Source organism: Providencia sp. PROV223, from assembly GCF_028479245.1.
Lineage (GTDB): Bacteria > Pseudomonadota > Gammaproteobacteria > Enterobacterales > Enterobacteriaceae > Providencia > Providencia rettgeri.
In genome coordinates, this window is the sequence record NZ_JAMPNG010000009.1 from 1 (window position 1) to 57,671 (window position 57,671).

The following is a 57,671-nucleotide window of genomic DNA, read 5'->3' on the forward strand; positions in this document are numbered from 1 at the left end:
ACGTTTTTATTTTGTTCGTGTTTTTTTTAGCCAAAAAGGTATTTATAAGTTAAATTTGGTCTGTGCATTGACTATTTCAGCAGCAATTGTACATCTACTCACGTAATATATGTATCTAAGAATTATGCTTTGAGATGAATTATGGAATTAAATAAGCAACAAACAGCCTCACAAAAAAATCGCTCTTATATTATTGCAGAAAATCTTGGCCAGTTGATTTTAACCAGCACCTATTTACCGGATTCCATTTTACCTAGCGAATTAGAATTATCAGAACAATTCCAAGCAAGTCGAACAGCTATAAGAGAAGCTATAAAAATATTAGCAGCAAAAGGTATGGTATTAGCACGCCCCAAAATAGGCACCCGTGTTATGTCTCCTTCAAATTGGAATTTTTTAGACCAAGATCTCTTAACGTGGTGGTCTAATAGTGAAGAGCAATCTGTTGTAATGAAGCACTTTAAAATGGTTCGACTCGCAATAGAACCTCAGGCTTGTTATCTTGCAGCGATACATGCAACAAAAGAGCAAAAACAATCATTACAACTATTATCTAGTGAAATGCAGCTACTCGCCAAAGAATTTGACAGAGAGCATTGGGTAAAAGTTGATTATCATTTCCATTTAACTATTTACAAAGCTTGTGCCAATCCTTTTCTTATTTCTTTTGCTAATTTATTCCGTTCTATTTATCAGCGTTACTTTGATGTCATTACTAATAATGAGGTTATAGAGGTCGAAATTCATCAACAACTTGCCAATGCAATTATTCATGGTAAAAGTACAATAGCACTCGACCTTTGCTATAACTTACTAACAATTACCCAAAAGCAAGACTAACAACACAATATCCCATTGAAGCTTTCATTTATTTGTATAGGTAACTGATGTTCAAAACAGCGAAAAATATGTCTGGCCTTCCATGGATTGCGGCAATGGCCTTTTTCATGCAAGCGCTCGATGCCACCATTTTGAATACGGCTTTACCCGATATTGCAAGAAGCCTTGATCACTCGCCGCTTGCAATGCAATCAGCTGTAGTCAGCTATACGCTTACTGTTGCGCTATTAATTCCTGTAAGCGGCTGGTTTGCTGATAGATTTGGTACAAGGCGTATATTTATTTTAGCAGTTTCCTTATTTTCTCTTGGTTCATTACTTTGTGCCCTTTCGCCATCCTTAAATTTCTTAGTAACCTCTAGAGTTATTCAGGGTATTGGTGGGGCAATGATGATGCCAGTCGCCCGTTTAGCCTTAATAAGGGCTTACCCTAGAAGTGAGTTACTACCCATATTAAATTTTGTCACTATTCCAGGTTTAGTTGGCCCAATATTGGGGCCTCTGTTAGGTGGTATCTTAGTCACCTATGCAACTTGGCATTGGATATTTATTATTAATATTCCTATAGGTGTTTTAGGTATTTTTTATGCCTTGAAACATATGCCAGACTTTAAAATGCCAAAACGTAAATTTGATACGCTTGGGTTCTTATTGTTTGGCTTTGGCTTAGTCATGCTATCTGTCAGCTTAGACTTATTTGGTGATAAATCGCTTCCTACCTCTGTTCCTGCAATTATTGTCTTAGTGGGTTTTCTCTTCTTATTTATTTATGTTCTTCACGCAAGGCGAGTTAAGCATGCAATAATTCCACTAAATCTATTTAAAACGCGCACTTTTTCTATTGGGATCAGTGGTAATATCGCAACACGCTTGGGAACAGGCAGCATTCCTTTTTTAATGCCATTAATGTTGCAAGTGGGTTTTGGTTACGAAGCCGTTGTGGCAGGAATGATGATGGCGCCACTAGCAATAGGTTCAATCACTGCTAAATCTGGGGTTACTCGGATCCTGACTAAATACGGCTACCGTAATACATTATTTGTTATCACCATAATTATTGGATTAATGATCGCCCAGTTTTCCTTGCAATCACCAAGTATGTCGATTTACCTGTTAATTGCACCTTTATTCATTTTAGGAATGGTGATGTCAATACAGTTTACCGCAATGAATACTATTTGCTTGGCTGATTTAACAGACAATAATGCAAGTGCGGGAAATAGTATGTTAGCGGTGACTCAGCAACTCTCGATAAGCTTCGGTATTGCAGTCAGTGCTGCAATCTTAAATTTCTATGGTGGACAGCCTAATAGCAATACGGTCGATAATTTTCACTATACTTTTATTACCGTTGGTGTCATTACGCTTATCTCAGCTTTTGTCTTCTTATTATTAAGTAAGACAGACGGTGATAATTTAATAAAAAATAAAACCAAAAAAGCGAAGAATTAATATTTTTTAACCGATTGGCGCTCAATTAGCTCAGGGGTAAGAACCAAAATGCTCGCCTTTGCCTCTGGGTTATCCATACGATAAATAAGTTGGTCAACAGCCTGTTGGCCTAACTTATCTTTTGGCTGATGAATTGTTGTAAGTGGTGGGATCATATAAGGCGAGAGATCGATATCATCATAACCAATGATTGAAATATCATCAGGCACTTTCAAGCCCTTTTGGTATATCGCTTGATAAGCACCCACCGCCATCGCATCATTACCTGCAAAAATAGCCTCGGGAGGGGTAGGTAAACTGAGCAGTTTATTCATGGACTCAAACCCACCAGCAAATTCAAAATCACTGAAAATGATATAATCATCATAAATATTAATGCCGCCATCAGTCATGGCTTGAATAAAACCTTGATGACGTGCTCTTGCTGGTGATTTATCTTGTGGCCCTGCAATACATGCAATACGAGTGAAACCTGCTTTAATAAGGTAACGAGTGGCTATTTCCCCACCAAGAAAAGAGTTATCTTGAATAATGTCTCCATCTAACTCGAATGGAGACCAGTCCATCATAACCGTTGGCACAGCGGGGTAACGAGCCAAAACATGTTTTGATGGCCCCTGTACTTCTGTGCACATAATCAGTAACCCATCAACACGCTTTTGTAGCAATGTTTCTAAGCTATGATTCATTCGCTGAAGGTCGCCCTCAGTGTTGCACAAAATCAAACTATAACCGCGTTCGTAGCAACTACGTTCTACACCCCGCACTACCTCAGCGTAGAATGGGTTATTACTTGTTGTCAGTAACATCCCAATCGTATTCGTGCGATTCATTTTTAAACTACGTGCCAGCGCAGAGGGGGCATAGTTTAACTCTTCAATCGCATTTTTAACGCGTACAGTAATGCTCTCGCTGACATAGCGATTTTGATTAATAACGTGAGAGACGGTGGATGTCGACACCCCCGCAAGGCGTGCCACATCTTTCATTGTTGCCACAAGTTAATCCTGTTGAGTCAAAAACTGGTCAATTTCTTTACGCCATGGAACAGAGGGTTGAGCTCCAGGGCGAGTCACAGCTATCGCTGCTGCCGCATGGGCAAAAATAATCGCTTCTTCGTCAGCCTTACCTTCCAGCAGTGCAGTAACGTAAGCCCCATTGAATGTATCACCTGCGGCAATAGTATCCACTGCTTTTACGCGAAATGCAGAAATTATTTTACCTTCTGCACCTTTTTCACTATACCAAACGCCTCGAGAACCGAGTGTTATCATCACTTTACTGATACCTTTTTGATGTAAGACTTCAGCCGCATCCTGAGCACCTTGATTATCATTAACCGCAATGCCTGTTAAATGTTCAGCTTCTGTTTCATTTGGTGTGATAATATCCACTAATGATAATAATGAATCAGGTAAAGATTGAGCGGGTGCAGGGTTCAAAATGACTTTTGTATTGTTTTTCTTCGCTATTTCAGCAGCCATTTGTACTGTTTCAATGGGAGATTCCAGTTGCATCAATACCGCATCCGCTTCCACAATTTTTTGCTGATAATGTCCTAACCTTTCCTTGGTAAGTTGCGCATTTGCACCTGCATTGATACCAATCGTATTTTCCCCTTGTTGATTCACATAAATGAGGGCGACACCTGTCGTTTCACCTTCAATGGCATCAATACATTCGGTTTTAATGTTATCGAGAGATAACTGTTTTTTTATACTCGCCCCAATATCATCATCACCAACACAGGCAATAAATGTTATGTCAGCACCACTGCGACCAGCAGCAACAGCTTGGTTAGCGCCTTTTCCACCAAACGCAACTTGGTAATGATCACCTCTAACTGTTTCACCCGGTTGAGGGAAATGCTTAACATTTAATATATGATCAGCATTGATACTACCGAGAACCACCAGCTTTGCTGTACCCATAACGTTTATTTCCTTTTTTGATGACCCAATGAATTGCAAACTAAAATAAACCGCCGCAGTATGCCGCGGCGGTTTTTATCTTATTGTTTTACCACTAATTCTAATTCAACCGGAACCGTTGGAGCCACTTTTTCACCTTTTAAGACTTTATCTGCAATCTGAACACCAACAATCCCAATTTGGTCTGGGCGCTGTGCAATCGTTGCACCTAATTTTCCGCCTTCAACGGCTTTGATACCATCATTTGTTCCATCAAAACCGACAACCAGAACATCAGTACGGCCTGCAGTTTGCAGAGCTCTTAACGCCCCTAATGCCATTTCATCGTTTTGTGCAAATACAGCTTGAACAGCTGGATGTGCCGTTAACAAGTTTTGCATTACGTTCAAGCCTTTTGTTCTATCGAAATCAGCCGGTTGGCTCGCCAGTAAATTGAATTTGTGCTCTTTCGCACCGGTGTTAAAACCTTCACCGCGCTCACGTGCGGCTGATGTGCCTGAAATGCCTTCTAATTGAATAACTTTAGCCTCACTGCCTGTTTTTTGTGCAATGTAGTCAGCGGCCATCTTCCCGCCCATGCGGTTATCAGATGCTACATGGCTGACAACTTCACCTTTGTTAGCCGCTCTATCTAAAGTAATTACAGGTATATTCGCTTTATTCGCCATTAATATTGAGTTACCCACTGCATCTGAATCTGTTGGGTTAATTAACATTAATTTTGTACCGCGAACGGTTAAATCTTGTACGTTTGCTAACTCTTTGGCTGGGTTGTCTTGAGAATCTAAAACAATCAGCTCATAACCGAGTTTATCCGCTTCTTTTTGTGCGCTGTCTTTCATCGTCACAAAGAATGGGTTATTCAATGTAGAAATTACGAGTGCAATGCTATCTTTCGCCATCGCATTCACACTAACCGTTGCACTCAGTGCAACTGCAGATAATAACGTTGCTAGTTTGTTCAGTTTCATAATAATTTTCCTGTAGGGTTACTTTTTATTATCAACAAGTACAGCAAGTAAGATGACGACAGCTTTAACAATCATCTGGTAGTTTGACGAAATACCTAATAAGTTTAATCCATTGTTTAAGAAACCAAGGATAAGCGCACCAATCAATGTTCCGACGATACGCCCCTTACCACCAGCAAGGCTGGTACCACCAAGTACAACCGCAGCGATAGCATCAAGTTCATACCCATTACCTGCCATTGGCTGAGCTGATGATAAACGTGCAACTTCAATGACACTCGCCAATGCCGCTAGCAGTCCACATAAGGCATAAACCACTATTTTAATGCGATCGACATTAATACCAGAAAGACGGGTAGCCGCTTCATTCCCACCAAGTGCGTAGATGTAACGACCAAGGCGAGTATGGTGCAACATATACCATGCCGCAGCAAAAACGATGATCATTAACCAGACTGGGGTAGGAATACCAAATGGGCGGCCAATACCAAACCAACCAAATAAGTCTGCGTTATCACTAAATCCTGTATTGATAGGGCTGCCGTCTGTGTAAACTCGTGTCACACCGCGCAGCAGTAGCATCATGACTAAAGTCGCAATGAAAGCTTGGACTTTTCCTTTTGCAACAATCACTCCTGTACATGCACCGATAGCGGCACCGAGTGCTAGTGCTCCCGCAACAGCCACTAATGCGTTAACTTCAGCCCCGACCATTGAGGCTGCAACTGCTCCCGTTAAGGCTAATAAGGACCCAACAGAGAGGTCAATTCCAGACGTTAAGATAACTAATGTCATTCCAACGGCCATAATGGCATTAACGGAGGTTTGTTGTAGGATATTGAATAGGTTATTAACCGTAAAAAAAATCGGGCTTAATGTTGATACGATGGCAATCAAAACTAATAGTGCGATTAATGATTTTTGCTCCATCAGCCATGCTTTGCTGAACCAACGTTTTGATGATGCGGTAGTTGAACTCATACTGATAACTCCTGAACTGAGCCATAATTTTTACCCACGGCGGCTGCCATTAAGGCTTCCTGCGTCGCGTCTTTGGCTGAAAATTCACCACTGATATGACCTTCGTGCATCACCAAAATGCGGTCACTCATTCCTATTACTTCAGGCATTTCTGAAGAAACTAAAATGATACTCAGCCCTTCTTTTTTAAATTGGTTAATTAATTGATAGATTTCTTTTTTAGCACCAACGTCTACACCGCGAGTTGGTTCATCAAGGATCAGTACTTTTGGTCTTGTCATCAAGCCGCGCGCAATGGCCACTTTTTGCTGATTACCACCTGAAAGATTGCCAATTATTTGGTCCATTGACGGGGTTTTAATATTGAATAACCGAATGAAATCGCTAACGGTTTGCTGTTCTTCCCCATGCTTAAGGCTTCCTCCCGCACGACTGAAATAACGTAATGCTGTCAATGACATATTTTCTTTCACTGACATACCTAATACTAATCCATCACGTTTACGGTCTTCTGAAATATAAACAATGCCATTATTCAGCCCGTCTTGTGGTGTTTTCAGTGTTACGAGTTTGCCTTCCAGTTTTATCGTGCCCGATTTTTTTGTCGCCGCGCCGTAGATGATTTTCATCAACTCTGTACGCCCCGCGCCCATCAAACCCGATACACCTAAAATTTCCCCGCTCCTCAGGGTAAAGTTGGCATTTGTTACACCAGGCCCAGATACGCCTTCAAGTTGCAGCCTAATATTTCCGGTTTCTACCTCAACTCTTGGATACTGGTCTTCAAGTTTACGACCAACCATCATTTCAATGAGTTTTTCTTCTTCTAATTCACTCACGGGTTTCTCACCAATAAACTGGCCATCGCGAAACACCGTTACATCGTCGCAAATTTCAAAAATTTCTTTTAAACGATGGGAAATATAAACAATACCGCAGCCTTGAGCTTTTAAGTCTTCGATAACTCTAAATAAGGATTCTGTTTCTGTGTCGGTTAGCGCATCTGTGGGTTCATCCATAATAATGACTTGTGATTGAAAGCTCAGGACTTTAGCGATTTCCACCATTTGTTGTTCGCCGATAGAAAGCTCTGCAATAGTTTGATGGCTATCATAATCAAGGTTAAGCCGTTTAAGCAGTTTGTCAGACTCACTGAACATTTTTTTCCAGTCAATTTTGCCAAACGCATTAACATACTCTCGACCAAGAAAAATATTCTCTGCGATGGTTAATTCAGGTATTAAATTAAGTTCTTGGTGGATAATCCCTATTCCTGCTTCTTGGGAGCTTTTAGGGCCATTGAATGCGACTTCTTTACCTAAATAGCGGATTTGACCAGCATCTTTTTTATAAATACCCGTCAGCACTTTCATCATGGTTGATTTGCCAGCCCCATTTTCCCCCACCAGCGCCATGACTTTTCCTGGGTAGACATTTAATGTCGCACCACTGAGGGCCTTTACCCCTGGAAATGATTTATCGATCCCGATAAGTTCTAATAAAGGTTGCATAATCACCTCAGAAAGTCACACCAGAACAAAGAATAATGTTAGCGAACGGTGAACATTCTCCGGTACGGATCACCGCTTTACTGTCATGAGTCAGCTGTTTAAAACGTTCATGGCTGCAATAAATAATTTCAATCGTATTATTTTGGGTGACTTCTAACTGTTGTAAGTGAGCTAAAATAGCGTCTTCCATTTGTGGGTTAATGGTACTGATTTCCTCAGCTAGAATGGCTTTTTCGACTTGCATCTCTTGAGTAATGACACTTAAAACTGACATGAAATCGGGTAAGCCTTGAGTAATGGCTAAATCAATACGCTCCGTTCCTTGAGAAATAGGCAAACCTGCATCAGCAAGCGTTATTTGGTCCGTATGACCTAACTTGGCAATTACAGAGGTAACGTTGGCATTAAGTAAAACACCCTTTTTCATTTTTCACCGCCATTCTAGTAAGCGAAACGTTTCGCTCATGTAATCATAGTAAAGATAAATCACAACTCAATATTGATGGTTGATATTTGTGATCAATATCGAAACGTTTCGTTCGCATTAGAAATACTTAAAAACAATAACTTATTGAATCACTTGTAGCTGAATCGTTTTTTCTTATTTATTGGGGCATGTCAAAGAAAAATGGAAAAATAGGTCGCAGTATGTAATAAAAGAAATTGATAGTTTTGATATCAACACCTCTATTAATAAAAGGAATGAATAATGCAGCTTGCTGAACGAATTGCCCAACTAAGCAATTACCTTGAAAGCGGTTTATATGAACGCCAGCAGGCTATTCGTTTGTGCTTATTAGCCACATTAAGCGGCGAAAGCGTATTTCTATTAGGCCCTCCGGGTATTGCCAAAAGCTTAATTGCACGAAGAATGAAATATGCTTTTCGTCATGCGAATGCTTTTGAGTACTTAATGACACGATTTTCAACACCCGAAGAAATCTTTGGCCCTCTTTCAATACAAGCGTTAAAAGATGAAGGGCGATATGAACGTTTAACTAAAGGTTATTTACCTGACGCTGAAGTCGTATTCCTTGATGAGATATGGAAAGCAGGCCCTGCCATCTTAAATACTTTATTAACCGCGGTAAATGAGCGCAAGTTCCGTAATGGTGATGAAGAAAAATCTATCCCGATGCGGTTATTAGTAACGGCATCCAATGAATTGCCTGATGCAGATAATAGCCTTGAAGCGCTATTCGACAGAATGCTAGTACGTATTTGGCTGGATAAAGTGCAAGAAAAACAAAATTTTCGCGCACTATTAACAGGAAAATCATCACTGAATGAATCTCAAATGCCGGAACATTTAAAAATCAGCGATGAAGAATACCAACAGTGGCAACAAGAAATACCCAAAATTACGCTACCCGATCACTGTTTTGAATTAATTTACCAATTACGTCAGCAACTAGATGCAACAGACAAACGGGTTTATGTTTCAGATAGGCGCTGGAAGAAAGCGGTTTATTTATTACAAGCAAGTGCTTTCTTTAATGGTCGTAATAGTGTATCTCCTCTAGATCTTGTGTTATTAAAAGATTGCCTCTGGCATGACATGCAATCTATGAATGCGTTACCACAACTATTACAGTCATTATTACAAGAAGATGGCTGGCAGCAGCGAAAGTTGACTCGAGAAATAGAGCAGACTTATCAGCAATGGATGTCATCGACCCAAGACCAAAACAACCAAGATGCATTTAAAGTCAATAAAAACAATGCGATGTTTGCTCGTAAAGCGTCATATGTATTGCCCGAAAATATCAGTGATGGTCGAATTACCCTATTTTTACATCGTCCACTGCAACTACATAATATGAAAGTGACTTTTGTAACTACTGATAAAAAATCCCTGATAACGTTTTTAAATAAAGGAACGACACTATCCGCTCACCTAAATGGGATTGGTTTTGCACAAGACATTGCCGCTGAGGTGAATAATTTAAACCAGATACAGTTATTAGATATAAGTCATCAATCATCTACTTTATATATTCAAGATAAAGCCTCATCACTCACGCCAAATACAAATAATCAAGAATGGCTAGACAAGCTAGATAAAATTCAAGGAGAAATTCAAGCCGCACGCTATCAGTTTGAAAAACAACAGCCCAACTTATTTATTGAATCACACTGGCTTGCAGATATTGAACAAAGCTTCATGAAACTCACAGAGAAACTAAACCAATTACGTAACCAAATCACGGGTAAAGTGGCTGAATAACGATGATGAGTTTAGCCACACTAGAAATGCTGCTTTCGGTTAATGAAGGTCAATTAATCGAGGAGATAATTATCTCTTTGTTAGCAACCCCTCAATTGGCGGTCTTTTTTGAAAAACACCCTAGATTAAAAAAAGCGTTACTAAAAGATTTATCCGGTTGGAAAAAAGATCTCAAACAGCGTATGCAAGATGCGCTTGTTCCTGCTCAACTTTCAGAAGAGTTTGAACTTTATCGTCAATCTCTTGGCATATCGACAGATGCCTTTTTTATCCAATTACCAAGTGTCATAGCAAAACTTCACCAACTGGATTCTCCTTTTTACCGTGAAGCACATCAGTTACAGAGCGGGAAAATAGAAAATCGCAGTGCAAGGCAATCACTATTTGTACAAAAATGGCGAGTCAGTTTAATTTTACAAGTGACGACTCTACATAAAGAAATGTTAGAACAAGAAAAAGAACAATTGCTGGCGGAACTACAGCACCGATTAGCACTAAGTGGCAATTTAGAGGATATCTTAGGTGAAAATGAACGTGCTGCAGGCCGGTTGTGGGATTTAACCAAAGGTGTGAACATGACTTCCGCTTATAATGACCAATTATTAAGCCGATACAGTGAATTTTTACGTCAGCAGCCTGAATTAGAAAAAATAGCACAATTATTAGGCCGTAGCCAAACTGCACAAGCAATCCCTGATGATAGCGTGGTGCTAGAACCGATGACTATCATGGAAAAAGTGCCTGAAACTGTTCCTGAGCAAGTTAATGGCTTAAATCAAAGTGACGATATTTTACGGTTATTACCTGCAGAACTCGCTATGTTAGGTCTTGAAGATATTGAATTTGAGTTCTATCGAAAATTACTTGAAAAACAGCTTCTAACTTATCGATTACAAGGAGATAGCTGGCAAGAAAGGAAAGTTCTTCGCCCAATAACACATCACCATGATGAAGAACAACCGAGAGGTCCATTTGTTGTATGTATTGATACTTCCGGTTCGATGGGCGGTTTAAATGAACGCTGTGCAAAGGCTTTTTGCCTCGCATTAATGAAAATTGCGCTGGCGGATAACCGCTCATGTCATGTGATGTTATTTTCCACAGAAATTGTGCATTACGATTTAATTTCTATTGATGGTCTAGAGCAATGTATTCGATTTTTACATCAAACATTTAAAGGTGGGACTGATCTTGCGGCTTGTTTGCAAGAAACAGCAGTAAAATTGGAATCAAAGCAGTGGATAGATGCAGATGCCGTAGTGATTTCTGATTTTGTTGCTCAGCGTTTACCTGATGAGTTGATTCAAAAAATAAAAGCCATGCAGAAGAAAGGTAAATACCGCTTCCATGCGGTATCTGTATCAAATTATGGGAAACCCAGCATCATGAAAATCTTTGACCATATTTGGCGTTTTGATACTGGGTTAAAAAGCAGGTTGTTACGCCGCTTTAGTCGCTAATTACAGCATACCTTCAACGGATTCTTGCATTTCAGCACCCCATACACCACATTGCACTTGGCCAATGTGTTGGCGTTGGAGAAGTAGCATAACTAAGCGTGATTGGCCAATACCACCACCGATAGTTTGCGGCATTTCACCTTTCACTAATGCTTGGTGCCACTCTAATTCCATACGTTTTTCATCGTCAGTTAACTTTAATTGACGGGTCAAACACTCAGGACTTACGCGAATTCCCATTGAAGAAAGCTCAAATGCGTCCTGTAAAACAGGGTTCCACACAATGATGTCGCCGTTCAAACCACAAAAACCGTCTTCATTTTTTGTTGTCCAATCGTCGTAGTCTGGCGCACGAACATCATGTGATTCACCACTAGATAGCTTACCACCGATACCAATTAAGAATACTGCACCTAATTCTTTCGCGATTGCGCGTTCACGCCCTTTCGCATCTAAATCAGGATAGCGCTGTAACAATTCTTCACTGTGAATAAAGTGGATTTGGTCTGGCAGGAACGGTGCCAACCCAAACTCTTTACTTACGGCAGCTTCTGTTTCTTTTATTGCCTTATAGATTTTACCCACTGTCTGCTTCAGATAAGGAAGTGTACGTTCCTCATCTGCCATCACTTTTTCCCAATCCCACTGATCAACATAGACGGAGTGGATTGGGGTTAAGCGATCCTCGTCCGGACGCAACGCTTTCATATGCGTGTATAGACCTTGGCCTTTACTAAAACCGAAACGTCCTAATGTTTTACGTTTCCATTTAGCCAAAGAATGAACCACTTCAAAGGTTGCACCTGGAATTGATTTCACTTTTACTTGAACGGCTTTTTCACTGCCCGATAAGTTGTCTTGAGTACCATCCCCTAAACGGCTTAGGATTGGTCCTTGAACTTCAATTAACCCTAATTCTTTTTCAAGTAAACGTGAGAAATACGATTTCACAAAACTAATTTGTTGCTGATGTTCGATAAATGACTTGTCCATAATTTATTCCCATAATTTGTTAGCTGTGTTAGCTGATGTATAGATTAAGCAACAAAATGAGGTATAAATTCAATATCCATCATTAAAAAAAGCCTTTACTGTTTATTTTAAATAAAAAAACAGGTATAAAAATGAAGAATCGTTAAAATAGAGGTGAAATAATGCCGGAAAATTATCAAATCGATAATCTCGATCGTGACATACTTCACGAATTAATGGGAAATGCGCGCATACCGTATGCTGAATTAGCAAAAAAATTCGCAGTTAGCCCCGGAACAATTCATGTCCGAGTCGAAAAAATGAAGCAAGCAGGAATTATTAAAGGCACACGTATTGATATAAACCCAAAACAATTAGGGTTCGATGTTTGTTGCTTTATTGGCATTATTTTAAAAAGTGCAAAAGATTACCCAACCGCACTAAAAAAATTAGATGCCTTAGAAGAAGTTGTCGAGGTGTACTACACAACAGGGCAATACAGCATTTTTATTAAAGTCATGTGCCGTTCTATCGATTCTTTACAAGACGTACTTATCAACAAAATTCAGACCATTGATGAGATACAATCCACAGAAACACTGATCTCCTTACAAAACCCGATCTTACGAACAATCAACCCGTAGAAAAAAAATGATATAACCACATTATCCACAGGTAGATCCCAGCTCATTCACAGCGTACAATAGCGCCCTATTATTGTGAAAGAGAATCACCATGACAAAAGTAACCTTAATAAGTGGCAGTACAATGGGCAGTGCGGAGTATGTTGCCGAGCACATGGCTGAGATTTTAGAAGAACTCGGTCATGAAACTGAAATTCAACATGGCCCAGAGCTTGATGACTTAACACTTGAAGGCATATGGCTGGTGGTGAGCTCAACACATGGTGCAGGTGATCTGCCTGAAAATATTCAACCTCTTTTTGATTCAATAGAAGAAAGCGCTCCTGATCTAAGCGAAGTCCAATTTGGCTCTGTTGGGATCGGTAGCTCTGAATATGACACTTTCTGTGGTGCTATCCACAAAATAGATGCGTTATTAATCAAGCAAGGGGCTAAAAGGATCGGTGAATGTTTGGAAATTGATGTCCAACAACACGAAATACCGGAAGATCCCGCAGGAGAATGGGTTAAAATTTGGGCAAACGAACTCTAATCTGATTAAAAAACCAGCAATCAACTGTGGATAACTCAGGGAAGATCCCGGTATTAACCCGTAGTTATCCAGAGTATAAGTTTTTAGGCTCCCAAGGCCTGTGTATAAGTACCCATTTTGATCCCAGCTTATACGCAAATGGATCACGGATCATTCACAGTATATGATCCTTTACAGTTTTATGATCTTTAAAGTGAAAATCCACTTATCCACAGAAACCGGTGATCCTAATAAAAGATCTAATAAAGAGATCTTTAAATAAAAAGATCTTTATATTATATAAGGGGGAAACCTAAAGCTTGGTCTCTTCCTCAAACTTGAGTAGAATTCTCTCCTCAAATGCACAATCCGCATTTTCTAACGTTTAAGGTCCACACATGTTTTATCCAGAGCAATTTGACGTCATCGTAATTGGTGGTGGTCATGCCGGTACTGAAGCAGCAATGGCAGCTGCACGTATGGGGCGTCAAACCCTATTACTGACTCACAATATTGATACATTGGGCCAGATGTCTTGCAACCCAGCCATCGGTGGGATCGGTAAGGGACATCTGGTTAGAGAAATTGATGCCCTAGGTGGTCTAATGGCCATCGCTACAGACAAAGCGGGTATTCAATTTAGAACATTAAATGCCAGCAAAGGGCCAGCTGTTCGTGCAACCCGAGCGCAAGCTGACCGTGTTCTGTATCGCCAAGCTGTCAGAATGGCTTTAGAAAATCAGCCTAATTTAATGATTTTCCAACAACCCGTAGAAGACTTGCTTGTTGAAAACAATCGAGTTACAGGGGCAATTACCCGTATGGGCTTAAAATTTAAAGCCAAAGCCGTGGTATTAACCGTTGGTACTTTCCTTGATGGCAAAATTCATATTGGTTTAGAAAATTACAGTGGCGGTCGTGCAGGGGATCCCCCTTCAATTTCACTTTCTCAACGTTTGAGAGAATTGCCTTTACGTGTTAATCGTTTAAAAACAGGAACGCCACCACGTATTGATGCAAGAACTATTGATTTCAGTCAGTTAGCTCAACAGCTAGGTGATGACCCAATGCCCGTTTTTTCATTCTTAGGTTCACAAGATCAACATCCACAACAGATGCCTTGTCATATCACCTATACCAATGAAAAAACCCATGATGTGATCAGAAATAACCTAGATCGTAGCCCTATGTATGCAGGGGTTATTGAAGGGATCGGCCCACGTTATTGCCCTTCGATCGAAGATAAAGTCATGCGTTTTGCAGATAAAGACTCACATCAGATCTTTTTAGAGCCAGAAGGCTTAACGAGCAATGAAATTTATCCTAACGGGATATCCACCAGCTTACCATTTGATGTTCAAATGCAAATTGTTCATTCCATGAAAGGAATGGAAAATGCACGGATCATTCGTCCTGGTTATGCTATCGAGTATGATTTCTTTGACCCTAGAGATCTAAAACAAACGCTTGAGAGTAAATTTATTGAAGGTTTATTCTTTGCTGGCCAAATTAACGGCACAACAGGTTATGAAGAAGCCGGAGCTCAAGGGCTATTAGCGGGCCTTAATGCTGCACAACATGCCTTTGGTTTAGACGGTTGGTTCCCTCGTCGTGACCAAGCTTATATCGGTGTTCTCGTTGACGACCTTTGTACTTTAGGGACAAAAGAACCTTACCGTATGTTTACTTCACGTGCGGAATACCGTTTGATGCTTCGTGAAGACAATGCCGATTTGCGACTCACTGAAAAAGGCCGAGAGTTAGGCTTAGTTGATGACGTACGTTGGGCTCACTTTAATAAAAAAGTTGAACTGATTGAAAAAGAACGTCAACGCTTAAAAGATATTTGGGTTCATCCTAAATCAGATAACCATACTGAGATAGATGGAATTTTAACCGTTCCATTATCGAAAGAAGCAAATGGGGAAGATTTACTACGTCGTCCAGAAATGACGTATCAAATGCTAACCTCGCTTAACCTGTTTGCCCCAGGTATTGACGATCCTCAAGCTGCGGATCAAGTGGAAATCCAAGTTAAATACGAAGGTTATATCGCTCGCCAAAAAGAAGAAATCGAAAGACAACTACGTAATGAAAATACCTTGTTGCCTGTTGACCTCGATTACAAACAAGTAAAAGGGTTGTCGAACGAAGTGATGGCGAAACTGAACGACCATAAACCGACATCTATTGGTCAAGCATCACGAATTTCAGGGATTACGCCTGCAGCAATCTCTATCTTACTTGTTTGGCTGAAAAAACAAGGCATGCTACGCCGGAGTGCTTAACATGGATTTATTATCGAAACTTAATCAATTGTTAGCAAAAACCGATATTGACTTAACGGAAAAGCAAAAACAGCAGTTAGTTGACTATGTTGGGTTATTAGCTAAATGGAACAAAGCCTATAACCTGACTTCAGTACGTGACCCACAACAGATGTTGATCCGTCATATCATGGACAGCATAGTGGTGAACGGTCAACTCAACGGAACAAAATTTATTGATGTAGGAACGGGGCCAGGCTTACCTGGCGTTCCTTTAGCTATTGTTCGGCCTGATTCCCATTTTGTTTTATTGGACAGCTTAGGGAAGCGGATACGCTTTTTAAAACAGGTTCAACATGAACTAGGGCTAACGAATATCGAACCTGTTCAATCGCGTGTTGAAGAGTACCCAATTGAAAATGGTTTTGATGGGGTGATTAGCCGCGCATTTGCTTCACTGAACGATATGCTGAGTTGGTGCCATCATTTACCTTCATCTGGCGGTCGTTTTTATGCACTTAAAGGTGTCATTCGTGATGATGAAATGGCGCTACCAGAAGGTTTTGTGATTGAATCTATCACAGAGCTTGAAGTGCCTGAACTTGATGAACAGCGGCATTTGGTTAAAGTTTCTATAAAATAAAGTTGCTTTCTGTCAAAATATTTTGTCTTTTAGAGCGATAGTCGGTGTGTTACAAAGCACCGGCTATTCTTGTTTTTAGCTAGAGAGTAAATATTTATATTTCACGTGTTATTTACATAGAAATAACGAATAAGTTTCAAAAATAAGGTGTTGAAAGAAAAAATATAGGGAAATTGGCAATTTTGACTTAATCGATTTAGCTAGATAAATAGTTAATAGTGAAATATTTGATTTATCACTTTTAAATTTAACTTAAAAATCTACTTCTTTAATTGTTTGATTTACAGATTAAATCTATTTTTTGTTGTCAGTAAAGTTGAAAGAATAAATAAAGAGAATAAAGCTAAATGTGATATTTATCACATTAATGTGAATATATGCAGCAATTCATTAACTATTTATTAATTATTACAGCGACAATTCTGCGCCAACTCGAAAAAATTAAATATTTATTCACCTTTTCGCTACTTACTGATTGAATTCATTTCGCCTGCCCGTATAATTTGCACGTTTTTGTCTCTTGACACATTTACGCAAAGGCAGTTTTATACAACACTTAGCGTTTCTGAGGCTGAGAAGAGCTGGGAGTAAACAAAAAGTTATGTCTGTATCCCTTTATGACAACAAGCACGCTGCAAAGCAGTTGTCTGTTCAGTTTATAACTTTAGTGATCCTCAGTGGGGCTTTCTGTGCAAATAGTATAGAATGGGGGGCCTCTGCTCTTGCTGGTGGGTTAGCATGCTGGTTACCAAATATCGTATTTATGCTGCTAGCACAATTTCAGAAAGCAAAAGGAGAGGATGAACCTGTCCGCATTGCCTGGTTCTTAGCATTAGGAGCAGGGCTAAAGGTTGTTACAACTATCGCTGTCTTAGTTGTTGCTTTCGGTGTGTTCAAAGCGTCATTAACACCACTGGGTTTGACCTATTTAGCGGTGCTAATTGTTCAGATTGTTGCACCAGCCGTTTTTAAACGGTAAGTATTTTTAAACTACAAAAGGGTAAGAGGCATCATGTCTGCATCAGGAGAAGTGATGACTACAGAGGATTACATAGGCCACCATCTGAGAAACCTTCAGTTGGACCTGAGTACCTTTAAGTTGGTCGATCCCCACGCTAGTCCAACATTTTGGACGTTGAACATTGACTCGCTTTTTTTCTCGGTAGTTCTCGGGGCTCTGTTCCTGTGGCTATTTAGAAGAGTTGCAGTTAATGCGACTAGTGGCGTACCCGGTAAGTTACAGACTGCAATAGAACTGATCATTGGTTTCGTTGATAACTCAGTCCGTGATATGTATCACGGCAAGAGCAAAGTTATTGCTCCTTTAGCATTAACGGTGTTCGTCTGGGTATTCTTAATGAACCTAATGGATTTACTCCCAATTGATTTCCTTCCGTATATTGCTGAGCATTATCTCGGGTTACCTGCATTACGTGCAGTGCCAACCGCAGATGTTAGTGTCACATTATCGATGGCTATTGGTGTGTTTATCCTAATCCTCTTCTACAGCATCAAAATGAAAGGAATTGGCGGATTTACAAAAGAGCTCACAATACAGCCTTTTAACCATCCTGTCTTCATTCCAGTCAACTTGATTCTTGAAGGGGTAAGCCTGCTGTCAAAACCTGTATCACTCGGTCTGCGACTGTTTGGTAACATGTATGCAGGTGAATTGATCTTTATTCTTATCGCGGCTCTGCTACCGTGGTGGTCACAGTGGTTGTTAAGCCTACCTTGGGCTATCTTCCACATACTGATTATTACGCTACAAGCCTTTATTTTTATGGTTCTGACGGTTGTCTATCTGTCGATGGCATCTGAAGAACACTAATTTAATTTTATCAATAATTGTATTAACTGAAACAAACTGGAGACTGTCATGGAAAACCTGAGTATGGATCTGCTGTACATGGCTGCCGCTGTGATGATGGGCTTAGCGGCGATCGGTGCTGCGATCGGTATCGGCATCCTAGGTGGTAAATTTTTAGAAGGTGCTGCTCGTCAGCCAGATTTAATTCCTCTGCTGCGTACACAGTTCTTTATCGTAATGGGTCTGGTCGATGCTATTCCGATGATTGCTGTTGGTCTGGGCTTGTATGTAATGTTCGCTGTTGCCTAATTAACGTTACGGAACACTGTAAGAACATTAATTCACTAATGAATATGAGGTATTGTCTGTGAATCTAAATGCAACAATCCTCGGCCAGGCTATCGCGTTTGTCCTGTTTGTTTGGTTCTGTATGAAGTATGTATGGCCACCGATTATGGCGGCCATTGAAAAGCGTCAGAAAGAAATTGCTGACGGTTTATCTTCCGCAGAACGTGCTAAAAAGAACCTGGAACTGGCGCAAACCGACGCAACCGACCGACTGAAAAAAGCGAAAGCTGAAGCTCAAGTCATCATTGAACAAGCGAATAAACAACGCGTTCAAATGATTGATGAAGCAAAAGCAGAAGCGGAAGCAGAACGTGCAAAAATCGTCGCACAAGCGCAAGCTGAAATTGATGCTGAGCGTAAACGTGCACGTGAAGAGTTACGTAAACAGGTTGCGATGCTTGCTATCGCAGGTGCCGAGAAGATCATCGAACGTTCCGTGGATGAAGCTGCTAACAGCGACATCGTTGATAAACTAGTCGCTGAACTGTAAGGAGGGAGGGGCATGTCTGAAATTGCTACTGTAGCTCGCCCCTACGCCAAAGCAGCTTTTGACTTTGCTGTGGAAAACCAAGCTGTTGCTAAATGGCAGGAAATGCTAGCCTTCACCGCTGAGGTGACGCGCAATGAACAGGTTGGGGAGCTGCTTTCTGGTTCTATTGCACCAGAAACATTAGCTAAAACGTTTATCTCTGTTTGTGGAGATGAAATTGACGAGCATGTTCAGAATCTGATTCGTGTTATGGCAGATAACGGGCGTTTAACGACGCTGCCAGAAGTGTTGACGCAGTTTATCCAATTGCGCGATTCTCTGGAATCAACCATTGAAGTTGATGTGATTTCTGCTAACGAACTGAGTGAACAGCAGTCAGCTAAAATTTCTGCAGCGATGGAAAAACGTCTGTCACGCAAAGTTAAGCTGAATTGCAAAATTGATAAGTCTGTTATTGCTGGAGTGATCATTCGTGCTGGAGACCTCGTTATTGACGGGAGTATCCGCGGTCGCTTAGAGCGTTTAACTGACGTCTTGCAGTCTTAAGGGGACTGGAGCATATGCAACTGAATTCCACCGAAATCAGCGAACTGATCAAACAGCGTATTGCTCAGTTCGATGTTGTGAGTGAAGCTCACAATGAAGGTACGATTGTATCCGTTAATGACGGTATTATTCGTATTCACGGTTTAGCCGAAGTCATGCAGGGTGAAATGATCGCGCTGCCTGGCAACCGTTACGCTATCGCACTGAACTTAGAGCGTGACTCTGTTGGTGCGGTCGTTATGGGTCCTTATGCCGACTTGGCAGAAGGCATGAAAGTTAAATGTACTGGTCGTATTCTTGAAGTTCCAGTAGGCCGTGGCCTGCTAGGACGTGTTGTGAATACACTGGGTCAACCAATTGATGGTAAAGGTCCTGTTGATAACGATGGCTTCTCTCCTGTAGAAGTTATTGCGCCAGGTGTTATCGACCGTCAATCCGTTGATCAACCAGTTCAAACTGGTTATAAATCAGTCGATGCCATGATCCCAATCGGTCGTGGTCAGCGTGAGCTTGTTATCGGTGACCGTCAAACAGGTAAAACTGCTTTGGCTATCGATGCAATCATCAACCAACGCGACTCAGGCATCAAATGTGTGTACGTGGCTATCGGCCAGAAAGCGTCTACCGTTTCTAACGTAGTTCGTAAATTGGAAGAACACGGCGCACTGCAAAACACTATTGTTGTTGTTGCTACAGCATCTGAATCAGCTGCTCTGCAATACTTAGCGCCATATGCTGGTTGCGCGATGGGTGAATATTTCCGTGACCGCGGTGAAGATGCACTGATCGTATACGATGACCTGTCTAAACAGGCTGTTGCATACCGTCAAATCTCACTGTTGCTGCGTCGTCCACCAGGACGTGAAGCTTACCCAGGTGACGTTTTCTATCTGCACTCACGTTTACTTGAGCGTGCTGCTCGCGTTAACGCTGAATACGTAGAAAACTTTACTAAAGGCGAAGTTAAAGGCAAAACAGGTTCATTGACAGCTCTGCCTATCATTGAAACCCAAGCTGGTGACGTTTCTGCATTCGTACCAACAAACGTAATTTCGATTACAGATGGTCAGATCTTCCTGGAATCTAACCTGTTTAACTCTGGTATTCGTCCAGCGGTTAACCCAGGTATTTCAGTATCTCGTGTTGGTGGTGCTGCTCAGACTAAAATTATCAAGAAACTGTCTGGTGGTATCCGTACCGCACTTGCTCAGTATCGTGAACTGGCAGCGTTTGCTCAGTTTGCTTCCGACCTCGATGACGCGACTCGTAAACAGTTAAGTCATGGTCAGAAAGTAACTGAACTGCTGAAACAGAAACAGTATGCACCAATGTCAGTAGCAGAGCAGGCACTGTCTCTGTTCGCGGCAGAACGTGGGTTCTTGGATGATGTTGAGTTAGCGAAAATTGGTGCGTTTGAAGCTGCTTTAGTTTCTTTTGCACAGCGCGAGCATGCTGACCTTATGAACGAAATTGGCCCGGCTGGTAGCTATAACGATGATATCGAAGGCAAGTTGAAAAAACTGCTCGAATCATTTAAAGCAACTCAGTCCTGGTAATACTATTCGGCCCAGTTCCTAGGGCCGTCTGGTTAATAAGGAGAAGCAGAAATGGCCGGCGCAAAAGAGATACGTTCCAAGATCGGAAGTGTACAAAATACACAAAAGATCACTAAAGCGATGGAAATGGTCGCTGCGTCCAAAATGCGTAAAACGCAGGAACGCATGGCGGCCAGCCGTCCTTATGCAGAAACCATGCGCAGTGTGATTGGTCACCTAGCGTTAGGTAATCTGGAATATAAACATCCATATCTCGAAGAGCGTGAAGTTAAGCGTGTCGGGTATCTGGTTGTTTCAACAGACCGCGGTCTGTGTGGTGGCTTGAACATTAACCTGTTCAAAAAACTATTAGCAGATATGAAGTCATGGTCTGAGAAAAACGTTCAGGTTGATTTGGCTTTAATCGGTTCTAAAGCGGTATCATTCTTCGGTTCTGTGGGCGGCAATGTCGTGACTCAAGTTACCGGAATGGGGGATAACCCAACGCTTTCGGACTTGATTGGTCCAGTTAACACAATGCTACAAGCCTATGATGAAGGGCGTTTGGATAAACTGTATGTGGTGACGAATAAGTTCATCAATACAATGTCTCAGGAGCCAACTATTCTTCAATTGTTACCATTGCCTGCAAGCGATGATGAAACACTGAAGAAGAAGTCTTGGGATTACATTTACGAACCCGATCCTAAGGCGTTGCTGGATACCCTGCTACGTCGTTATATCGAGTCGCAGGTTTATCAGGGCGTCGTTGAAAACCTGGCTAGTGAGCAGGCCGCACGAATGGTAGCGATGAAAGCCGCTACTGATAATGGTGGAAACCTGATCAAAGAGTTGCAGTTGGTTTACAACAAAGCTCGTCAGGCCAGCATTACTCAGGAGCTTACCGAAATTGTTTCGGGTGCTTCCGCGGTTTAACAGCTAGGTTTACGAATTACGTAGAGGATTCAAGATGGCTACTGGAAAGATTATCCAGGTAATCGGCGCCGTTGTGGACGTCGAGTTCCCTCAAGATGACGTACCAAAAGTGTACGACGCTCTTGAGGTTGTTAACGGTAAAGAAAAACTGGTGCTGGAAGTTCAGCAACAGTTAGGCGGTGGTGTTGTCCGTTGTATCGCAATGGGTACATCAGATGGCCTGAGCCGTGGTTTAGAAGTTGTAAACTTAGAGCACCCAATTGAAGTACCAGTAGGTAAAGCAACTTTAGGACGTATCATGAACGTTCTGGGTCAACCTATTGATATGAAAGGTGATATCGGCGAAGAAGAGCGCTGGTCAATTCACCGTGCTGCACCTAGCTACGAAGAATTAGCTAACTCAACAGAACTGCTGGAAACCGGTATCAAAGTAATGGACTTAATCTGTCCATTCGCTAAAGGTGGTAAAGTTGGTCTGTTCGGTGGTGCGGGTGTTGGTAAAACAGTAAACATGATGGAACTGATCCGTAACATCGCGATTGAGCACTCAGGTTACTCAGTATTCGCAGGTGTTGGTGAGCGTACTCGTGAAGGGAACGACTTCTATCATGAAATGACCGACTCAAACGTTCTGGATAAAGTATCACTGGTTTATGGTCAGATGAATGAGCCACCAGGAAACCGTCTACGCGTTGCGTTGACTGGTCTGACTATGGCTGAAAAATTCCGTGACGAAGGTCGTGACGTACTGCTGTTCGTTGACAACATCTATCGTTATACACTGGCAGGTACTGAAGTATCAGCACTGTTAGGTCGTATGCCTTCAGCGGTAGGTTATCAGCCAACGCTGGCGGAAGAGATGGGTGTTCTGCAAGAACGTATTACCTCAACTCAAACGGGTTCTATCACTTCCGTTCAAGCGGTTTACGTTCCTGCGGATGACTTAACTGACCCATCACCAGCAACTACCTTTGCTCACTTAGACGCAACAGTTGTTCTGAGCCGTCAAATCGCATCACTGGGTATTTACCCTGCGGTTGACCCTCTGGATTCTACTAGCCGTCAGCTTGACCCACTGGTTGTTGGTCAAGAGCACTATGATGTTGCTCGTGGCGTTCAGTCTATTCTGCAACGTTACCAAGAACTGAAAGATATCATTGCAATTCTGGGTATGGATGAACTGTCTGAAGAAGACAAACTGGTTGTTGCTCGTGCTCGTAAGATCCAGCGCTTCCTGTCTCAACCATTCTTCGTTGCTGAAGTATTTACCGGTTCACCAGGTAAGTTCGTTTCTCTGAAAGACACTATCCGTGGCTTCAGTGGGATCCTGAACGGTGATTACGACCACCTGCCAGAACAAGCGTTCTATATGGTTGGTACCATTGAAGAAGCTGTGGAAAAAGCGAAAAAGCTTTAATCCAGCTGACAGGAGGTTGATATGGTAGCTGCAATGACATACCACCTGACTGTAGTGAGTGCTGAAAAACAAATGTTTGAAGGCATGGTACAGAAAATTCAGGTGACAGGTAGTGAAGGTGAGCTGGGGATTTACCCGCAGCATACCCCGCTGCTGACTGCCATAAAACCGGGCATGGTACGTATTACCAAACAGTTTGGTGAAGAAGAGCTAATTTACCTCTCCGGCGGTATTTTAGAAGTACAACCAAATGGTGTTATCGTACTCGCTGATACAGCGATCCGTGGTAAAGATTTAGACGAAGCTCGTGCAGTGGAGTCTAAACGCAAAGCGGAAGAACACGTCCGTAAAGCTCACGGCGATGTTGATTATGCTCAGGCATCAGCAGAACTTGCAAAAGCAATAGCGAAACTTCGAGTCATCGAGTTAACTAAAAAGCTAATGTAATGATAGCGGTATAGTAAAAAAAGCCAGTTGGTTAAGTCTAACTGGCTTTTTTATTTGAGCGAAATATGTAGTAATTTATAAAGGAAATAGGTTTACTTTCATCCCTAAGTTGGAGTTTCAGGAAAAATGACTGTGCAAAGAAAAAGTGTCGTGATTTTAGCTGCCGGTAAAGGCACACGGATGTATTCAGAGCTACCTAAAGTTTTGCATTTGCTTGCAGGCAAACCAATGGTTCAGCATGTTATAGATACAGCAAAATCCATTGGTGCATCAGATATTCATCTGGTATACGGACATGGCGGTGATTTACTGAAAGAAAAACTAGGTGAGCAAAACCTCAATTGGGTATTGCAGGCCGAACAGCTCGGCACTGGCCATGCGATGCAACAAGCCGCGCCAAGCTTTCAAGACGATGAAAATATTGTCATGTTATATGGCGATGTACCATTAATTGCTAAAGATACCTTAGATCGCTTAATTGAAGTGAAGCCAGAAGGTGGTATTGGCTTGCTGACGGTTATTTTAGATAACCCAACAGGGTATGGCCGTATCATTCGTGAAAATAATGAAGTTGTCGGTATTATTGAGCAAAAAGATGCGACTGAAGAGCAACGTAAAATCCAAGAGATTAACACTGGGATCATGGTTGCCAGTGGTAAAGATTTCAAACGTTGGTTGGCACAGCTGAATAACGATAACGCACAAGGCGAATACTATATTACTGATATTATTGCATTAGCACATAAAGAAGGTAATAAAATTGCAACCGTTCATCCTAAACATTTAAGTGAGATGGAAGGGGTGAATAACCGCCTACAGCTGGCTGCATTAGAAAGAGTTTATCAGAAAGAACAAGCGGAAAAACTGTTATTAGCCGGTGTTATGTTGATTGACCCTGCACGTTTTGACCTGCGCGGAAATCTAACTCATGGTCGCGATATTATTATTGATACTAACGTGATTATCGAAGGTAACGTTACATTAGGGAATAACGTACATATTCAATCTGGCTGTATTTTGAAAGATTGTGTAATCGGTGATAACTCAGTGATTAGCCCGTATTCAGTCATAGAAAACTCTGAATTATCAGCTGAATGTACGGTTGGTCCTTTTGCGCGTTTACGTCCAGGTGCTAAATTAGCAGCCAAAGCACACGTCGGTAATTTCGTCGAAATGAAAAATGCCTCTTTAGGTTTAGGTTCTAAAGCGGGTCATTTAAGTTACCTAGGCGATGCTCAAATCGGTGATAACGTTAATATTGGCGCAGGTACCATAACTTGTAATTATGATGGCGCCAATAAACATAAAACTGTTATTGGTGATGATGTATTTGTAGGTTCAGACACTCAATTAGTCGCTCCAGTTTCTGTAGCAAAAGGTGCAACAATTGGCGCGGGTACGACGGTAACTCGTGACGTGAATGAAGACGAACTCGTTGTCAGCCGTGTAAAGCAAATGCATATTAAAAACTGGCAACGTCCAGTTAAGAAAAAATAAGTAAATATTGAGGAGAGGTAGCGTTATCTCTCCTATGATAAAAAAGCTATTTAAATAGCAAAAATTAAAATAGCTACCCAAGGTAGCAATATAAAAATAATATCCCCATTTTCTACAAGGCTGGGGAGCAGTGAAAACTGTACAACAATTAGGTTGCGACAAATAAAGGTTTCTCAAGAAAGAAACCTTTTGTCTAGGAATCAAAAAAATATGTGTGGAATTGTAGGTGCTGTTGCACAACGTGATATTGCAGAAATTCTGTTAGAAGGTCTTCGTCGTCTTGAATATCGTGGTTATGACTCAGCGGGTATGGCTGTAGTTGATCACGAAGGTCATTTGCAACGCTTACGTGAAGTCGGCAAAGTGCAAATGTTAGCGGAAGAAGCGGAGAAAAACCCAGTATCGGGTGGAACGGGAATTGCACATACCCGTTGGGCGACTCATGGTATTCCAAGTGAACGTAATGCTCACCCACATACCTCTGGTTATATTGCCGTTGTTCATAACGGCATTATTGAAAACTATTTAGAACTGAAAGATGAACTGAAAAAACTCGGTTATGTCTTTAGTTCAGAAACAGACACTGAAGTGATTGCCCATCTTGTTCACCATGAACAACAAAAAGGTGGCTCGCTGGTGGAAGTGGTTCAACGTGTTATCCCACAATTACGCGGTGCTTACGGTACGGTAATTATGGATAGCCGTATTCCTGAATTATTAGTCGCTGCACGTTCTGGTAGCCCATTGGTTATTGGTTTAGGTGTCGGTGAAAACTTCTTAGCATCAGACCAATTAGCATTGTTGCCTGTGACTCGCCGCTTTATCTACCTTGAAGAAGGGGATGTTGCTGAAGTTACTCGTCGTACTGTTCGTATTTTTGATAAAAATGGTGAAGCTGTTGACCGTGAGCAAATTGAATCAAACGTTCAATATGATGCGGGCGATAAAGGCGTTTACCGTCATTACATGCAAAAAGAGATTTATGAACAGCCGATGGCGATTAAAAACACCCTTGAAGGGCGTTTTAGCAAAGACAATGGTATCGATTTAAGCGAATTAGGCCCTCGTGCGAGTGAAATTTTATCTCAAGTTGAACATATCCAAATCGTAGCTTGCGGAACATCTTACAATGCTGGCATGGTGGCGCGTTATTGGTTTGAGTCTTTGGCCGGTATTCCCTGTGATGTGGAAATTGCTTCTGAGTATCGTTATCGCAACCCTGCACACCGTAAAAACAGTTTAATGATAACACTGTCTCAATCAGGTGAAACCGCAGATACACTCGCAGCCCTGCGTTTATCTAAAGAATTAGGCTATTTGACCTCTTTAGCAGTGTGTAACGTTGCGGGCTCTTCACTGGTACGTGAATCTGAATTTGCCCTGATGACCAAAGCAGGGGCTGAAATTGGTGTGGCATCCACTAAAGCGTTTACTACTCAGCTAACTGTCTTACTGATGCTAGTGGCGTATATGGGTCGCTTGAAAGGCGCCAACCCTGAGCTCGAAGAAAACATTTCTCACGCTCTACATGCATTGCCTGCGCGTATTGAAAGCATGTTATCGCAAGATAAAGTTATCGAAGCATTGGCAGAAGATTTCTCAGATAAACACCATGCGTTGTTCTTAGGCCGCGGTGATCAGTTCCCTATTGCCGTTGAAGGAGCACTGAAATTAAAAGAGATTTCTTACATTCACGCAGAAGCGTATGCTGCTGGTGAGTTAAAGCATGGCCCATTAGCGTTAATTGATGCCGACATGCCTGTTATCATCGTTGCACCTAACAATGAACTGTTAGAAAAACTGAAATCAAACATCGAGGAAGTTCGTGCGCGTGGTGGTTTGCTGTATGTATTTGCTGACCAAGATGCGGGCTTTGAAGCCAGTGAAAATATGAAAATTGTTTCTCTGCCTCATGTTGAAGAGCTCATCGCACCTATTTTCTACACCGTTCCTCTGCAACTGTTGTCTTATCACGTTGCATTGATTAAAGGTACAGACGTAGACCAACCCCGTAACTTGGCGAAGTCGGTGACAGTTGAGTAATCAATAAATTGATTAATAAAGGGCTCATTATTTAACCGTAATGAGCCTTTTTGTTTTTTTGTCATAATATAATTTCTATTTTTTGTTTTTTTTAATATAACATAATAAAAAACAAGGAAATAAACATATGGAAATTATATTTATTGATATTATTGATAAGGAATATGAATTTGTATGCCAACTATATTGGCAGCTTGAAGAAAATGGCCGATTTTCATATTCAATGATTAAGATAGAAGAAAAAACACAATTAAAATATAAAGAAATAAAAGCTATTGTGGCTAGAAGCTGCAAAGCTTATTGTTTAAAACTAAAATGTGTAGCATGTGGTGAAATGGAATTTTTACGAGATAGGAGCCATTTTTCACATTTAATTAATTTTGAACATATTTGTGTTGATTGTATTCGTATAGAGAATGAAAAAGAAAGGCAAGAAAAAATTGAATATATTGATAATCTATTATTTTTAAAAAAAGAAAATGCTTTAAGTATCAATGATCTTTCTTTTAAAAATAGTGTTTTTTTACTTGCACTTATACGGTGTTGTGCTGATGAAAATCTAATGTATTTAGATAGCTTGGATAATCAAAGGTATAAAAAATTAACACCGAATTATAAGTTTGACCTGTTAATCATAGAACAGCTTTATACTGCAGGTGTGATTGCAGTAAGTTCAGTTACTAATTTAAAGTATATAAGTGTTAGTGAAGATTATATTTATTTTAATAATATATTTATGTGCTGGGAAGTTATTTTTAAAGAAACTAATAGTTTATCTACGATTATTGACCTACTAGAGCTAAAGTTAGCCAATATTTATTACTTACAAGAAAATAAAAAATCACTGATTGAGTTATGTAAGAAAAATAATCTATTTGAGTGTTTTTTTTATTTGAATTATGAAATGGATGAATATAATTTTACATCTTTTCAGATTGGTGAAAAAACAACAAAAAACATCACCTATTTATTAGAAAAATTATCTGTTGGGCAAGTTTTCTATATTATATCTAAAACGGTTACTGATGCTTTTTTATATCACCAAAAAAAATCGACTAAAATCAACAAAGGGCAAGCTGCGAACTCTGTTGTTGATGCAATGAAGCGAATGCATGAAAGGTATCTAGCTAATGGATGGTCTCCCTATACAAAATATCGGCCTCGTCATTGCCCTCAATCGGTACTTTGTCAGGTTTTATTTGTATTTATCTTGCAAACAGATGATGGCGGTATTCATAAATCGTTAAAACAAATTATAACTGACGATGATAAGGGGATTTTCTTGAATCATTAAAACTGATTTTATGTCTTTCCATAATGGTTTAGTCATTCATTTTCCTGCATTAGGGGCATTTTTCGTGCAAAAAATGACCCTATGTCGTGGAATAATATTGTTTGTAAGGATGTTATTTCACTTTTGGTAAAAGACCTTCTATTTCAGAGTAATAGAGAGGTTTTATTTCAGTAGCTCTAAGAGGTTTTCTGATAAATTTATTTTTATAAAGTTTACGTATTTCCAGTGTTTCTAATGAGGGATATCTTTTTAATTCTGTTGGTTGCGCTACGAGGTCAGCATCAATAACATATTTTTTTCCATTATTATCCATTTTAACATTACCATTAGAACTATAATCAAACATGATGCGTCCTCTTTGTTTAACAAAATCATAGGCACTATTACCTTTAATATCTTTTCCAGAAATATATTTCGTAATTAAAACATCTTTTCCCTCATTCAGAGTTATTGCTCTTGAAAAATTAGTATTTTTGTTTAATGCATTGAGTATAGAGGAGCAGCGATTTACATTACTGTGAGGATTGATTTCATAGGTATCATAAAAAGGAACTTTAATAACAAAATTTCCAACGCGGTAGGCTGTTCCATAAACCCCGTGGCCTAATGAATTGGTTACGTTGAGATATAAATCTGTAGGTTTTCTTTTTCCTATCGTATTTAATGGACCTTGATAAATATAACTTTTTTTATCTATTGCTATAAAATAGATATTTTCCTCTTTTATTCTTCTAACGAAAGAATCGATCGATTTGATATCTTCTAGTTTGGTTCTATTTACAGGCGTTATCGGTTCTTGTTTTTTATTTAAATGAGAGGTTTTTTTTTCTTTTGATGCAAGATAGGGAATGTTAACATTAAATTTATATTCTTTTTTATAACTAGGCTGATTAAAATTTAAATCGCCATCATTTTTTGATTTTACACTTTTTATATTATCTATAATGAAATTTTTATTCGTTTTTTGAGGTTGATAATAATAGTTATGACTTGGAATTGTAGTAGTAATTATTTTTCTCATGATAATCTCCATTTGGATATTTTATCCAATAATATTGGATTAGGAGATTATTTATTTAAAAAAATGATGCTATGAATGACTTTTTAATAAATTTTCCAAATCACTAAATATAGATTGCCATTCATTATCATCAATTTCCATGAATCCCATATAGCGCAGCATAAAAGCGCCTTCAGTGGCTAGAAAAACAATTCTGGCCTGTTTACCTTTTTCTGTTGAGGTGTCTAACTTAGCAAGCCGTTCACGATACCAAGTACGCGTACTTTCCAGGTATTCAGGGGTTTGTAATAAGGATGCCATTAAGGAAGCGCCTTTTGCCATTGCAACTTTATCGTGCTGGTGGGTAGCTTGCATATGAGCAAAAATTTGCCCTTCAGGAGAGTTATCTTGCAGCGTCACTTGATTAAAAATTTCATCGTAAGACTGGCCCCAACGCTCAAACATTGCATCAACTAAGGCATCTTTATTGCCAAAACAGTACTGAACACCGCCTTTGGAGATCCCCATCGCTTTGGCAACTGCATCGATAGTGAGAGCGGTAGCACCTTGTTGTAGAACAATATCTTCAGCGGCATCAAGTAATTTTTCTCTATCGATTGTTCGTTGACGTCCCATTTAGAAAAACCTCTTTTCAATACGTACGTATGGATTTATATTGTAGCACGATCAGCACAAAAATCATGATCAAATAAACTCATTGAGAGAATTTTATGTTAACCGATTATAAGCGCTGGATAGTGCTTCTATTAGTTTCAAGTGTACTGTTTCTTATCGTTATTGATGTCACTGTACTGTATACCGCGTTACCTAAATTAACCCATGATTTAGGCGCTACGTCATCTGAAAAACTGTGGATAATGAATGCTTACCCACTGGTGGTCGCTGGGTTATTACCTGCTGCAGGGATGCTAAGTGATAAAGTTGGTCACAAGCAAATGTTTTTATTGGGGCTACCGTTATTTAGTTTAGCCTCGTTGTGTGCTGCTTTTTCACCAACAGCAACAAGTTTGATTTTGTCTCGAGGTTTTTTAGCTGTTGGCGCAGCGTTAAGTATGCCTGCCACCCTTGCTATTGTCAGGCATGTTTTTTTAGATCCGAAAGAAAGGGCGTTAGCAATTGGAATATGGTCGGCAGTTGCTTCAGGTGGAGCGGCAATAGGCCCTTTGATCGGCGGTATCTTACTTAACCACTTTTGGTGGGGCTCTGTTTTTTTAATTAATGTCCCAGTGGTCTTATTGGTTATTCCGTTTGCGTGTTACTTGATCCCTAAGTGTGGTGGTAACAGCGACAAAAAAATCGACATTTTCGGTTCCATTTTAGTGTTAATTGGTTTAATTGGCGTTATTTATGCGTTGAAGGAGCTCGGAAAACCTTATACAGACTGGCCTGCTGTATGGGCTTCAGGCGTTATTGGTGTTTTCTTTTTGGTGGTATTTAGAAATCGACAAGTTAAATCAATATCCCCAATGATTGATTTTACGCTATTAAAGCATCCTAAATTCAATGCAGGGCTGATGATGGCTGTGTTATCTATCGTGGTTATCGTTGGTGTTGAATTATTGCTCAGCCAACGGCTGCAACTGGTTTTAGGTTATACTCCGTTTGAAGCGGCTTTATATATCATTCCAATTCCATTGGCTTCAGTGATAGCTGCACCATTGGCAGGTATGTACCTTCATAAATTTGGTGAGATAAAACTCACTGTTTTCGGGTTTACTTGTACGTTAATTGGTGTCGTTGGTTTAACGATGGTGTACCAAACTTCGACAGGTATTTTGTTACTTTCATTCCTCTTTCTTATTGGGTTTGGCCTGGGTGCGATATTCACGACGGCGTCAACGACAGTGATGTTAAATGCCCCTGATGAAAAAGCAGGAATGGCAGCATCAATTGAAGAAATTGCTTATGAAATTGGCAGTGTCTTAGGTGTAACCTTTATGGGGGGACTAATGAGTGCAATTTATACTTTGAAACTCTCATTACCTGAAGGCTTAACAGTCAGTGATAAAGTTTATGATAGTATTGATGAGGCCTTATTAGTTTCTGAGTCACTACCAGCAAATAATGCATCTGCGTTGATAAATCAGGCCAATATTGCCTTTGATCATGCTTTCTTAGGGGTGATGGTGGCAACTATTTTTGTCTTGCTGATCAGTATTATTGTTCTGCCCTATTTTTTACGCTCTAAAAAGGCATTAACGAACTAAACTAGGTGATTTGACCTCAAAAAGGGAGCTTTTGCTCCCTTGAGGTTGTTGACAAAGCGGGATAAAAGCGTGGTTTTTCCCGCTTTGTGTTATCAGCCGAAAATCAATAAATTGATTTTCCTAGTTTATTTTCAAAACCGATTAGACTTGCTGCTAAACATAATATGTTTGTCAGCAGTCTGAAGGGAGCTTTTGCTCCCTTATACTTTTTTATCTTATTTTGCGGATTAATACGGTTGCGAGTAATGGACTAATTGCAAATAGAGCAAATAACCAGATTGAAGCTTGCTGTGCTCCCGCGATCCCTCCGGGGCTAATTAACCCGCTATTATTGACGACGACTCCCACTAAGGCGGCAGATAGCGCGGTTGCATACAATTGAATGGTAATAATTGAAGATGATGCGAGATTTTCCTCACCCTCTGGCGCATTCTTAAAAACTCGTAGTACGAGATGAGGCCAACACACGCCAATTCCTAGACCAACCCCAGCCATGGCGATGAGATAAATAACGAACAATGGCCATGATTCGATAAGCTGTTGATTATGCGTTAGAACAGCAAGTACAATTAAAGAAATAAATATGATGAACGGGCCTGTTCGAATAATTCGGATAACAATAGCCCCCGTTTTATTGGCACTAAAGAGTGCCCCAATGGTCCAACCCGCTGCCATTATTGCAGTTAAATAACCGGCTGTGAGCGGAGAAAACAGATGGATGGTTTGTAAGAAATAAGGGACATAAATTTCGGTTGTCATGCCACCAACTAACAAACACATGGTTAAAAATATGACGCCAAGGGGATTCTTGAGTGAATAGGCTCCTGTTGGTAATAAACGTTTGTCATTTTTACCATCGAGTAAAGCAATAGTCAGCAGTATGGCTAGGCCAATTAACAAGCCAATTAGGTTCATGAATAAACTATCAGACAAACTTCCAATTGAGATAGCAAGAACGGATATCACTAACAGAGAAATCGCTAAGAATGGAATTTTACTGGTTTTTGGTGCTTGAGTTTGTTTTTTAGGGAGTTGATTGATGACAATGAGCGCTAGAAAAACCGCGACAGGAAGTAAAGCCCAAAACGCCCAACGCCAGTGGCCACTTTCAGCAAAAATACCACCAATTGCAGGGCCACAGAGTGTTGCTATTCCCCACATACCTGAAACAACACCCATGGCTCGAGACCATAAGTTTTCAGTAAAAACAATGCGAATTAATGCATAGCTAAGAGCAAATAAAATACCGCCACCAAGTCCTTGTAATGCCCTCCCGCCTAGTAATACCAACATTGATGGGGAAGCTGCGCACCAAATAGACCCTAAAGAAAATAGAATGAGCGCGAATAAATAAGAAAATTTAGGCCCAAAACTGTCTAATACTTTACTAGAAAGGGCTGAGCCGACAATAGATGTTGCCACAAATAAAGTGGTATTCCATGCGTAATATTCAAGGCCGCCAATATCGTTAACGACACTGGGCAATATGGTTGTTACGATATAAATATTGATAGCATGTAGTGCAACACCGCCAGTTAAGGCAATAGTGAGTAATGCGTTGGCGCCACTGAGTAAATCAGCCCACTTGGCTTGAGGTACGGTTGAAGTTTCATTGCTCATAGAGAGACCCGCTAGACGGAATGGTGGAAAAAGAGGTATTATCCAAGTAATAGCTTGGATAATAGAGTCGCATAATGATTAATGCAAGTAATTACTTTGATAATCTAAATTTAACACAGGCTGTGGATAAGGTTCTTTTTTGTATCAAAACTAAAGGGCCTATTTCTACCGCAGTGATCGCAAATGATTTAAATATGACAGGGGAAGCAGCAAGGCAACACATTCAAAAACTGACTTCGTTGGGGTTAGTTGAGGGGGCGCAGTGCTTATCGCAAACAGGGGCTGGGCGCCCTCGGCAAAATTGGGTGTTAACAGAACTGGGGCATCAACGTTTTCCGGATACTCATGCGCAACTTGCTCTTCAATTGATTGATTCTGTTCGTACTATTTTTGGTGATGAAGGACTAGAGAAGCTGATTATCCAAAGGGAAGCGGAAAGCCGAGAAAAATATTTTGCGCGTTGTAAAAATTTACCGTTAGCTGAGCGGCTTGAGGCGTTGGCTGAAGTGCGTAGCGAAGAAGGGTATATGGCGAAGGTTGAACAAGATGATGACAGTTGGTTGTTTATCGAAAACCATTGTCCAATTTGTGCCGCAGCCACTGCTTGCCAAAATTTTTGTCGTTCGGAATTGGCGTTGTTCAGTGATATTGTGGGTGATGACGCTAGCATTGAGCGTGAACAGTACTTATTAAATGGCGCAGGGCGTTGTGTCTATCGTGTAAAGGTTAATAACTAAATACCAAGACAGCTTGGTATTTAGTTTAGTAATAGTATTATCTCTCAATCATCAATGTTTCAGTTGACTCTATATGTGGTGCTAGCTCTTCGTTATCAAGCCATAACGGTTTCTTACCAAACTGCTGGTATAACGAGAGTTGGTCTTGGTAGTGAGGTGAAGGTTTTCCTTGCGGGGAAATAAAGCCACTTTGCCCTGGAGCAACAATGTCCCATGCACTCACCCCTTTTTCGGTAAACACAATTAGGTCGTTTTCAGTTCCCCGATTATGGTATTCATTTTGATGGAAATTTTCTTGAGGTAAGGCTTGTGGCACACCAAAGAAATTATTTTCACGGAAGGTTAATGCTGTGGCGGGTGTTTGCCAATTAGCTGGGTTATCACCGTATTTTACTCTCATTTTTTGGTAGGTCGCATTCAGTGCTTTTCTGATTACATCATTCCGCGATTGTCCTGAAAATAGATCGATAGGCTGGGGTATTGGCGATTTATCTTCTAAGAGAGACTCATACAGTAATTTTGCGCCTGTACTGATATTTAAAGACCCTGTAGGGCCTTCTTGTGTCGTTTCATAACCACTTGCTAGATACCATTTATCAAATGGTGCGGGGATCGTTTGGCCTAGAGTGGCTTTAAGCATTTCTTTTAACCAAATATCGAGGATTGCAGACCCTGGATGAACATAGTGTTTTCCATCACCTGATAACTGGTTTATACCATCCCACTGTTGGAGCAAGGAGACTAATTTGACGGTATTGTCATTTGACGGCAAACCTTGTGTCGCTTGAGCTAAAAATGGGGTAAATAAGCGATGATTGAGGTCGACACGGCTAGTTTGCTGTAAAATCGTCCACATATCATCAGCTGTTAACTTATCATAGGCCTCAATGCGGTTATCGATTTCTGTTACTCTATCTGCACTTCCCCATAAGAAGGCAAATAAGTCGCTAGCAGGATAATTTTTAGCTGGGGAGTTATTCCAGTTAGCGATGTAACCGGATTTGGGATTATAGACTTTAGGATTATTTGCAAAGGGCTGCATCCCTTTCCAGTCCCATTCTCCCGTGCCTGATACGGGTAAACGGGGGTCATGGTTAGTTTGGCGTTTAGGGTAGTGCCCGGTATGTACATAACCAATATTTCCGTCTTTATCCGCATAATACCAATTAATCGTCAGTGCTTGGTTTTGTGCTTGGTCTAGCCATTGCTGCCAGTTTTGCGCCTGCCCTTGTTTTACCCAAGCCATTAAGGATGTAAGCTCTTTGCCATCCCATGCGCGAGCTTTGCTGTATGCGGTGTGAGTGGTATTATCACGCTTGACTACATTACCATGCACAGTGCGGTATACTTCAAAAGTAATGGGTTTTTCACCTTTTACATTTAATGTCTCTTGGCGCGATAGCATTTGTTTCCACTGCCCTTGGTGGAAGTAGCTATTTGGATCTTCAGGTGAAATTTGTTCTGCAAAAATATCAACGCCGTCACCAAAACCCGCTGTAGAGCCCCAAGAAATTTGCCCATTATGACCGAATAAAATAGCGGGATAAGCAAACGGTGTATTTCCAACAATATTAAACCCGGCTCCATGTAACCCTATACCGTATGTATAGGCAGGGTTAAACCAACCAAACTGTGGGCCATTAAGTAAAATGGCTTTTGCGCCAGACGCTTTTGTTTTTCCAACAAGCCAAACATTACTGGTGGTTGGATACCCTGCTAGGCCATTAGCACCGCTTTGTTCATATTGTTTAGCGATTAACGCATTATTTTCCTGGGAAGAAAGCGCTATTAATTTTCCTGTTGCATCTTTTGCCGTGCGTTCAAACATGGGAGCAGTAAGTCGGTAATCACTAATTTGATTCAATTGCGCTATATTTTTTGTTTTTTGTGAATTTGAATAGGTGAATTCTTCTGATGAGATTGTTGTTGGTGCGTTGGGGTTATTAAGCCAATTAATTTGGTTAAAAAACGCCACTCCCATTTGTTCACCATACTTATCTTTAAGCGCAGTGAGTAATGCTAGGTTATCAATTTCACTATTCATATCGGAAAAGCGGTTTGCCATTGTACCGACCATTATCATCGCAACATCAAAACTCGTCCATTGGGATGGTAAAAAATCATAATCAATGAACTGTTTAGGCATTAAGTCATCCGGTTTAGCATTGATTTGTTTAATCCATGCATTCATGCCATCCGCATAACCCTGCAAAATATCTTGTTCTTTAGGGGATAATTGCGTGATTTGCTGGTGGATAGAATCAGGCCAATAGTTGTTTCTGATTTCTTTATCAAAAGAAATGTAATCTTTACCTAACACTTCGGAAACTGTTCCTTGGGTACTGCGTTTAGCCATTTCCATTTGGAATAATCGGTCTTGTGCCACAGCATAGCCATATCCATAGAAAAGGCTATAAGTATCATTCGCATAGATGTGAGGAACACCATAGTTATCTCGTTCAATTTTAATTTGAATTGACTGAGAAAATGATGAGAGTGGTAGTGAACTTAAACTTAAAACAATAGCGGTAGAGATGAGGTGTTTTTTCATTTATTGAGTCTCATGTTGTTATTATTTTTTTGAGACTAGCACTATTGTGTTGTTAACAAATGGTTAATTTATGGTTAATTGTTAATATGTGAATCACGATCACAGAAAAGGATACATAAATTTAAATAAATTACAAAAAATGTGTCATAACTGTATTGGATACTATTTTAAGGTGAGTGATTGCTGTTTTTTTTATGGTAATGATGACTTAGCCATGCATAGATAACTCCAGCAATAGCCCCAGCTATATGTGACTCTGTTGAGATGTATAAGTGAGTAGGTAACAAGCCGCTGGCCATTGTGCCAAAATAGAATAGCACTAATAACGCGATAGCTATATCAACCCAGTTTCGACGGAAAAAACCTTGGGCGATGAGTAAGCCCCATAACCCAAAAACCCAGCCACTGGCACCAATATGAACTGCATTTCGGCCAAATAACCAAACAGCTAAACCCCCAGCAACGATGATAAACAGTGATGCCAATACGTAAGCTTTTATGGTGCGATGCAGTAATAGCGTACTTAAGATGATAAATGGGGGTAAGTTACTGATTAAATGCTGCCAACTGCCATGGATAAATGGGGCAAAGAAGATACCTAATAACCCCCATTCAGTGCGAGGAATGAGACCAAATTGAATGAGTCCCCCCGCGGTTAAACTGTTAATTAGTTGAGCAATAATAAAAATTGCAACAATACAGACTAATAGCTTAATGCGAGGATGCCCTTGTAAATAGTTCATTAGGGGTTACCAAGCGCTTGAACACTTTCGACTAATGAGGCCAATTGCCCCACAACGCGATCACCAATATCTGCATTATCACCGCCAAGAGCCTTATTACGCATAAAGTCTTTCTTAATTTGTTGCCAACGTGCTGCGTCTTTTTCTGTTAACGTGCCACGTAACTCTGCAAGTTTTAATAAGTTTTCTTCTGCGCCAGTCGTTAAAAGTTGTGCTTCTCCAAGGTAATGGTCATCCAGTACCCTTTCCAGTTCATCATCATTCATAACAGAAGAGACTTTTTCGCTGAGTTTATTCATATTACGGTAGCTACCTTGCAAGCGAAATGCAGGTTCTGTTCGGTATTTATCGGATTGCGCAGCACTGGCGATATAGTGTTGATTTACTTTCAATACAACATTCCGTAGTTTGATTAATTTACTGATTACTGAAGTAATTTCATTAATTTCCGCATCCGAATATGGGTAACTTAAGGTGTTGGTAGAGACAGATTTCCCCATTGATTTATCGACAAATAAGTACAGGTCGTTCAGGTCTCGTAATGCAAGAGGGGCTAATACTGGGTTTGATGTCAGGCTGTTTTCGATATAGCTCAGAGCAAATGCTTCATCCATACCCCCTAATACTTCACCAAGGTTATAAATATCGGCACGGTTTGCAAGCATGTCAGGAATTCGGAAAACTTCCCCTGACTCGGTATAGGGATTACCCGCCATCACGACACAGAATTTTTTACCCCGCATGTCATACGTTTTGGTTTTGCCTTTCCAAACGCCTTCAATGCGCCTTGTTCCATCACATAAGGATATAAATTTTTGCAAAAACTCAGGGTGGGTGTGCTGAATATCATCGATGTATAACATGACATTATTACCCATTTCTAAGGCTAGATTGAGTTTTTCTAACTCTTGTCTTGCTGTTGCATTAGGTGCTTGTTCAGGGTCAAGAGAGAGTACGTCATGGCCAAGTGCAGGGCCATTGACCTTCATAAAAATGAGCCCTAAACGATCAGCGGCATATTCCATTAAGGTGGTTTTACCGTAGCCGGGCGGTGAAATCATTAATAGTAGCCCCATGAGATCTGTGCGTTTACCTTCCCCTAAAGCGCCAATTTGTTTTGCCATATTATCGCCAATGATAGGTAAATAGACATCGTTTATCAGCTTGTTACGCACAAAAGAACTTAATGGTTTTGCTTTATATTCATGCAGTTTTAAACGGCTACGCTCTTCAGTAACAATCTGTTGGCGCAGGGATTGATATTGACGAAATTCAGGAATAAAACGTTTCCGTTGTCCGCGCATCCGACTGAAGTAGTTATCTAAGCTCAATGATAGAGTTTGGTTTTCAATAGTCGGGTGTTCACCAAGTAACCCGTTAACTTTAAAGTAAAGATCAACTTCACTAAAGCGTGCTGAAGCTACTTTATCTAAGATAATAATGGCAATAGCACCCGGTATGTATGGAACAAGATGAGCAAATTCAGGGGTCGAGCACAGCCCTTGTAACCAGTTTTGAACTAATGACCAGCGCTGGGCATAACGAGTCCCTAAGTTCTGTTGTGAGCGATTAAAATCAACCCACATATGAGCCTCTTCTAAGCGGCTTTGGAGTGCTAAAACTAACTCCCTCGCGTATTTGCTATAGACGAGTTCTATCGGGGTTCTTGCTAGTGCAAAGCTAAGGTATTCAGCAGCTTGAGTTTGCTCATAGGTTTGACATTGAATGGGGTTATCTTGCAAAAACAAGCTAACTCCAGCTTCAATTTCGGCTTGTAGGTCAAGTAATGCATTGTCATTATGGAATAACTGGTGAATATTCATGGCTGTTCTTGCTCGTTCAGGCCATAGTGCAGGAAAATCATCGTTTTGAACTTGCTGCCAATAAATCGCTGCGATAGCACGAGCTGTTGGGCTATACCGTAATAAATCTGCACTTTCACCGATTGGAATTAGTTTTTTCAGTAAAGCAACGGCATCGTGGTCATGAATACCTTTTTCATAACCTTCTTTATAGCGTGGATTTGCAAAATCACGGACAATCTTTTCAAGTTTTTCCGTTGATGCTAACGCGTTTTTTAGTATGTCAAAATCTAGCCCTTCTTGGCGTTTTGTTGCAGCATAGATAATTGAATAAGCAAGGTATTCAGCGCGGTAAACCGTATCAGATTCAGATTCTAATGAGGCGCTCCAATAGGGTTTGAGCTGTGATAGTCGTTCATTTTCTATTGGTTCTTGGAAATCTGTCCCTGTGAGATAAACCCATAGTTGTTCATTTTTCGGTAAAATGGTGAGGTCTAGCTCTTGGGTATTGACACTGAATCGGTGGCGCCCGAGTTTAATGACATTCCCACCATCTTCAAAAATATCTGTTTTATCGCGTAAAACTCGAATGGCTTGGTCCCGAGAGGATTTGAGTCGTGCATCAATATCATCAGCTTTAACGTTATCGTTAATTTCCCTTAATTTTTCAATGATTTCACGCGTTTTAATTGCGAGAGGGTCGGAAGCAAAGAAGGCATTGAGTTCATCTTGAGACTGTAAACGAGTTGTTCGTCGTTGCAGGCTGTCTAGTAGACGATCGGCTGCTGTGGCTAAATTTTGTGCACGTCGTTGGCGGTCATCAATAAGAACTTGTTTATGAGATTCAAAGGTTTCGAGTAATTCTTCCCGTTTAGATAAGATATCATCAAGAAATTCATCATGACTACTAAATTGGCTTTCGAGCTCTTCTAACTGAACGAGTAATCTTGATAGCTGATCATCACAACGTTCAGGGTCAGTGGCAAGAGACAGTGCATTGGTAATGCCTTGGCTAAACAGCCGGAATTGAGCACCAAATTGTGCGACAGTTTCCACACTGCTTTGTGATTTTCGTTTTTGTTGTAAGCGGGCTCGGGATTGGTTTAGTTGAGCATAGATTTGCGAAATAGCATCAATAATGTGAGTTTGTTGTGTGACATCATTGAAACTCAGTGAAGCCATTAGGTTTGAAAGCATATCTAAGTCAGCAGACATTTTTTCCATATCTTTCATGGGAATGTCTAACTGGGCACTGTTTTGGGCTTTTTCTATTTGTTCTTCGAAAACAGTTAACTGTGTTTTAAAGGGGTGTAAAGCTTTATCACTCGCAAGGAAAACAGCGGTTTCTTGTGAGACATATTGTTGATTTTTTTCTATTTCAGCTTCCATTTCGCTAAGCTTTTTTAAATCCATATAGCGAAATTCACGTAGTGAAATCAAGTGCCCGCGTTGAGCACTTAGGGCATTTAAGCCATCAACAAATTGTTGAATATCGGCCCAGCTTTCAGGCAACGTAAGTGAAATCAGTGATTTTTGGCGGTTAATGGCCTCATTCATTGATTTGGCAGATTGCTGCCGTATGCTTTCGACCTTTTCATATTCATCAAGAACCAGTTCACTGGTTTGGGTGATTTCTTTGAGTAATTTGCCAATACCAAGGCATTGCTCATCACCAAACCAGTAATAAATATCCAGTAAATTTTTTGCTTGTTGGCTGAGTTGTTCGTAGCGAGCGATAGAAATTTGGCTGCCTTCTATTTCTTTGGAAACATGTAATATTTCAGAAATACCACGAACTAAGTCTGCATTGCCTATACGTCCTAAAAAACCGCTACGAGTCGGCTGTTGATCGGCAAATTCTTCTGAGTAAAACGGGGTTTGCCAAACTTGCATAGGGTGAACGCGAGTCGCTTCTTCCCCTTCACCTTCAAATAGTACCATTTTTCCATCTTCAAGCATGGCGTAACCATGGCCAATGAGTGGAATTGAAAGTGTTCGTTCAATTAAATTATAATTGAATAGAGCTATGCGCCCTTGATTTGGTGAATAAAAAACATATAGAACATCTTCCCCATTCGGAGAGCGGCGCAAACGGCGAAAACGCATTCCATCCATAGGTTGTTCAAACGTTTTATAGTCACCATTTTGTAAGTAATAGCCGCCAGGAAAAATAATGCCGTGGTCTTCTGGTAACTGGACACAAGCTTGCCCGATGGCATCAATGCGTTGTACTGATTGAGATAGCGTGTTGTAAACTAAGTAACGCCAAGTTTCTTCCCGATAAGGTAATACTTTTAGGATAATTAAACTGCCGGTTTGTGCATATTCAATTTGCGCGTCGTCTAGTGATTGGTTTTTATCAAGAACCGCCTCTCGGTAAATCCCTAAACCGTCTTCAGTATTATTTTCACACTTTATGGTTAGATCACCGCCGATAGTTTCAATGAATACAGTGTCAAGAATATTGATGTGAGGGTATCGACCGTTAACAGTGTCTTCTCGTGTGGTTTTTTGCCATTCAAAGTCATAGGCTGGAGGGAGGGCAATATCGCGTTCACCCCGGTTATCAATATACTCAATTTTGCGCTTGTCGCTGGAGATTGACCAGCGAAAAACTCGCACGTCCGTGATGCGATCGCCAATTTGAAAACTAGCAAGAAGTTTGCCGTCCCGTTCAACAAGTTGCAGTAACTGTGTGTTCTTATAGTAGGTATAGAGTTCAGTGAAATCTTGAACAAAGCGATTATTGCTTAAGAAGGTATCTTCATAAGGGACAGCTTCAACATCAAATTCATCGTCGTTTTCAATTAACCGATATAGTGAAAACACATCTTCGAGGTGTGTCTCTTTTTTCAGGCCGAGGAAGACATTATAGCCAAATAAAAGCCATTTACCTACGCGGACAATATCCCTTGCTTGGCAATTATTTTCAGTACGAATGCGAATGCGACCAATAATATCCATTTGGCTTTGGCCGAATTCATCTAACCGCATTTCATTGAGTTGTGCAGCTTTTTGATGAAGTTGTTGCCCTTGGTCGGTCAGGCGTTTGCGTAATATTTCATAAGCACCACCTTCTGCAACGGCACTATCGAGTATTTCTTGTTCGCGATCCGTATCCTGAATATCTGACATTGCGCAGCGAATTCCCTTAACTAAGACAATAAAAATGGAAAACAATGAGGGGTAGGTTCACTACCCCAATGTACCAAAGGTTTACAGTTGGTCATCCGTTGGTGGAATCGGTTTTGATATGACATTTTTTGCTGGCTGATTAGCCCCTTTAGCTGCCATAAAACCGTTTATAAGATCTTGAACTTCAGGATTTTTCAATAATGTGGCAATATCAACTTTTTTGTCTTCTTTGCTACGATTAATGAGTTTTTCTACATTTTCTTTTGCAAAGCTGCTTTTATCCATAAAACCATCAACGGCTTTGCCGAGGCTTAGTGCCTTAGAGAAAGTATTGAAGAAGCTGCCATCGCCACCCACAATTTCAATATTAGTTTTGCTAAGTGCTGCAGCCAATACATCAGCTTGCTCTCGGGCAATTTCTTTATTAGCGTCGATAGAGGCCATGGCTTGTTCGAACTCTTTCTCAAGGCGCATGCGGAACTCTTCGTGAGAACGAGCGGTATCACTGAGGTGATCCATTGATTTAAATTTGTCAGTTAAACCATCGGCTTCAGCTTTCAGGCGTTGGCGGATAACCTCTGCTTGTGCCGAACCTAATTGGCCTTCCCCTCGAGCTTGTGCTGCCAGTTTTTCTTCCAGTACTTTCGCATCAGCCAAGCCTAGTTTTTCTTTGGCATTTGCTTGTTGTTCTTCACCACGAGCTTGGGCGGCTAATTTCTCCTCAAGGATTTTTGCCTCAGCAAACCCTTGTTGTTGTTCTGCTTTGGCTTTGGCTTCCATTACTTGAGCTTCCGTTAAGCCTTTTTCTTTCAGCCCACGAGCTTCTGCTAACAGTTTCTCAGCCGTAATATTGGCAAGAACAAGCCCTTCTTTTTCTTCTGCCTCTGCGGTTGCTTGGCGAACTCGAGCTTCTGCTAAACCTAATGCCGCGTGTTCGGCTTCTACTCCTTCAGCTAAGCGTTTTTTGGCTTCAGCTTGTTTTGCCGATGCTTCTAACTCTGCTTGTGCCATGGTGCTTATTTCTTCTGCACGGTGCTTAGCACTGGCCTCATCCGCTTCGGCTTTTTTCACTTGGCGAACTAATGATTCTTCGGCTTCTGCTTGTGCGTTAATCACGGTGACTTGGCGCATGCGTTCAGCTTCAGATATTTCACGAACTTCTTTGATTCGTTCTTCTTCTTGTGCCACGGTTTTTTCAACGGCTACACGTTCACGTATAACGTTGGAGATATTTTTACGTTCTTCTTCGAGAGCTTTTTCTTTTTCTATACGCTGTAATTCAACTTCTCTTTCACGGGCAACAATTTCGAGCTCACGTGCGCGGCTCACTCGTTCTTCTTCGATGGCGACTGCACGAGTACGATTTTGTTGGGCGACTTCAACTTCGCGCATGCGGTTTTCTTCACGAATTTCAATCTCTTGCTGAGTTTGGATACGAGCTTGTTCTGATTTTAGACGTTCTTCTTCTTGAACACGTAAAGTTTCAGCTTGTTCACGCGCACGAATATTATCAATTTCACGTTTTTGACGCGCTTCGGCATCGGCTTGTTGGCGCTCTAGGGCCAAACTTGCTTCGCGAGTTTCAACATTTTTCTTTTGAATAGCCAGCTCTTGGTCACGTTCTTTTTGGTTGGTTTCAATATTGTGAATCGCAGTGATTTCAGTAATTTTACGAATACCTTCGGAGTCAAAGATATTGTTTGGGTCTAACGCTGATTTTGGTGTTTGTTCTAGGTAATCAATCGCCACATCTTCAAGAGCATAGCCGTTAAGATCTTTTCCTATCACATCAACAATGCGATCACGGAAATCTTGTCGGTTTTCAAATAAGGTCGCTAAATCCAGTTGCTTACCTACTGTTTTTAAGGCTTCAGAGAATTTTGCGCTGAATAAAGCACTGACTGCTTGATGGTCTGATGCACGGTCAACACCGATAGCTTTCGCAACTTTTAGGACATCTTCCGTCGTTTCGTTTACACGCAAATAGAAAGCAACTGTGATATCAGCACGTAAGTTATCGTGGCAAATCAATCCATCTTTACCTCGACGGTCAACTTCAAGTGTTAACAATGAAATGCGCATGAATTCTTTTTTGTAGATGACAGGGTAAACTAATGCCCCTGTAAAATGCACTTTAGGTTGTGATGACATGTCATTGACAATCAAAGCAGTACCTTGTGGAACTTTGATATAGAAGGCTTTGAATAACCCAAAGAACCCTAAAATAACTAGGATGATCCCCCCGATAATTGTTAAAAAGGGCATTAGTGCAGCCAAGTCCATATTGATTCTCCATTGGTTCTGACGATGACGTCATTTCGATTATGCAAGCAAGATATTTATTTTTAAAAAGAGAAGTTATCCGTGGCGAAATTCATTTTCACTGACAACTTGATAACTGTGCGATGCTGCGTCATAGCTAATGATGACAACATGATCACCGCGTTTTAACTGTTCGGAAGATGGCGCTCGTATTTGTAAAATTAACCCAGCTCCACCATCTTCTAATAGCGCCTCACCATTTTGTTCACTTACTGTTCCCGAACGTACAGTGGCGTATTTACCAATAAGCTGTTGTACTGTTTTGGGTTTATTGAGACTCACCAATTTTTTGCGCACAGGTTTTAAACACAAAGCGGTTAAATGAAGAGAGATAAATAGGGTGATCGCAAAAACGGCGAAGCTGACGAGATAGCGTAATAAATCAGTATCAATGAAGCGAATGAAGACATGTACGCTGAAATAACTGATTATCCAACCAAAAAGAGTAAATAGTGTGACAATAATGGTGACAGGGATTCCGGCTAAGCCAAGCTTGGTTAACCAGCCAGCAAAACCAGTTGCATCAATACCAGCATTAAATTCAGTATCAAGATTAAATACGTCGATATCCAATAAGCCAAAAGCGGCACATAACCAATAAAATAAAACAATGATTAGTAAACCACTAAAGATAATTGTTGGGAACATCAAACTGTTATGGAAAAACAAACTCATAGGGTTTTCTCTTTATTATTAATGCATTATTGAGCTTATGCGAAAAGGAATGTTTGTTTAATTTATCACCATAAAATAATTTAGCTTAATAATATATTTTTTAATTAATAGCAGTATCAGACTAGTCTATAAGCACTTTTAATTTATTGAAGTCTCTTATAGCACTGGTTGTTTATCCAGTTTTATTTGATGAAGTTATTCCTAAAGTGTTATCAATAATAGTAAGCCATTAATGAGATAGGATTTTACCATTAATAACTAAGTTGATGATAATCATTCTCAACTATAATAAGCGTGTTTAAAGTACAAAATGGGGAAAATAAATAAGATTAAAGTGATAAATTCGCGCTTCATGGATGAAAAACGTTATGAAGCGCAAAAAAGTAAGATTAGTCTATCAAGTTGAGGAATGCAGCACCTCTTGCGCCTCCAGAGTCACCATAACGTGCTTTTTCGATTGCTGGTAATGTCGCTATGCCATAGAGGTATTGTGGAAGCACTTCTGGTAGTTGTTTATAGATCTCTTCAAACTGCGATAATCCTCCGCCAATCACCACTAAATCGGGGTCAAAAACAGTGACAATTTGCCCCATAAACATCGCAAGTAATGACATATAGCGGTTAACATGTTCTTTTGCTTGAATATCGCCTTGTTTATATTGCTCGATAATTTCGATAGCTGAACGTTTTTCATTGGTGAATGAGGAGTAAATGCGCTCAAAACCTGGGCCTGATAGGTAGGTTTCAAAGCAAGCAGTTTGGCCACAGCCGCAAGTTATTTCAGGAACTTTTTCCCCTAACAATTTTGCTCCACGAACACTGAGGTTCATGTGGCCTATTTCCCCTGCAATTCCATTTTTACCGGATAAAACTTTACCATTGATAATGAACCCACCGCCTACACCGGTACCTAAAATTAAGCCAAGTACAGTTGGATAGCGTTTGAAATCAGGATCCCAAGCTTCTGATAATGCAAAGCAATTGGCATCATTTTCCACTTTTACTGGGCGCTGTAATATATTAGCAAGATCATGAATTAAAGGCTTATATTGAGCGGTAGGGACATTGGTTGTAAAAACGGTTCCTTCAGCGTGGTTTACGATACCAGGAACACCAACACCCACTTTTCCTTGGCAGTTAAATTTTTCATCTGCTTCCAGTGTGAGTTCGAGAAACGTATTTAAGAGCGTTTGGTAATCATCTTTAGGTGTGGGGACACGTTTTTGCCAGACCTGATTTAGTTCGTTGTCAAAGACGGCAAGTTCAATTTTTGTCCCGCCCATGTCAAAGCCGTAATACATTTTCATCTTCCCCTAATGGTTTATTTATTAAAAAGATAATGTATCTATTTGATAAATAATAAATGATGGAATCTACTAATCTAATTATACAAAAGTTCATTGGAGGATAAATTACTGTTTTGGTATTTATTTTTTATGTGAAATTTTTTCATCGTTTTTCGTCTTAAATATTTTTGAATAAAAAATAATTGCACCACTATTTTAAATGAGTTATTGTTATATTATAACATTACATTTAGGTGGTTATTATGAAACAGGGGATCCATCCACAATACCGTACCGTGGTTTTTCATGACACAAGTGCTGATGCCTATTTCAAAGTAGGATCAACAATAAAGACTGAAAAAACAATTGAATATGAAGGTGAAATATTTCCATATGTCACGCTTGATGTTTCTTCTCAGTCACATCCGTTTTATACCGGTAAACAGAAAATGATTTCTCAGGAAGGTAAAACGGCACAGTTCCAGAAGCGTTTTGGTCGTTTTTTACAGTCAGAGGGTAAATAAAGATGAAAGTACTGAGTTCATTAAAAACGGCAAAAACCCGTCATCCAGATTGCCAAGTTGTTCGCCGCCGTGGTCGAGTGTATGTGATATGCAAGACAAACCCGCGCTTTAAAGCGGTGCAAGGTTGTAAGAAAAAACGCTAGCTATTTGATTCACACATAATTATAAAATTTTTCCTGTATCGCTTTATATTTTATTTGCTTAGCCATTGCAGATTATTGCTCTCTGCCGTGGCTTTTTTTTATTTGTTTTTTATCCACTGATTTCTTCGATTATTAGCATGATTACTAATCTTCTTATTATTAGTGATGAAATTCACTTGCGCACTGGTGCATATTTTGTCAAGTTTATACTTATCATCCTTCAAGTTGCATGGGTGTTGACTGCGCTCAGACTGACGAATCACATACATATGTATGCTCATCGGACTCTCTTCACTTGTCGCTTACCTGCAACTCGAATGATATAACGCAAGATACATCCGAAAAATTTCTAGTTTCAATTTGGGTGAATGACAAAAATGACAGTATCCATGTTGTAAAGTCGGAACTGGAAATTTTTTGGTGAAAATTTAAACGAACAGGGTGAGTAAAAATGAAAAATGTCGGGTTTGTTGGCTGGCGAGGAATGGTCGGCTCAGTATTGATGCAGAGAATGGTAGAAGAACGTGATTTTGATGCGATTCATCCTGTTTTCTTTACCACATCACAACAGGGTGAAGAAGCCCCTGTCTACGGTGGTCATCGTGGTGTTTTACAGGATGCTTTTGATATTGATGCGCTAAAGGCATTGGATATCATTATTAGCTGCCAAGGTGGCGATTACACCAACGAAGTTTATCCTAAACTTCGTGAATCAGGTTGGAATGGCTATTGGATTGATGCTGCGTCTTCATTACGTATGAAAGATGATGCGATTATTATTCTTGATCCTGTGAACAACCAACATATCCAAGACGGCTTAAATAAAGGCATTAAGACCTTTGTCGGTGGGAATTGTACGGTAAGTTTGATGTTGATGTCTTTAGGTGGGCTGTTCACTAATAATTTAGTGGAATGGGCATCTGTGGCAACGTATCAAGCGGCATCAGGGGCTGGGGCACGTAATATGCGTGAGCTTCTGGCTCAAATGGGGTCTTTGCACACACAAGTTGCTAAAGAACTCCAAGACCCGGCCTCAGCTATTTTAGATATCGAGAAAAAAGTCACAGACTTCACTCGTAGTGGCACAATGCCAACGGATGCATTCGGCGTACCATTAGCAGGTAGCCTGATCCCATGGATTGATAAAGCATTAGAAAACGGCCAAAGCCGCGAAGAGTGGAAAGGCCAAGCAGAAACTAACAAAATTCTTGCGACAGGAAGTCATATTATTCCTGTTGATGGTTTATGTGTACGTATTGGTGCGTTGCGTTGCCATAGCCAAGCTTTCACATTGAAGCTGAAAAAAGATGTTCCGTTGAATGAAGTTGAGCAATTACTTGCCTCACATAATGACTGGGTGAAAGTAGTTCCTAATGACCGTGAAATCACCATGCGTGAGTTAACACCTGCGGCAGTAACTGGTACGCTTAGCACCCCTGTTGGTCGCTTACGTAAACTGAATATGGGCCCTGAATACCTATCTGCCTTTACGGTTGGTGACCAATTACTGTGGGGCGCCGCTGAGCCGCTTCGTCGTATGTTACGTATTTTGCTATAGTTTCTGAACTGTAATCAGTAATTTTATATTAACCTGCACACTAAAATGTGCAGGTTTTTTTGTGCCTAAATTAATGACGAGCAGGGTCATTCTGCGGAGGCTGATGTTCTAACTCTTTTGCTAAGAAGTAGTTTAAGAATGTACGGATCACGGCAATGATACCTAATTTGATAAGGCTATCTAAATCTGGGTCGACGGTCGTTGCTAAAATATCAGCAGCGAGCTGGAACTCTAATGCAGTTGCTAACCAATCACCAAAACAATAACGAGCCTTACGTGATTTCTGGGTGCGTATCCAGACTATCAGGGTCTTTACTAACCCAATCACCACGCAGATGACTGAAATAGCTTCTAAAAGTAACTGGAGTACGTGAACACTAGACACCAGTAATTCACGTAAAAAAACTAAATCGAACATTAAGACCTCGACTCGATAAGTAAGCTGGATTCATATTTGTTAACTATGAGCAAATATTGGCAAAATATCGAGTTTTATTGTGGGTCTATGGTTTCTGAAGGTAATTGACTAATGGATAAAATATTTCGATTTCCATCGATTACCTGAATATTTTTGTTGGGTTGATAACATTTACGTAAAGGCGATAAGCAAGCTTGCTCTGCGCCTTGTTGTATATTAAGCCAATCACTGATTAGCCAATAATTATTCGCTGTAGAATAGGGGGACTGCAAATTTTCTGGGTTGATACTTGGTTTACTCGCACTTTGGCTGTACCAAATCAGCAAGGGGATTTCATAGGCTTCTTTTCTTGGGTTGTTAACACCATGATGGTAGTGAATATTGTTATCACTGTCTAAGCGTTGCAATGCGTGATCTGAATAGTACATCAAAGTTGCAGGTTTACCTTCGAGTTGCTGCATAAGATTTTCGATAAATTTATCGGTATAAGCAATTGAACTGTCGTAGCAATCGTCATCTTCTTGGCCACTAAATGTTTTTAGCTCAGTTTCAGGAAAGCGGTTACAGGCTGGTTCATGGCTACCATAAGTGTGTAAAACAATAAGTTTTTTCTTATCAGTGGGGTCATTGATAGCGTTCTTGAAGTCATCTTGTAGCTCTTCGTCATAGCCGACAAATTCGTTCCAAGTTTTCTTTTGCGACATAGAGGCAATAGCAGAAATGATACTGGTACGTTTATTGGTTTTGCCTTGGTTGCTGATCCAGTAGGTTTTAAAGCCCGCATGATTGGCCAATGAAATGATATTGTCTGAATAGTGTGATTTATCCTGCATTTGCTCAAAGCGGATATTAGACAGTGAAATAGGAACCGATAATATAGTCACTGGTGCTGGAGAATACGCTTGTTGAAACGCCAATATCTGAGATTTGCGCTGATTTAAATTAGGTGTTGTATCATATTGATAGCCATAAAAGCCCATATGGTCACGGCGTAATGATTCACCGATGACAAGTACATAGATTTCAGTATCAGAGGTTTTTTTCTGGTAATTAAAAGCAACTTTCTGTGATGATATTTTTTTTATCCCCCGGTTTTCATATAAGTTTTTGACTAAAGCCGCGGCATTGTAGAAGGGAGTATTTAAGAAGTATTTTTCCGTGATCAATAACGCGCTATCAGGTTTATTAAATAATGATGCGTAATAGGCTGGAATGGCTAATAGATAGCCACAAATTAGCGCCATACTTATCGCTGTGATACGGCGATTCATGTATTTTGCGCATTGATGAATACATACTAAATAAGCTGAAAAAACAAAAAGATAAAATATAACATAACCAATGTTATAGGAAAGCATTCCTACCGTTTCACTGCTATTGGTATTGATAAAAGTTTCTGCAATCGAAGAAGAAAAGCGGATATCGTGCTTTTGATAAAAGAAAAATGAAACAGATAAATTGAGAGCCCACAGGAGTGAAACAAACACCGTGAAAATTTTGCCAAGCAAAAAACGATAGATACCTGCACATAACAGTATTATCAGCGCTCCTGAAATTACGATGGCAATATCCGCGATATTGCTAATATCTCCACTGAAAAACACAGGAGTTATAGATATCAATAATGCATAAATTAAAATAATAATTTGGCGTATCATAGTGTTATTTTAAGTATTTTTGACCTTACCTGAGGTTATAGAGGCAATTAAAAATAATAAGTTAACATCTAATTAACTTAAGACATTGTTCGTTTATAACATAAAAAAAGGTAAGGTAATCAAAATAATGGCGTAAAAAACTGTAAAATCTCGTGATGTTTAGTCATGACCTGCCTCTCACAACTTGCGAGGGGAGGTGAGATATTGATTTAGAAAGTTACCGCAATTTTGGCATCAATATTGTTATCGCTATAATTTTTTGATAAAAATTTATTATAATTAATTGATAGCTTAGTATTTTCTTTTATATTGATATCGGTACCGACTTTTAATGCCATTCCATGGCGTGATGTAGGAACACTTTGTGTCATAAATGAGCTCGTGGTATCGGAAAAATTCAGTTTTATACCTCTATTCAGATTCCCATATTGATATTGCCAGTTAAGCTCACCATGCAAACCAATATTTGATGTTTTACCTAGTTTCCATTGATTATCAAGACGTAGCCCAACAGTTGAAAGCGTTGTATTGATGCGTTGCTTACGCGCCTGCAGTGATGTGCTGCTAATATTCTCATTAATTGCATGGTTCATCGCACTAATATAAGTGAAATTGGTAAATGGCTCAATATTCATCCAATTTGATTGGATTGGATAGGCCAGCTCCATAAATGCCTGATGGGTATTAGTGTAATAGCTTGCAGAGTGACTCGTACCATTACTGATTGTACGTTCAGTATGAATGAGGTGTGAAGTGTGACTAAGCCCTGCACGAACCGCAAGCGGCTGCCATAAAGCGCTACCATAAATGGCAGCATGGTAGTTATTACTATTACCGTGGTCAAGATGGCCAGATAAGTCACTTTGGCTAAAGCCTGCGGCGATACCGAAAGTCATTTTGTCGTTAATAAAACGTCTATTTGCCCCAAGCAATAGACCATAATTTGATGATTGATACCCAGAGGCATTGTTATCGCCAGTTGTTTTATCCCAATCATAGAGCATTTTTGCCCATACATTGCCCTTGTTTTCGCTACTCCATGATTCAGACAATCGAGCTTGATCAAGGAGTGCCTCTTTAATCTGACGGCTATTATTTATTTGGTTGGATAATATGTCAGCGTATATTTGCCCAGTGACATCGTGAAATATTGCTCGAGCTTGTTGTTTTGTTTGGCTTTTCAATGTGCGGTCATAAAGCGTATGGTACGTAGGAAGCGTTTCAATAGCCTTAGCCACGGCGATTTGGTTTTGCGTTGCAGCTGCACTAGAAAATGCAGTGTTATTACGCCCTATTTTAAGAGTGACTTCTTTGGGAGTGTAATTTAGTGTCGTTCCAATAAACTGGTAATTAGGCACAACGCCATCAAATTGGCCATCAACCCCTTTTTGAGCACTTAATATTGTATATTCTGTATTAAATAAGCGGTTGATATCTTGTTTAGAGAGCGGACTATTATGATTTTCAAGAGTGACACTGACGGTACCGCCTTTTAATGAAGCAGAGCCTTGGCTGATGATCTGATCGTTTTGACCTGCTGGATTGATTTCAACCACATAATGGCTGCCCGGAGCAAAAGTCACAGAATCAACAATGTTAATTGTGCCAATTGAGTGGCCGGGTGCAACGGCAGCACCTTGGTTGGCGGTTAATTGTCGAATGCTTCCATTGCCCATAAGTAAACCGTGGCGGTTAATATTAACAGAAGCACCGATTTTTCCATCATCTAGAACTAACGTTCCTTTTTGGATATCAACTGCGGAGTCTAAGTGTTTTTTAAGGGTAACCATTCCGCCATTAATGTCGGATTTTTGCGAATATTTATTTTCGCCGGTTAAGACTAAATGGCCTTGATTTACTGTGAAGCCAGCAAAGGTATTATTACCTGACAATACTAATGTCCCTTGGCCTTGTTTCGTTAACTTTCCAGTCCCTTGAATATTATTTTTCCATTCATCTAACTTTCCAAAATTGGCAATATCAAAGTCATTAGTATCTTGATTAATGATAAAATTTTCATATAAATAAGAGGGACCCTGATGAGCCGCAGGTAAGTTAATTAATCCCCAATAGGAGTTTGGGTCATTTTCTTTGATATTCCAACCTGCAATTGATTGGCTTGGATATGCGGTACTGGCTAAAATATGATCCCATTGTGCATTATTCAAGTAAGGGAAACGTAATCGAAGTAAATAACCTGCCGTTTTAGGTATATTTTTAGGCTCGATCATTGATATATTTTGTATTTCTTTTTTTCCATAATAACCCATGTGGTCATTGGTTATAGGAGTAGAAGCTGTTAGGCAATTTAGTATGTTATTTGAACATGATGATGAAATATCATTACGAATATTTTTTGCCGAATCAACAATGAATTTGGTATTTTTCTCATCGGATAGGAGCTGTGACAATAAATAATAATTACCTACACGAGAAGCGATTGTATCAGTGGCAAAGTGTGCGCCAACAATCACACGGCTTTCACCATATTCAATAGCTCGATTGAAAGTTTCACTGCCTTTTTCAGGAAAAATCATCGCCAATACCGCAGCTTGCTTAAAACCATTCCACGTATGGCCACTAGGGTAAGATGAGCCCTGTATTTGTGAATAGCCTGCAATATAGTGACCTTCTTCATCCAATACTTGATAAGGACGACCGCGTTTAAAATGATCTTTTAGAATAAAATCAATTGACCTAGTACGTTGTTTTTTTTCATCATAGGCACGAGTACTTGTATCATGTAATAAGCTGATTGCTTTATATTGGTTATGATCTCTTAGATTAATATCATGTTTACCAAACAGTATCGTTTGATAACTGTTAAATAAATAACCTGAGTCTTGGGATTTATCTGCGAGTGCTAAACTTTCCCGCTCACCAGTGATATTGATGTATTCGTTACTAATAAGCCTATCTTGCTCAGCAACTTCGCTGCCTTCTTTAGGCGTATTATTAATAATATTATTTTTAATGTCTTCAAGCCATACACCTCTTGTATCAATAATGTTTTTCTCTAATTCTAAAATATTAGTTTTAGCTGTTAGAGTATTCATGAATATGAATGGCAATAAAGTCATTGATGCTGAAATAAAAGTTTTTCTCATTATAATTCCGCCGATGCTCTTGGTAAAAATTTTATTTTGCGGAGTTTATTTATAATATGTTTATTTTTTATGACAGTTTTGAAAATAAAAAAATCTTATTAATTAGAGCGTTAAGCTTTATTTTTTAATTTTTTTTTCCTTTGTAAAGTGGTTTTGTATTGATTAGTTTCGTTTTTTTGTTTTTTATTATTGGTTTAATTAAATCATAAAAATAAGATAATAATTATAGAAAAAATCAAAAAAATAACCCCAAACTTTCGGATGGGGTTATTAAATATTATTTAGTTAGCTGAATAATTAGATATCAATATTCGCTGCTTTTAAGGCATTTTCTTCGATAAATGCACGACGTGGCTCAACAGCATCACCCATTAATGTGGTGAATAGTAAGTCTGTTGCAATCGCATCTTTCACCGTCACACGCATCATACGGCGCGTTTCTGGGTTCATGGTGGTTTCCCAAAGTTGTTCTGGGTTCATTTCACCAAGACCTTTATAACGTTGTACGTATAGGCCACGACGAGACTCACGTGTTAACCAAGCCAGAGCTTCTTCAAAGTTACTGATGTCTTGGCGACGTTCACCGCGCTTGATATAAGCACCTTCTTCAATTAAGCCGCTGATTAAGTCGCCTAAATGAGTGATACGGCGGTATTCGCTGCCATGAACAAAGTCAAAATCGAGGTTATAGTCGGTATCAACACCATGGGTACGAATACGGATTGTTGGCTCGAATAATTGACGTTCACGGTTTTCATTAATGACATAGCTATAAGTGCTACCGAATTGTTCGTTATCTTCTAAGCGCTTAACCAGCGTTTTAGCCCATTCTTCCACTTTTTCGCTGACTTTTAAATCATCTTCAGTCAAGGTTGACTGATAAACCAGGCTGTTAAGTAGGGCTTGAGGATAAAGGCGCTCAAGACGACGAATAATACGGTGTGCGGCATTATATTCGACAACCAGTTTTTCGAGTTCTTCACCTTTCATAGCTGGCGCTTCGGCACTTAAATGCAGCTCTGCGCCATCAAGGGCGATAGAAATCAGGTAATCGTCCATCGCATCGTCATCTTTAATGTACTGCTCTTGTTTACCACGTTTCACTTTATACAGTGGTGGTTGAGCAATAAAGATATGGCCACGTTCAACGATTTCAGGCATTTGGCGATAGAAGAAGGTCAACAGTAACGTACGAATGTGCGAACCATCGACGTCCGCATCCGTCATGATAATAATGCTGTGATAACGCAGTTTGTCAGGATTGTATTCATCACGGCCAATACCACAGCCTAATGCCGTAATCAGGGTTGCAACTTCCTGTGAAGACAGCATTTTATCGAAACGCGCTTTTTCTACGTTTAGAATTTTACCTTTCAGTGGCAAAATGGCTTGGTTCTTACGGTTACGGCCTTGTTTTGCAGAGCCGCCCGCGGAGTCCCCTTCCACAAGGTACAGTTCAGATAGTGCAGGGTCACGTTCTTGGCAGTCAGCCAGTTTACCTGGCAAGCCAGCTAAATCTAATGCGCCTTTACGACGAGTCATTTCGCGAGCTTTGCGCGCCGCTTCACGTGCGCGTGCGGCATCAATAATTTTGCCCACAACGATTTTTGCATCGTTCGGGTTTTCCAGTAAATATTCAACCAGTTTTTCGTTCATCATCGTTTCAACCGCCGTTTTCACTTCGGAAGAGACCAATTTTTCTTTGGTTTGTGATGAGAATTTAGGGTCGGGAACTTTTACTGAAATAACTGCAATCAGGCCTTCACGTGCATCGTCACCGGTTGCGTTGACTTTGCTTTTCTTCTGATAGCCTTCTTTTTCCATGTAGTTATTTAATGTGCGTGTCATTGCTGCACGGAAACCAGCGAGGTGAGTCCCCCCATCGCGCTGAGGAATGTTATTGGTGAAGCAGTATACATTTTCTTGGAACCCATCATTCCACTGCATTGAAACTTCAACGCCAATACCGTCTTTTTCAGTTGAAAAATAAAAGACAGAAGGGTGGATAGGGGTTTTATTACGGCTTAAATACTCAACAAAGGCTTTGATACCGCCTTCATAATGGAAATGGTCTTCTTTGCCATCGCGTTTATCGACGAGCTTAATAGAAACACCTGAGTTTAGGAACGATAACTCACGTAAGCGTTTTGCTAAGACATCATATTCAAATTCAGTCACACCTTTAAAGGTGTCCATGCTTGGCCAAAAACGAACGCGTGTTCCTGTTTGGTCAGTTTCACCGACAACAGTCAGAGGCCCTTGAGGCTCACCGTGTTTGTAGATTTGCTCATGAACTTTGCCATCACGGCGGATAACTAATTCTAATTTTTCAGATAAGGCGTTAACAACGGAAACCCCAACACCGTGTAAACCACCGGAGACTTTATAGGAGTTGTCATCAAATTTTCCGCCTGCGTGCAGAACGGTCATGATAACCTCTGCGGCTGATACACCTTCTTCTTCGTGGATACCTGTAGGGATACCACGTCCATCATCCTGTACGGAGATAGAGTTATCGGCATGGATAGTGATCACGATATCATCACAAAAGCCTGCGAGGGCTTCGTCGATAGCGTTGTCGACAACCTCGAAAACCATGTGATGAAGACCTGTTCCATCGTCTGTATCACCGATATACATGCCCGGGCGCTTACGCACCGCATCCAGTCCTTTTAATACCTTGATACTTGAGGAGTCATATGTATTCGACATCAACGTTTCCTGCTCTTTCTATTCCTGAGGTTGAACTTCTATTTTGCCATGTTCTACACTAAACATCTTGCTATTTGCATCTATCATATCATTAACTTGCTCAGGTGTAATGGCACTGACAAACACTTGCGCTTGTGTAGCTTTGAGGCGGGCTGCCAGTAATTGGCGACGGCCAGCATCAAGTTCAGAAGCAAAATCATCCAGTAGATACAGGCATCGTTGCCCGCTCTGATGGGTGAAAAACTCACCCTGCGCTAATCTTAATGCACACATAAGTAGCTTCAATTGGCCTCGTGAAAGCATATCTTCAACAGGTGTTCCATTTGCTCGAATACGCAAATCAGCTTTATGTGGCCCTGAAGCGGTATAGGTTAGCGCTCTATCACGCTCAAATTGGCGCTCTAATTGTTCTGAATAATCAATTTCTTTATCCCAACCGCGTTGGAAGGATACTGAGAGTGAAAATTCGGGTAAAAATTGTTGGCAAGTTTGCTCGATATTTTCGGCAATACCTGCAATATAGTCATGGCGCCATTGGCTTATTTGCTCAGAAAGCGGTGCCAGTTGTTTATCCCAATGACGAATTTGCTCATAACGAGTAACTTGCCGTAAAGCGGCATTGCGTTGTTTTAATAACCGTTTTAAATCTGACCATACTGAAAAAAACAGCGGGTCATTGT

46 protein-coding genes (1 of these 46 running past the window's edge) are annotated in these 57,671 nt (G+C 40.3%); 25 read left to right on the forward strand and 21 right to left on the reverse strand.

Going from position 1 to position 57,671, the window contains the following annotated elements; all coding sequences use genetic code 11:
- Positions 1-141 precede the first annotated feature (141 nt).
- Both PR767_RS11540 and mdtD read left to right on the forward strand, forming a co-directional pair.
- Positions 142-840 carry a FadR/GntR family transcriptional regulator gene (locus PR767_RS11540; protein ID WP_109912559.1) on the forward strand — a complete coding sequence of 233 codons (699 nt, stop codon included), beginning with the start codon at positions 142-144 and terminating at the stop codon, positions 838-840.
- 47 nt (positions 841-887) lie between these two features.
- Positions 888-2,291: a multidrug transporter subunit MdtD gene (gene mdtD / locus PR767_RS11545; RefSeq protein ID WP_109912558.1), complete on the forward strand. Its 1,404-nt coding sequence runs from the start codon at positions 888-890 to the stop codon at positions 2,289-2,291.
- Here the strand turns inward: mdtD and rbsR are convergent.
- The 6 genes from rbsR to rbsD form a co-directional block, all read right to left on the reverse strand.
- A complete protein-coding gene (gene rbsR, locus PR767_RS11550) occupies positions 2,288-3,289 on the reverse strand; it encodes a ribose operon transcriptional repressor RbsR (RefSeq protein ID WP_410479536.1) in 1,002 nt (333 codons plus the stop codon). The genes mdtD and rbsR overlap by 4 nt on opposite strands.
- A gap of 3 nt (positions 3,290-3,292) precedes the next feature.
- On the reverse strand, positions 3,293-4,222 hold the full coding sequence (gene rbsK, locus PR767_RS11555) for a ribokinase (RefSeq protein WP_004906700.1): 930 nt from the start codon (positions 4,220-4,222) through the stop codon (positions 3,293-3,295).
- Between the two features lie 80 nt (positions 4,223-4,302).
- Entirely contained in the window at positions 4,303-5,193 is an 891-nt protein-coding gene (gene rbsB, locus PR767_RS11560; RefSeq protein WP_004906703.1) for a ribose ABC transporter substrate-binding protein RbsB, read from the reverse strand.
- Positions 5,194-5,211: 18 nt separating this feature from the next.
- Complete coding sequence (gene rbsC / locus PR767_RS11565) at positions 5,212-6,174, reverse strand: ribose ABC transporter permease (protein ID WP_272520371.1); 963 nt, start codon at positions 6,172-6,174, stop codon at positions 5,212-5,214.
- Entirely contained in the window at positions 6,171-7,685 is a 1,515-nt protein-coding gene (gene rbsA, locus PR767_RS11570) for a ribose ABC transporter ATP-binding protein RbsA (RefSeq protein WP_109912557.1), read from the reverse strand. Before rbsA ends, rbsC begins: the two co-directional genes overlap by 4 nt.
- 7 nt (positions 7,686-7,692) lie before the next feature.
- Positions 7,693-8,112: a D-ribose pyranase gene (gene rbsD, locus PR767_RS11575; protein ID WP_004906713.1), complete on the reverse strand. Its 420-nt coding sequence runs from the start codon at positions 8,110-8,112 to the stop codon at positions 7,693-7,695.
- A 282-nt stretch (positions 8,113-8,394) separates the two neighbouring features.
- Here rbsD and ravA point away from each other — a divergent pair, with 282 nt between their 5' ends.
- Complete coding sequence (gene ravA / locus PR767_RS11580) at positions 8,395-9,912, forward strand: ATPase RavA (RefSeq protein ID WP_109912556.1); 1,518 nt, start codon at positions 8,395-8,397, stop codon at positions 9,910-9,912.
- A gap of 2 nt (positions 9,913-9,914) precedes the next feature.
- Positions 9,915-11,372, forward strand: coding sequence for an ATPase RavA stimulator ViaA (gene viaA / locus PR767_RS11585; RefSeq protein ID WP_272520372.1), 1,458 nt, complete (start codon positions 9,915-9,917; stop codon positions 11,370-11,372).
- Here viaA and asnA read toward each other — a convergent pair whose 3' ends face one another.
- Positions 11,373-12,365, reverse strand: coding sequence for an aspartate--ammonia ligase (gene asnA / locus PR767_RS11590; protein WP_004906722.1), 993 nt, complete (start codon positions 12,363-12,365; stop codon positions 11,373-11,375). It abuts the gene before it with no gap.
- A 161-nt stretch (positions 12,366-12,526) separates the two neighbouring features.
- On the opposite strand from asnA, the gene asnC reads away from it, so the two are divergent.
- From asnC to PR767_RS11670, 16 genes are all read left to right on the forward strand, one after another.
- On the forward strand, positions 12,527-12,988 hold the full coding sequence (gene asnC / locus PR767_RS11595) for a transcriptional regulator AsnC (protein WP_004906728.1): 462 nt from the start codon (positions 12,527-12,529) through the stop codon (positions 12,986-12,988).
- A 91-nt stretch (positions 12,989-13,079) separates the two neighbouring features.
- Entirely contained in the window at positions 13,080-13,520 is a 441-nt protein-coding gene (mioC, locus tag PR767_RS11600; protein WP_109912554.1) for an FMN-binding protein MioC, read from the forward strand.
- Between the two features lie 377 nt (positions 13,521-13,897).
- Positions 13,898-15,787, forward strand: coding sequence for a tRNA uridine-5-carboxymethylaminomethyl(34) synthesis enzyme MnmG (mnmG, locus tag PR767_RS11605; RefSeq protein WP_004906733.1), 1,890 nt, complete (start codon positions 13,898-13,900; stop codon positions 15,785-15,787).
- Between the two features lies 1 nt (position 15,788).
- Entirely contained in the window at positions 15,789-16,409 is a 621-nt protein-coding gene (gene rsmG, locus PR767_RS11610) for a 16S rRNA (guanine(527)-N(7))-methyltransferase RsmG (RefSeq protein WP_004906735.1), read from the forward strand.
- A gap of 601 nt (positions 16,410-17,010) precedes the next feature.
- Positions 17,011-17,388 carry a F0F1 ATP synthase subunit I gene (atpI, locus tag PR767_RS11615; RefSeq protein ID WP_004906317.1) on the forward strand — a complete coding sequence of 126 codons (378 nt, stop codon included), beginning with the start codon at positions 17,011-17,013 and terminating at the stop codon, positions 17,386-17,388.
- Between the two features lie 33 nt (positions 17,389-17,421).
- Positions 17,422-18,240, forward strand: a complete 819-nt coding sequence (gene atpB, locus PR767_RS11620) for a F0F1 ATP synthase subunit A (RefSeq protein ID WP_272520374.1) — start codon at positions 17,422-17,424, stop codon at positions 18,238-18,240.
- 48 nt (positions 18,241-18,288) lie between these two features.
- Positions 18,289-18,528: a F0F1 ATP synthase subunit C gene (gene atpE, locus PR767_RS11625; protein ID WP_004093904.1), complete on the forward strand. Its 240-nt coding sequence runs from the start codon at positions 18,289-18,291 to the stop codon at positions 18,526-18,528.
- Positions 18,529-18,586: 58 nt separating this feature from the next.
- Positions 18,587-19,057, forward strand: coding sequence for a F0F1 ATP synthase subunit B (gene atpF, locus PR767_RS11630; RefSeq protein WP_004906301.1), 471 nt, complete (start codon positions 18,587-18,589; stop codon positions 19,055-19,057).
- A 12-nt stretch (positions 19,058-19,069) separates the two neighbouring features.
- A complete protein-coding gene (gene atpH, locus PR767_RS11635; RefSeq protein ID WP_004906300.1) occupies positions 19,070-19,603 on the forward strand; it encodes a F0F1 ATP synthase subunit delta in 534 nt (177 codons plus the stop codon).
- Positions 19,604-19,617: 14 nt separating this feature from the next.
- The gene (atpA, locus tag PR767_RS11640; protein ID WP_004906297.1) at positions 19,618-21,159 is read left to right on the forward strand and encodes a F0F1 ATP synthase subunit alpha; all 1,542 of its coding nucleotides are present in this window, start codon (positions 19,618-19,620) and stop codon (positions 21,157-21,159) included.
- 51 nt (positions 21,160-21,210) lie between these two features.
- Complete coding sequence (atpG, locus tag PR767_RS11645) at positions 21,211-22,074, forward strand: F0F1 ATP synthase subunit gamma (RefSeq protein WP_110731519.1); 864 nt, start codon at positions 21,211-21,213, stop codon at positions 22,072-22,074.
- A 34-nt stretch (positions 22,075-22,108) separates the two neighbouring features.
- Complete coding sequence (atpD, locus tag PR767_RS11650; protein ID WP_004906293.1) at positions 22,109-23,491, forward strand: F0F1 ATP synthase subunit beta; 1,383 nt, start codon at positions 22,109-22,111, stop codon at positions 23,489-23,491.
- A 21-nt stretch (positions 23,492-23,512) separates the two neighbouring features.
- Entirely contained in the window at positions 23,513-23,938 is a 426-nt protein-coding gene (locus tag PR767_RS11655; RefSeq protein ID WP_004906291.1) for a F0F1 ATP synthase subunit epsilon, read from the forward strand.
- Between the two features lie 126 nt (positions 23,939-24,064).
- Positions 24,065-25,435 (forward strand): bifunctional UDP-N-acetylglucosamine diphosphorylase/glucosamine-1-phosphate N-acetyltransferase GlmU, encoded by a 1,371-nt coding sequence (gene glmU, locus PR767_RS11660; protein ID WP_042851475.1) that lies wholly within the window; start codon positions 24,065-24,067, stop codon positions 25,433-25,435.
- A gap of 210 nt (positions 25,436-25,645) precedes the next feature.
- Positions 25,646-27,478 (forward strand): glutamine--fructose-6-phosphate transaminase (isomerizing), encoded by a 1,833-nt coding sequence (glmS, locus tag PR767_RS11665; RefSeq protein ID WP_004906751.1) that lies wholly within the window; start codon positions 25,646-25,648, stop codon positions 27,476-27,478.
- A gap of 127 nt (positions 27,479-27,605) precedes the next feature.
- Positions 27,606-28,772 (forward strand): hypothetical protein, encoded by a 1,167-nt coding sequence (locus PR767_RS11670; protein WP_272520375.1) that lies wholly within the window; start codon positions 27,606-27,608, stop codon positions 28,770-28,772.
- A 112-nt stretch (positions 28,773-28,884) separates the two neighbouring features.
- Here the strand turns inward: PR767_RS11670 and PR767_RS11675 are convergent, their stop codons facing one another.
- On the reverse strand, positions 28,885-29,793 hold the full coding sequence (locus PR767_RS11675; protein ID WP_109912552.1) for a hypothetical protein: 909 nt from the start codon (positions 29,791-29,793) through the stop codon (positions 28,885-28,887).
- A gap of 69 nt (positions 29,794-29,862) precedes the next feature.
- The gene (locus PR767_RS11680; RefSeq protein WP_272520376.1) at positions 29,863-30,408 is read right to left on the reverse strand and encodes a TetR/AcrR family transcriptional regulator; all 546 of its coding nucleotides are present in this window, start codon (positions 30,406-30,408) and stop codon (positions 29,863-29,865) included.
- A 95-nt stretch (positions 30,409-30,503) separates the two neighbouring features.
- Here PR767_RS11680 and PR767_RS11685 point away from each other — a divergent pair, with 95 nt between their 5' ends.
- Positions 30,504-32,000: an MFS transporter gene (locus PR767_RS11685; RefSeq protein ID WP_272520377.1), complete on the forward strand. Its 1,497-nt coding sequence runs from the start codon at positions 30,504-30,506 to the stop codon at positions 31,998-32,000.
- A 210-nt stretch (positions 32,001-32,210) separates the two neighbouring features.
- On the opposite strand, the gene PR767_RS11690 is transcribed toward PR767_RS11685, so the two are convergent.
- On the reverse strand, positions 32,211-33,620 hold the full coding sequence (locus tag PR767_RS11690; protein WP_004906766.1) for an MFS transporter: 1,410 nt from the start codon (positions 33,618-33,620) through the stop codon (positions 32,211-32,213).
- 74 nt (positions 33,621-33,694) lie between these two features.
- On the opposite strand from PR767_RS11690, the gene PR767_RS11695 reads away from it, so the two are divergent.
- A complete protein-coding gene (locus PR767_RS11695) occupies positions 33,695-34,357 on the forward strand; it encodes a helix-turn-helix transcriptional regulator (protein WP_004906770.1) in 663 nt (220 codons plus the stop codon).
- A 37-nt stretch (positions 34,358-34,394) separates the two neighbouring features.
- Here PR767_RS11695 and PR767_RS11700 read toward each other — a convergent pair whose 3' ends face one another.
- The 6 genes from PR767_RS11700 to nagK form a co-directional block, all read right to left on the reverse strand.
- A complete protein-coding gene (locus PR767_RS11700) occupies positions 34,395-36,908 on the reverse strand; it encodes a penicillin G acylase (protein WP_272520378.1) in 2,514 nt (837 codons plus the stop codon).
- A 167-nt stretch (positions 36,909-37,075) separates the two neighbouring features.
- Entirely contained in the window at positions 37,076-37,651 is a 576-nt protein-coding gene (locus PR767_RS11705) for a rhomboid family intramembrane serine protease (RefSeq protein ID WP_117162965.1), read from the reverse strand.
- Complete coding sequence (locus PR767_RS11710; protein WP_272520379.1) at positions 37,651-42,588, reverse strand: DNA repair ATPase; 4,938 nt, start codon at positions 42,586-42,588, stop codon at positions 37,651-37,653. Before PR767_RS11710 ends, PR767_RS11705 begins: the two co-directional genes overlap by 1 nt.
- 81 nt (positions 42,589-42,669) lie before the next feature.
- Positions 42,670-44,871: a flotillin family protein gene (locus tag PR767_RS11715; RefSeq protein ID WP_109912545.1), complete on the reverse strand. Its 2,202-nt coding sequence runs from the start codon at positions 44,869-44,871 to the stop codon at positions 42,670-42,672.
- A 75-nt stretch (positions 44,872-44,946) separates the two neighbouring features.
- Positions 44,947-45,585 (reverse strand): OB-fold-containig protein, encoded by a 639-nt coding sequence (locus PR767_RS11720; RefSeq protein WP_196719893.1) that lies wholly within the window; start codon positions 45,583-45,585, stop codon positions 44,947-44,949.
- 389 nt (positions 45,586-45,974) lie between these two features.
- Positions 45,975-46,886: an N-acetylglucosamine kinase gene (gene nagK, locus PR767_RS11725; RefSeq protein ID WP_094962017.1), complete on the reverse strand. Its 912-nt coding sequence runs from the start codon at positions 46,884-46,886 to the stop codon at positions 45,975-45,977.
- Between the two features lie 248 nt (positions 46,887-47,134).
- On the opposite strand from nagK, the gene PR767_RS11730 reads away from it, so the two are divergent.
- The 3 genes from PR767_RS11730 to asd all read left to right on the forward strand — a co-directional run bounded on the left by PR767_RS11730 (position 47,135) and on the right by asd (position 49,096).
- Complete coding sequence (locus PR767_RS11730; RefSeq protein ID WP_004906261.1) at positions 47,135-47,395, forward strand: type B 50S ribosomal protein L31; 261 nt, start codon at positions 47,135-47,137, stop codon at positions 47,393-47,395.
- Positions 47,396-47,397: 2 nt separating this feature from the next.
- Positions 47,398-47,538, forward strand: coding sequence for a type B 50S ribosomal protein L36 (ykgO, locus tag PR767_RS11735; protein ID WP_004906789.1), 141 nt, complete (start codon positions 47,398-47,400; stop codon positions 47,536-47,538).
- A 451-nt stretch (positions 47,539-47,989) separates the two neighbouring features.
- Positions 47,990-49,096, forward strand: a complete 1,107-nt coding sequence (gene asd / locus PR767_RS11740; protein ID WP_004906793.1) for an aspartate-semialdehyde dehydrogenase — start codon at positions 47,990-47,992, stop codon at positions 49,094-49,096.
- A 70-nt stretch (positions 49,097-49,166) separates the two neighbouring features.
- Here asd and PR767_RS11745 read toward each other — a convergent pair whose 3' ends face one another.
- The 5 genes from PR767_RS11745 to recF form a co-directional block, all read right to left on the reverse strand.
- Entirely contained in the window at positions 49,167-49,514 is a 348-nt protein-coding gene (locus tag PR767_RS11745) for a DUF1622 domain-containing protein (RefSeq protein ID WP_004906795.1), read from the reverse strand.
- A 74-nt stretch (positions 49,515-49,588) separates the two neighbouring features.
- The gene (locus PR767_RS11750; protein ID WP_196718930.1) at positions 49,589-51,172 is read right to left on the reverse strand and encodes a phosphoethanolamine transferase; all 1,584 of its coding nucleotides are present in this window, start codon (positions 51,170-51,172) and stop codon (positions 49,589-49,591) included.
- A gap of 209 nt (positions 51,173-51,381) precedes the next feature.
- The gene (locus PR767_RS11755; protein WP_272520380.1) at positions 51,382-54,279 is read right to left on the reverse strand and encodes an autotransporter domain-containing protein; all 2,898 of its coding nucleotides are present in this window, start codon (positions 54,277-54,279) and stop codon (positions 51,382-51,384) included.
- A gap of 297 nt (positions 54,280-54,576) precedes the next feature.
- Positions 54,577-56,991 (reverse strand): DNA topoisomerase (ATP-hydrolyzing) subunit B, encoded by a 2,415-nt coding sequence (gene gyrB, locus PR767_RS11760; RefSeq protein ID WP_004906802.1) that lies wholly within the window; start codon positions 56,989-56,991, stop codon positions 54,577-54,579.
- A gap of 18 nt (positions 56,992-57,009) precedes the next feature.
- Positions 57,010-57,671 carry the 3' portion of a DNA replication/repair protein RecF gene (gene recF, locus PR767_RS11765; protein WP_004906804.1) on the reverse strand. The gene runs 433 nt beyond the window's last position, so only the last 662 of its 1,095 coding nucleotides appear in the window; the start codon falls outside the window, past its right edge — the gene reads right to left on this strand; it ends in the stop codon at positions 57,010-57,012.

Coding starts and splice junctions, on each gene's coding strand:
- PR767_RS11540 (WP_109912559.1), top strand. CDS start 142: ATGGAATTAAATAAGCAACAAACAGCCTCACAAAAAAATCGCTCTTAT.
- mdtD (WP_109912558.1), top strand. CDS start 888: ATGTTCAAAACAGCGAAAAATATGTCTGGCCTTCCATGGATTGCGGCA.
- rbsK (WP_004906700.1), bottom strand. CDS start 4,222: ATGGGTACAGCAAAGCTGGTGGTTCTCGGTAGTATCAATGCTGATCAT.
- rbsB (WP_004906703.1), bottom strand. CDS start 5,193: ATGAAACTGAACAAACTAGCAACGTTATTATCTGCAGTTGCACTGAGT.
- rbsC (WP_272520371.1), bottom strand. CDS start 6,174: ATGAGTTCAACTACCGCATCATCAAAACGTTGGTTCAGCAAAGCATGG.
- rbsA (WP_109912557.1), bottom strand. CDS start 7,685: ATGCAACCTTTATTAGAACTTATCGGGATCGATAAATCATTTCCAGGG.
- rbsD (WP_004906713.1), bottom strand. CDS start 8,112: ATGAAAAAGGGTGTTTTACTTAATGCCAACGTTACCTCTGTAATTGCC.
- ravA (WP_109912556.1), top strand. CDS start 8,395: ATGCAGCTTGCTGAACGAATTGCCCAACTAAGCAATTACCTTGAAAGC.
- viaA (WP_272520372.1), top strand. CDS start 9,915: ATGATGAGTTTAGCCACACTAGAAATGCTGCTTTCGGTTAATGAAGGT.
- asnA (WP_004906722.1), bottom strand. CDS start 12,365: ATGGACAAGTCATTTATCGAACATCAGCAACAAATTAGTTTTGTGAAA.
- asnC (WP_004906728.1), top strand. CDS start 12,527: ATGCCGGAAAATTATCAAATCGATAATCTCGATCGTGACATACTTCAC.
- mioC (WP_109912554.1), top strand. CDS start 13,080: ATGACAAAAGTAACCTTAATAAGTGGCAGTACAATGGGCAGTGCGGAG.
- mnmG (WP_004906733.1), top strand. CDS start 13,898: ATGTTTTATCCAGAGCAATTTGACGTCATCGTAATTGGTGGTGGTCAT.
- rsmG (WP_004906735.1), top strand. CDS start 15,789: ATGGATTTATTATCGAAACTTAATCAATTGTTAGCAAAAACCGATATT.
- atpI (WP_004906317.1), top strand. CDS start 17,011: ATGTCTGTATCCCTTTATGACAACAAGCACGCTGCAAAGCAGTTGTCT.
- atpB (WP_272520374.1), top strand. CDS start 17,422: ATGTCTGCATCAGGAGAAGTGATGACTACAGAGGATTACATAGGCCAC.
- atpE (WP_004093904.1), top strand. CDS start 18,289: ATGGAAAACCTGAGTATGGATCTGCTGTACATGGCTGCCGCTGTGATG.
- atpH (WP_004906300.1), top strand. CDS start 19,070: ATGTCTGAAATTGCTACTGTAGCTCGCCCCTACGCCAAAGCAGCTTTT.
- atpA (WP_004906297.1), top strand. CDS start 19,618: ATGCAACTGAATTCCACCGAAATCAGCGAACTGATCAAACAGCGTATT.
- atpG (WP_110731519.1), top strand. CDS start 21,211: ATGGCCGGCGCAAAAGAGATACGTTCCAAGATCGGAAGTGTACAAAAT.
- atpD (WP_004906293.1), top strand. CDS start 22,109: ATGGCTACTGGAAAGATTATCCAGGTAATCGGCGCCGTTGTGGACGTC.
- PR767_RS11655 (WP_004906291.1), top strand. CDS start 23,513: ATGGTAGCTGCAATGACATACCACCTGACTGTAGTGAGTGCTGAAAAA.
- glmU (WP_042851475.1), top strand. CDS start 24,065: ATGACTGTGCAAAGAAAAAGTGTCGTGATTTTAGCTGCCGGTAAAGGC.
- glmS (WP_004906751.1), top strand. CDS start 25,646: ATGTGTGGAATTGTAGGTGCTGTTGCACAACGTGATATTGCAGAAATT.
- PR767_RS11670 (WP_272520375.1), top strand. CDS start 27,606: ATGGAAATTATATTTATTGATATTATTGATAAGGAATATGAATTTGTA.
- PR767_RS11675 (WP_109912552.1), bottom strand. CDS start 29,793: ATGAGAAAAATAATTACTACTACAATTCCAAGTCATAACTATTATTAT.
- PR767_RS11680 (WP_272520376.1), bottom strand. CDS start 30,408: ATGGGACGTCAACGAACAATCGATAGAGAAAAATTACTTGATGCCGCT.
- PR767_RS11685 (WP_272520377.1), top strand. CDS start 30,504: ATGTTAACCGATTATAAGCGCTGGATAGTGCTTCTATTAGTTTCAAGT.
- PR767_RS11690 (WP_004906766.1), bottom strand. CDS start 33,620: ATGAGCAATGAAACTTCAACCGTACCTCAAGCCAAGTGGGCTGATTTA.
- PR767_RS11695 (WP_004906770.1), top strand. CDS start 33,695: ATGATTAATGCAAGTAATTACTTTGATAATCTAAATTTAACACAGGCT.
- PR767_RS11700 (WP_272520378.1), bottom strand. CDS start 36,908: ATGAAAAAACACCTCATCTCTACCGCTATTGTTTTAAGTTTAAGTTCA.
- PR767_RS11705 (WP_117162965.1), bottom strand. CDS start 37,651: ATGAACTATTTACAAGGGCATCCTCGCATTAAGCTATTAGTCTGTATT.
- PR767_RS11710 (WP_272520379.1), bottom strand. CDS start 42,588: ATGTCAGATATTCAGGATACGGATCGCGAACAAGAAATACTCGATAGT.
- PR767_RS11715 (WP_109912545.1), bottom strand. CDS start 44,871: ATGGACTTGGCTGCACTAATGCCCTTTTTAACAATTATCGGGGGGATC.
- PR767_RS11720 (WP_196719893.1), bottom strand. CDS start 45,585: ATGAGTTTGTTTTTCCATAACAGTTTGATGTTCCCAACAATTATCTTT.
- nagK (WP_094962017.1), bottom strand. CDS start 46,886: ATGTATTACGGCTTTGACATGGGCGGGACAAAAATTGAACTTGCCGTC.
- PR767_RS11730 (WP_004906261.1), top strand. CDS start 47,135: ATGAAACAGGGGATCCATCCACAATACCGTACCGTGGTTTTTCATGAC.
- ykgO (WP_004906789.1), top strand. CDS start 47,398: ATGAAAGTACTGAGTTCATTAAAAACGGCAAAAACCCGTCATCCAGAT.
- asd (WP_004906793.1), top strand. CDS start 47,990: ATGAAAAATGTCGGGTTTGTTGGCTGGCGAGGAATGGTCGGCTCAGTA.
- PR767_RS11745 (WP_004906795.1), bottom strand. CDS start 49,514: ATGTTCGATTTAGTTTTTTTACGTGAATTACTGGTGTCTAGTGTTCAC.
- PR767_RS11750 (WP_196718930.1), bottom strand. CDS start 51,172: ATGATACGCCAAATTATTATTTTAATTTATGCATTATTGATATCTATA.
- PR767_RS11755 (WP_272520380.1), bottom strand. CDS start 54,279: ATGAGAAAAACTTTTATTTCAGCATCAATGACTTTATTGCCATTCATA.
- gyrB (WP_004906802.1), bottom strand. CDS start 56,991: ATGTCGAATACATATGACTCCTCAAGTATCAAGGTATTAAAAGGACTG.